Below are 57,542 nucleotides of genomic sequence, written 5' to 3' on the forward strand. Positions count from 1 at the left end.
CCAGAAAAACGGCGTCTTGGTTGTCGGTGGCAGTCATACAGAGGAGGAAGCGGCGTTATTTATTCAATTAGCCAAAGCTTTGCAATGGCCGTTACTAGCGGATCCTTTAGCAAACATTGTGACACATGGGCAAAATAGTGAAGTTGTTATTGCACATAGTGATCTGTTTCTAAATGTGGCGACCTTGCCACAAGAACCAGAAGTGGTAGTGCGCTTTGGTTCGCTGCCAATTTCTAAAAACATCATGTTATGGTTGAAACGCTTAGCAACGACAGAGACTGCTTTTTATTTTGTGGACGAAAATGGGCAATGGCAAGAGCAATTGAAAAAATCACAAACAGTTATTCAGGCAAAGGAAACCACGTTTGTAGAACAACTGCTAACGGTTGTCAAACCAACAGAAGCGACTTGGTTAGCACAATGGCTCCTGCTGGAAAAAACGGTCTCTGAAGTTCTTCTAGAAACGCTGAACGCGACAGAATTAAATGAAACAACAGCCAGCTTAGCTGTTCACCAAACAATGAAAGAGAACGGTCAGTTATTTGTATCTAATAGTATGGCTATCCGCTACTTAGATCGATTTATGGATAGTCGCCCTTATCGGATGTTTGGAAATCGCGGCATCAACGGGATTGATGGGATTGTTTCAACTGCTTTAGGAATGAGTGCCGTAGCACCGACACAGCAAAACGTTCTACTGATTGGTGATTTAGCGCTATATCATGATATGAATGGTTTATTTTTGGCTAAACGTTATCAGTTGCCGTTAACAATTGTTTTATTAAATAACAATGGTGGCGGGATTTTCTCTTTTCTATCTCAACGAACTTTACGTGAGGACGATTTCGAGCCTTTATTTGGAACACCGCTTGATTTAGATTTTTCGTTAGTTGCTGAACTTTACGGTGCTTCGTATCAAGAAGTCAAAACAATCGCGGAGCTCAAGCAAATTTTACAAACAGCGGCTGAAGAACCACAATTTCAAGTGATCGAAGTCAAAGGAAATCGCCAAGAGAATGTTCATTTGTACGAATCAATTTTAGCTGAAATTGGTAGACGAGTAGAAAGACAGGGGATTTCATGGAACGGTTAATTCGGGGGATGCAGTACCATTATCAATGGTTAACACCTTTTGATGCAAAGCGAACGACAGTAGTCTGTTTACACGGTTTCACAGGAACGTTAGCCACGTTTGCAGCCGTTTTTCCCAGTCAAACACCTTATAACGTTTTAGGCATTGATTTACCTGGGCATGGCGCGACTGCTAGTTTGATAGCACCAGAGCGTTATACCATGAAACAGGTTTGCCATGATCTTGCTGAACTAACCGAATCGCTAAATTTGCCTTGCTTTTGTTTATTAGGCTATTCAATGGGCGCTCGAACAGCTTTAGGTTTTGCATTACATTATCCACAAAAGGTACAGCATCTTTTATTGGAAAGTGGGTCACCAGGTTTGGCCACCGTCGCAGAACGTCAGACTCGTATCTGTCAAGATCATCGTTTGGCGGAACGTCTCTTAGAGGAACCGCTGGTGGATTTTATTGATTTTTGGCAAGAATTACCGTTATTTCAAACGCAAAAAGCCTTGTCTGTGGCACAGCAAATGGCCATTCGTCAGGAACGTTTGAGCCAATCGGCCTTTGGGTTGGCTAGTAGTTTGTGGTATATGGGTACAGGAGCGCAAGAGAGTTACTGGGAACGTCTAGCAGAATTGCAGCCGATTCCTACCGATTTATTGGTAGGCGGCGAAGATCAAAAATTTATTGGAATTGCGAAAAAAATGCAGGCACGTCAACCGTTGTTGAGGCTGACAATTTTTCCTGAAGCAGGACATTGTATCCATTTAGAACAACCAACGATTTTCTATGAAAAGGTGACAGCGTTATTGGAAGGAGCCGTCTGAATGAACATTCAATCAATTGAAACCTATCAGGTTCGTTTGCCTTTAAAAACGCCGTTTGTCACGAGCTATGGTCGCTTGGAAGAAAAAGCGTTTGATCTATTTGTAATAACGGATGAGCAAGGAAATCAAGGTTTTGGCGAATTAGTGGCTTTTGAGCAACCTGATTATGTGCAAGAAACGTTGGTAACCGAACGCTTCATCATCCAACAGCATTTAATTCCGTTACTTTTAACAGAAGCGATTGAACAGCCGCAAGAGGTTTCAACAATTTTTGAAGAAGTTAAAGGGCATTGGATGGGAAAAGCTGCGTTAGAAACTGCCATCTGGGATTTATATGCCAAACGGCAACAGAAGAGTTTAACTGAATTTTTTGGACCAACGCGGAGGAAAATTCCTGTAGGGATTAGTTTAGGGATTCAAAAAGACTTACCTCAATTGCTTAAACAAGTTCAGTTAGCTGTAGAAAAAGGGTATCAACGAGTGAAGCTGAAAATTCGTCCCGGTTATGATGTGGAACCTGTTGCTTTGATTCGTCAGCATTTTCCTAACTTGCCTTTAATGGTCGATGCAAATTCAGCGTATACATTGGCAGATTTGCCTCAATTGCAACGTTTAGATCACTATCAATTAGCGATGATTGAACAGCCTTTTGCTGCAGATGATTTTTTAGATCACGCACAATTACAAAGAGAACTGAAAACAAGAATTTGTTTGGATGAAAATATTCGTAGTCTCAAAGACTGCCAAGTGGCGTTAGCATTGGGCAGTTGCCGTAGTATCAATTTGAAGATTCCTCGTGTAGGTGGGATTCACGAGGCGTTGAAGATTGCCACATTTTGCCAAGAAAATAATTTATTGGTTTGGTTAGGTGGCATGTTTGAGTCTGGTGTTGGACGCGCATTGAATTTGCAATTTGCGTCACAGCCTACCTTTTCCTTTCCAGGTGATATTTCAGCCACGGAACGCTATTTTTATGAAGATATCATCACGGAACCTTTTATTTTAGAGCAAGGGACAATGACCGTGCCTCAGGGACTTGGTATTGGTGTTACACTTTCCCAGACGAATTTGCTAAAATACAGTCAGTATCAAAAAATCATGTAATGATAACAAAATTGCGCCTATGACTATGCAGAGAAGCATAATATAGGCGCAATTTTTTATTTTTCTAATTGACTCGCTGCGGCTTCATCCAAGAGAACCGTTAAATTTGGATGAAGTTGAAGAATAGAAGCAGGATACGTTTCTGTGACAGGTCCTTGGAGTACTTGTTTGACCATCTGAGCTTTTTGTTCACCATTTACAATTAGGACAAGATGCTTAACTTTCATGATGCTGGCTGGCCCCATCGTAACAAAGGTCATGCCTGGCTGCATCATTTCAGGAACAAACCAAGGCTCTGAACCAGTGACGGTCACTTGATAGGTTTCGTTTTTAAAATGAGTGGTAGTGGGCATGTTCCCACAAAAATGACCATCTGCTCCTAAGCCAATTAACATCAAATCTAAGCCGCCTGCGTCAGCAATCCGTTGTTCTTGTTGTTGAAAGTTTTCAACAGTTAATGGATGGATGTTTTGCTCGGATATTTCTGCAGGTGTCAAATACAGCGTCCGCAAATCTGTCAGAGTAATGCCTTCCTTTTGATGAGGAACGGGGATTTCATCAAAGTTATAATAATGAACATTATCAAAGTCAGATGAATTTTTCACAATCGAGGCTAATTTTTGGTAAACAAGTGTTGGCGTTTTGCCAGCGGTAATTGATAAATTCACTCGTTTATCTTGGCTCATCGTGCTTAGAAGTAACATTTTTGCCCATTCGCTCATCGCGTCGAAATCTTGTTTAATTAAAATTTTCATACTTGCTCACTCCATTCTTTGAATAAGCTAAGTATAATTTGTGGGAACCATCCCATGTCAAGCTCTTCACAAAAAGGATTTAATTAACGGTAGGCAAAAGAAAGAGGAGCAGCCGTCAAAACGACGACTGCCCCTCTTTTTAAAACTTAAGATAACCTGCAACGAGTTAACTTTTAGCTTTCTGTTCCACTTGCTCCAACGCTGGTCTAAACGTTCTTTTGACCAACACTGTTTAACAAAGAATTTTATTTTATTGTTCTTTTAACCATTTTTCTAGTTGTAAACGTTGCACTTTCATAGTAGCTGTGTGAGGGATTTCATCAAAAGCCATAATGATAGGTTCGTTTAAATGTGGTAAATCGGCTACTTGTGTCCACCAAGCGTCCCAATCCATTTCTTCCCCAGGGACAACCGCTAAAATTGGCTGAGGTTCATTTTCTTTGCCACGGACAATAATCACTTCTTCTAAGAAATCTAATGCATCCAATAAATGATCTTCAATAGCTAAATTACTGTCGATGTTTTCAATTAGATCTACTTGGCGATCTTTCAAGAATAAGTGGCCGCGTTCATCTAACATTCCGTAATCGCCGCTGTCCCACCATTCGCCGTAGACATTTTCTGTAAAGCGGGCATCTTCTTTGTAATATGTTAAGGCCCGTCCTTTTGATAAGAATTGGATATGGCCGTCCGTCATCGCAGGTAAAACTTGTCCTTTTTCATCGGTAATTCGAGCTTGTGTTAAATCCTCTAAACCAACGCCCATGTCACGAGCATCTGAATCTTTTAGGGATTCTAAAGTATGCGCTCGTAAGATCATTGGCCCGCATTCACTTTGTCCATAAACTTGTAGGAAAATTGGTTCATTGGCAGCAGATGCTTTTAAGAAAGCCACCATTGTAGCGTTGTTAATTGCATCAAAAGTAGAATGATAATAATGGACACTAGCGAAAGCTTCAGGTTTTTCTTTGGCCAAACGAACCCATTGAACGAAGTTATTGGGGTGTGTTTCTACAGCGATTGGTTGATAGGTGCTGAACATTTCAGCGACTTTTTCGCTCGAAGCATTTGCTAAAGGCATCATAGGGAAGCCCATGGCCATTAAAGAAGACACGCCAATGTTAAAACGAGAATGAACTGGCGAAATATGAAAGCCAACTAATTTCTTTTCAGCAATTTTTGTGAAAATGGTTTTTTGCCATTTTGTACGCCAACCCATAGAGTGATTGGAATGACAGATAAGTTTAGGAATACCTGTTGTTCCAGAGGTGTGGGTCATGTAGGCAATTTCGTCTTTAGTCAGTTCGTCTTGAGGAACTTCCGTGGCATCAGCTTCTAAAAGAGAAGCAACCGAAAGTTTTTTATTGGCAGAGCTATTACGAACAGCTTGAACTTTTTCAGCAGTCACATCATCAAATAAAATATAAGGATCTTCTAAACGATCAACGAATACTTCAATTGTTTCAAAAGGTAAATGGTATGAAACCATTACAGGAACGGCTGCTAGATATGAGGCTGCAACAGCTAGTAAATACGTGTCGAATTTAGGACTTTTATAAATAATAATTTTGTCGCCTTTTTTTACACCTAAAGCGGCTAATTGATATGCCCGTTTCAAAATTTCTTGATGGCTTTCACCATAAGTTGTTTCTAAGCCAAGTGCAGGAAAAGCAGGCAAAGATTCATCAAAAATAATTGGAACAGTTGGTGTTTTTTCTGCGGCTTCTTGATAGTTTGTGTAGAGGTTTAATGGTTGATAATCAAGTAAGTGTGTCAAGGGAAAGTCTCCTTTGTAAAATAGTTTGTGTACAAATGTACAAGTTCACTTTATCCTATCATAGAATGGGTTCTTTTTCTACGTCAAAAATACAACGTTAAATGTTATTTTTTATTATTCACAAGCACAACGTTTGCTGTATCTGACAAAGTTTCCTACAATAATTATGTAAGTAACAAGTTCTCAGAAGTGTAAAACTTTACAAAGGAGAGGAATTTACATGAAAAAAATCTATGAAACAACTATCATTAATACGGGTGGACGTGCAGGAGAAGTTCACTCACCGGATAAATCATTTTCTTATGCGGTTGCTTCGCCAGGTGTTAAGAAAGAAAATACAACAAATCCAGAACAATTATTCGCAGCGGCTTACAGTGCTTGCTTTAACGGTGCATTAGAATTAGTGATGGATCAAGAAAAAGTCGAAGGTAAAAGTACAGTAACTGCACGTGTATCCTTATTCCAAGGAGAAGATGGGTTTAGCGTTGGTGCTGAATTAGAAGTTCATATTGATGGGGTAGATCAAGCTAAAGCAGAAGAACTTGTTAAAAAAGCCCACGAAATTTGCCCATATTCTAAAGCAACAAGAAATAATATAGATGTTAAATTAACAGTGATTTAATTAAAAAAGAAGCGCTTTGTCTATACGACAAAGCGCTTCTTTTTTAGATAACAGTCCACAAATTATACATATTTAACAAAATAACTAAAAAAACAACTAAACTATAAATTTGGGCGACCCGTTGTTGGGATAATTTTTTACTGAAAAGACCGCCGACATAACCACCGAATAAAGCGGCAGGAATAATAGCCCAAAGCATTGTCAAATCAAAAACCGCAAACCCTGTGGTCAAGCCGATATTGCCAAGTTTGGCGAGTTGGGAGAAAAAAATAGTAATGATGGAATAAACAGTTGCTGATTTGATATCCATTCCAAAAAAGAGAATAAGGCAAGCTACATTAATGGGACCGCCACCGATGCCTAAAAAGGTTGATAGAATCCCTAAGCCTAATCCGACAATCAGAAAAATGCTCAATCCGTTGAGGTGTAAGTGCCAGTTGGAAAATTGATTGTAGAGAAGAACCAAAACCAAGGTCAGCAACATGATGATATATTGGATTAGTTGTACTTTTTCTTCATTTGGCGCTAGTGCAATCGCCTGATTAAGAAGTAAATCACCCAACATACCGCCGACTAAGGAACCAAACGAAATACTCGCGGCTTTTTTCCATTCAATTTGGACACCATTTTGATACTGTTTATAAGTCGAAGAAATGGACATGACAAAAACAGCGACACTTGAATAGAACGCAATACTATTTAACGAATGGAACCCAAGAAAATCCAAAACAGGCTTAATAATGACGCCTCCACCCATCCCAGAGAGCGCCCCAACTGTATTGGATAGAAAAATAGTTATGAAATAAATCAGCAAAACCCGCACATAATCACTCCTAAACCGTTTTCTTTTAGTATAGCACAAAAATTATATAAGAAATGCAATTTCATTTAAAAATATTTTTAAAAAGAACTTGAAATGATATTTCTTTAATGGTATTCTACAAATACAAAAAAGAAAACGCATTCAAGGAGGATGAGAAAGCATGACAGTATCGATTGGTATTATTTTGATTTTATGTCTTTACACAGTTGTTGGTGTACTTGACCAAATTTCTATTCAGATTGGTCCATATACACCATTGTTTGCTGCAACGTTTACTGGCCTAGTCTTAGGAGATGTTCAAACAGGTTTGATGATTGGGGCAACGCTTCAATTGATGACATTAGGCGTAGCGACTTATGGAGGAGCAACAGTCCCAGACTTTCTTTCAGGGGCCATTATGGGAACGGCTTATGCAATCATTTCAGGGAAAGGGGCAGAGTATGGTATCGGAGTTGCGGTTCCGATTGGGTTATTATTGACACAACTAGATATTTTAGGCAGAATGGCTAATACGTTTTTCCAACACAAAGCAGATCGCTATGCGGAAGAAGGCAATTATAAAGGGGTCGAGCGTTGCAATGTTTTAGGAATTTTTCCTTGGACGATTTCTCGTGTCATCCCAGTTTTTATTGGCCTAGCTTTTGGTGAACAAGTTGTAAACGCTATCAATAATTGGATTCCTATTTGGGTGATGAATGGGCTAAAAGCAGCAGGCGCTATTTTACCAGCGATGGGGATTGCTATTTTAATGCGTTACTTACCAATTAAAACATACTGGCCCTATTTTATTATTGGGTTCGTGTTACTTGCTTATGGGGCCCAATTCTTCTCAGTTTTAGGTGTCGCACTGGTTGGCTTGGCTTTAGCAGCGATTTATGTGATGAATCATAACAAAGGCGGCGCAGCTACAACAAGTGGCACGGTTATTTACGAAGATGATGAGGAGGTTGAGATTGATGACTAACAAATTAACAAAAAAGGATATTAATAAAGTTTACGTCCGTAATCTTTTTGGCTATCAGTGGGGCTGGAACTATGAAAAAATGCAAGGACTTGGTTACGCTTGGGTGATGATGCCTGCATTAAAGCGACTATACAGTGAAGATCCAGTAGCTATGAAGAAAGCCTTGAAGACACATCTTGGCTTTATGAATACAACGCCAGCCATGTCGCATTTAATTGTCGGAGCTGATATGGCTTTGGAAGAAGAAGTTGGCATTGAAGATGAAACGGCCATTACTGGTTTGAAAACAGGTCTAATGGGTCCGTTTGCTGGTGTTGGTGATACCATTTTTATCGCGATTTATCGTGCGATTGTTTTTTCGATTGCAGCTTACATGGCGCAAGGGGGCCAGGTTGTTGGGTTAATGATCCCGTTAATTGCCGGAGCAGTGGTCCTATGGGTTCGCTATAAATTCACTTGGATTGGTTACCATCAAGGGAAAAAAATTGCGACAGAATTTGCGGATAAAATGAAATTGTTTACGCAAGGTGCAGCTATTTTAGGGTTAACGGTGGTCGGCGGTTTGATTCCTTCGGTAATTACTTACAAATTAGATTTAACTTATAAAATGGGAGATGTAACATTATCTGTTCAAGAAATGTTGGATAAAATTTTACCCGCATTAATTCCTTTAGGGATTGTTCTTTTATCCTATTGGTTACTAGGGAAAAAGAAAATGAATTCAACACGGCTAATCTTTGTTTTAATTTTAATTGGCATGGTTTTAGGCAATTTACAACCAATGTTGGCTTGGGTTGGCGGTTTATTTTAAAAAAATAGTATATAATAGGAGAGATTTATTATGACAATTGTACATGCAAGAGTAGATGAGCGTTTAATTCACGGACAAGTTGCAACCGTTTGGACGGAGCACAAAGAATCATGGTAGTAAATGATGCCGCTGTCAAAGATCAATTACAAATTGGTGCCTTAAAAATGGCTAAGCCTGCAGGAGTTAAATTATCCATTTTATCAAAACGTAAAGCGATTGAAAAAATTTTAGCAGGCAATTATGATGAAGAAAAAGTCTTTTTAATTACGAAAGACATTGCAGACATGGCGGCTTTAATTGATGGCGGTGTCCCATTACAGAGCTTCAATGTCGGCAATATTTCTCAAAAAGAAGGCAGTCGTGCAATTAAAAAATCTGTTGCATTAACCGATGAAGATATTCAAACCGTTCGTCGTTTAACAGATAATGGGGTGACTATTACCGCACAGATGATCCCTTCTGAACCAAACGAAGCAATTTTAACTTTCATAAAATAGAAATGGAGATGAGAAGATGGAGCCAATCCGTTCAATCAGACAAAAATATAAGGACTTTTCCAAAGTAAATAAGAGAATCGCAGACTATATACTGAAGGATCCGACCCGTCTTCTCTCATTAACAGCAAACGAAATTGCTAGCAATAGCGAAACTTCTCCAGCATCAGTTACCCGTTTTTCTAAACAATTAGGGTTTGACAGCTGGGAAGAGTTAAAACTATCCATTGCAGCGGTACAAGCTGCCAGTAACGGTAAAAAAGATATTGATCCAATTGTAGCGGCGGATGATTCGGTGGATACTATTTGTATGAAAGTAGAATCTTTATTAAATGCTACGATTGAGGATTTATTTTATACAGTGGATAAACAAGCCTTGGAACGAGCAATCGCGCATGTTAAAAAAGCGGAAAAAATTCATTTGGTTGGAATTGGTGCCTCTTCTTTAACGACTTATAATCTTTATCACAAGTTTAACCGCGCTGGTCGCCAAGCAATTTTTAATTATGATAGTCACATGATGTTGGAGTTTTTAAATTATGCAACGGCACAAGACATTTTGATCACGGTCTCCTATAGTGGTTTGACAAAAGAAGCCTTAATTGCCTGTGAAATTGCCAAAAATAGAGGCGCAACGGTTATTTTTATTACCAGTAACGATGGAGAAAACGTGCGATCATTGAGCGATGAAGTTCTTTTAGTACCAAATAATGAGCACCTTATTCGAGTTGGGGCCATTTCATCGATTGCTTCGTCAATGGCAATTGGCGATGTTCTGTATTTAGGTTCAATTCAAGATGATTTAGACACAGAAATTGAACGCAATATGATTGAAACGAGTCAACTTGTCAGCCGTCTAAAAGAGAAGTAGGGGTGTGCAAGAAAATGAACTTAGAAGGATTAACGACAGAAGCCAGAAATGAAGCGACTAAAAAGATTGACCAAGTGTCAACATTAGAGATGGTGACTTTAATAAATCAAGAAGACCAAAAGGTAGCACAAGCAATTGAAAAGGTGCTTCCGCAGATTGCTGCAGCAATTGATGCAGCGGCAGAACGATTTAAAAAAGGGGGCCGTTTAATCTATTGTGGTGCAGGAACGTCTGGACGTTTAGGTGCTTTGGATGCGATTGAATTAACGCCCACATATAGTGTGTCGCCAGAACGCGCATTTGGTATTTTAGCTGGTGGTGAAAAAGCAATGTATCAAGCAATTGAAGGCGCTGAAGACTCGAAAGAATTAGCTATCGAAGATTTAACGCAACATCAATTGACCGCCCGAGATGTCGTAATTGCGATTGCTGCTAGTGGTCGGACACCATATGCTGTTTCCGCAATTGAATACGGAAAAAAAGTGGGCGCTCTAACCATTTCAGTTACCTGTAATAATCAAAGTCCGATGAATCAATTGGCGGAAATTGGGATTGCGCCAATTGTAGGACCGGAAGTCATTACAGGGTCAACTAGAATGAAAGCGGGTTCAGCACAGAAAATGGTGTTAAATATGTTTTCAACAGGGATTATGGTTAAAGTAGGGAATATCTATCAAAATTTGATGGTCAACGTACAACCAACGAACGAAAAATTAATGCAACGTGCCACGAATATCATTAAAGAAGCAGCAGAAATCAAGGAATCGCAAGCCAAAGAATACTTGGAGGCAGCGCAGCTAGAAGTGGCACCAGCCATTGTAATGGCGAAAGCTCACGTTGATTTTCAAAAAGCCAAACAACTATTAGCAGAACATGACGGACGGATTTCAGAAGTTTTAGCATAGAAGTGGTGAACAATGAATCAAATCGCAATTCAAGAAACAATTCAGAGACTGATTAATCAGCAAGTCGTTCCGGGTGTCGCTTGGGGGACAATCACAGAAGATAGCTTATCAGAACAGTATACGGGCTTTTTAGGTAATACTGGTCCATTTGCAAGACAAAAGATTTCATCAGCTAGCCTGTATGATTTAGCGTCCTTAACGAAAGTTATTGGGACAACAAATCGAATGTTACAATTAATCGATACAAATCAGCTTGCTTTTTCAACCACTGTGGGGGAAATCCTGCCTGATTATCAAGGACTATCTTGTTCGATTGGGGAGCTTCTACTGCATCAGAGCGGACTGCCAGCTGATGTTGTCGATAAGAAAAATGTCACAAAAAAAAGCTTGCAAGAAATCATTTTAACGCATTCGTTATCTGAACGAGGGAAAACCACTTATTCTGATTTAGGGTATTACTTATTGGGAGAAATTATTCAAGTATTGGATCGCTGCTCATTAGAAGAGAGCTTTCAAACATACGTATTTCAACCAATGAACCTACAGCATACAAGTTTTACGGTCAGCGATTTTGCCCAGGCAGTGCCCACAGAAATTACAAAACAACGCGGCGTTATTCAGGGGGTAGTCCACGATTCGAAAGCCTATCAACTGAAAGCGCCAATTGGCAGTGCAGGTTTATTTGCAACTTTACCAGATTTACTCACTTTTGTTCAGTGTTTTATGAACAATCGCTACCCGTCTGGCAAACCATTATTTTCTGAAAAAATGTTCACTGCTCTCTGGTCTATGAATCAAGGGGGACGTACATTTGGTTGGGAAGTGAAAAAGACGCAAGTCGGGGCAGACTATTTGTATCATACTGGCTTTACTGGAACGGCGATTGGTATGAAAAAAGAGACCAAAGAAGCCCTAATTTTGTTGACGAATCGGATTCATCCCACTCGTGAAGAACGTGGTTTTCTGAAAGCACGAACAAAAATTTATCAGCAGTATTTTTAGGAGGATATGATGAAACCAAAATTAATTTTAATGAGCCATGGACGGATGGCAGAAGAAACCTTAGCTTCTACTCAAATGATTGTCGGGGAATTAGCAGATGCTGCGATTGTGTCAATGACCGCAGAAGATGGCTTGAGCGGCACGCAAGCAAAACTGGCAGCAATCTTAAAAGAAGCTGGCAATGTCCCGACGCTTGTATTAGCTGATTTAAAAGGAGGAACACCTTGTAATGTGGCTATGATGGCCATGGGCACTTATCCGCAATTGCGAGTAGTCGCCGGACTTAATTTAGCAATGGCAATTGAAGCAGCCGTGTCACCTGTGGAAAATGTGGATGAATTAGCTGCATATTTAACGCAAATTGGCCAATCTGCGGTGACCACGATTGACTTACCTGAATTAACAGATGAAGAAGAATTTGAAGAATAGAAAGAGGTCGGGACGGAACCGTTTAGCTCCGAGAAATAAGAAGGAATTTCCGAAAATTGCTTTTTAATTTTTGGAGAATTTCGGCTTATTTCCGAAGGAGTTGGTTCTGTTCCCGCCGTTTATCAGGTTTTGAGCCTGGAACAAAAATCCAAAGTGATTTTTGTCCCAGGCTCTTTTTTTAAGAACCAGGGATATTCCGTGGTTCGTTTTTGGTTGTGACAAAGAAAAAGAACAGACTTAGTAAAATAACTAGGATGCCATCGTTAAACATCGGATTTACGAAGTTTAAAATAGCACTTAAGATAACTGGCACGGTAGCACAATACGTAATAATTTTTAAACAATCAATCAAACGTAAAGAATAAAAACGTAATTTTGAATAGAGAGATGCACCGATAGCGGCAATCAGTAAGTCTAAAACTAAACCGATTAGAACAGGGTAAATAGCCACTAAAAAGACAATGAGTTTTGTCCACCAGGGGATCGCTGCCTCACTTAGCGCAGTCTTGATACTCTGAGCGTTAACGCCATCTAAGGTTCCTTTACTATAGGGGAAGATAAATTGGTCAGTGCCTAGAATTGATTCAGTTGCGCCTGAATTTGGTAAGGCGACTACAAATTCATCTTGTAAAAAAGCCAAACCAAACGCATTACCAATTAAATCCTTTTGGACATCAGCGGCTGTACGCTTTCCATCTGGATCAAACGTAAAAATAATCGAGTCGGTTTGATAAATAAAGCCAGATTCTTTGGCCTTTGTTTGCAACGTGCCATTTTCAATAGAAAAGTCAGGCAACTTTTCTGCAATTTTTTGGCCATCTTGTTGCACCTCTTGTAGCACAGAAAAGACTTGTTTGGTAATAGGTAGTGCTAAAATAGCACTTAAAAAAACAGCATAGAGAATTACTTTCCAAAACGCCATTTTTTTCGCATGCCGTAATTCTGAAACTGAAAAAAAGGCCTGCTTAAATAATTGCAATGTATTCATTTATTTACTCCTCACATCATTCTTCTACAGGTCATTCTAGCGAATTTATGAGGGAAACACAAGGTAATCTCCCTCTTTTGTAAAACTTTTCTTTTGGCAAGCAAACTATTTTGTAGAAAGCGGTTCACTCTGTTATCATAATAGTTGTATGAAAGACGTATGTTACATACTAAAAAATAGGGGGATTTAAAAAATGACTTACACATTACCAGAATTACCATATGCTTATGATGCATTAGAACCTTACATTGACGTGGAAACAATGCACTTACACCATGATAAACACCACAACACTTATGTGACTAACTTAAACGCAGCGATTGAAAAACATCCAGAATTAGGCGAAAAATCTGTAGAAGACCTAATTTCAGATATGAATGCTATTCCTGAAGATATCCGTACTGCCGTTCGTAACAATGGTGGCGGTCACGCAAACCATACATTCTTCTGGGAAATTATGGCACCAAATGCTGGTGGACAACCAACTGGCGCTATTAAAGAAGCAATCGATGAAACATTTGGTAGCTTTGATGAAATGAAAGCTGCTTTCAAAACAGCTGCAACTGGCCGCTTTGGTTCAGGTTGGGCTTGGTTAGTTGTGAATAACGGTAAATTAGAAATCACTTCAACACCAAACCAAGATTCACCATTAATGGATGGCCAAACACCTGTTTTAGGTCTTGACGTTTGGGAACATGCGTACTACTTAAAATATAAAAACGTTCGTCCAGATTACATTGAAGCATTCTGGAACGTTGTTAACTGGGATAAAGTAAACGAACTTTTTGCAGCAGCAAAATAAGTTTGCCAATTGTGAAGGAAAGAGTCAAATGACGGCTGTCATTTGACTCTTTCCTTTTACAAATCCAGGGTCGAAATAGTTGTTCGTTTATGGCATACTAAAGTAAGTAGGGAAAGATAACGGATACATAAAGAAGGAGCTAAAAAAATGAATGTTATGATGCAAAAAGTACACGGGTCAGAAAATGATTTCTTTTTATTGGATGAAACACAGTTTGAGCGTTCTTTAACCGCTGAGGAAATTGAGCAATTGCGCATCCAGTTATGTTCGCGGGAAACAGGATTATTGGCGGGAGCAGATGGGTTACTTTTGGTAGGAGAAGGGACTCACGGCACGTCCAATGCTAGAATGCGAGTGATTAACAGCGATGGTAGTGAAGCAAGCATGTGCGGGAACGGCTTGCGTACGGTTGCCCGTTATTTATCTGAAAAAAACCAAGAAAAATCATTTACAGTTGAAACAATGTTTGCAGATTTGAAAGTACGTCAAGCCCCCAATTTAGCTGAAGAAGTAGCGACTTACCAAGTGGAAATTTCACCAGTAAGTTTTGAAGCAGTCACTATCCCAATGCATTTAGGGGTCCAAACATTAATTGATGAAATCGTACCAGCCTTATCTAAAACCATTCGCTTTACAGCGGTAGCAGTGCCTAATCCGCACCTTGTAGCATTTGTGGATCACGAAACCTTAAATGGTCCAGAATTTGAACGAATCGCTACCTATGTAAATAATGAAAATCCATATTTTCCAGAAGGGATAAATGTGAGTTTTGTTGAAATTCTTGGCAAAAATCAACTATTTGTTCGAACGTATGAACGTGGTGTAGGTTTTACAAGTGCTTGTGGAACAGCCATGTGTGCAAGCAGTTTACTTTATACGTTATTGAAAGATGGTGTTTTTTATGAAGAAATAACCGTCAAAAATGCTGGAGGTATGGTGAAAACAGTCGTCCACGAAACGTCAGATGGCAGTTATTGGATGGAATTAATTGGGAATGCCACGATTACGCATTTGATTGAAGGATCACTGACTGATTTACTAAATGGTGCATTTGAGAAAATAACTATTACTGAAACGAATGAACAGAAACATTATCAAGAATTTCTGCAAACACTTTCTCAAAAATAACAATTGTTCCTTGATAAAGCGCTCTTTTATTTTACAATTGTGTTAAGTTCTTGTTCCAAAAAATAAAAAATATTGCTTGAATAAGCAAACTATGAGAAAATAAAGGGCATGAATTAAGAATTATTCTTAGATAAACGAGGAAGTGTCTTATGAAACTATGGAAAAAAGTAGTACTGGGCTTCTTGAGCGTCTTGCTAGTGGTAGTAGCTGGGGTATGTGCTTACGGGATTAAGATGTATTCAGATGCCAATTCAACAATTAATGGGATCTATCAATCAGTTAACCGTAAGTCCAATAAAGGAGCCACGGCTAATATTGATGCGCAAGAACCATTCTCTGTTCTTTTAATGGGGATTGACACAGGCGATTTAGGCCGAACAGAGCAAGGTCGTTCAGATACTACAATGGTTGTAACCATCAACCCGAAAGAAAACAAGTCCACAATGATCAGTTTGGATAGAGATATTCTAACAGATATTGTTGGAAATGACACACAAGACAAATTGAACCATGCCTATGCATTTGGTGGCGCCGAAATGGCGATTAATACAGTCCAAGAATTACTGGATATTCCCATCCATCACTATGTATCCATCAATATGAAAGGGTTAAAAGACCTGATTGATGCGGTAGGCGGTATTGAAGTAGATAATACGATTGGTGAATTTACGTTGGACGGTATTACTGTTCCAGCAGGTAAAATCAAGTTAGATGGCACGACAGGTTTGGCTTATGCGCGGATGCGTCACGAAGATCCTGAAGGAGATGTGGGTCGTCAACGCCGCCAACGAGAAGTTGTTGAGAAAATTGTGCGCAAAGTCATGAGTTTTGATGGTGTTTCAAAATATCGAAAAATTCTTGATGCTGTTGAAGCCAACGTAAAAACAGACTTAACTTGGGATGACATGATGGACATCCAATCAAAATATTTATCTGCCTTTAAAACAATTGACTCAGAACAATTACAAGGATACAGTGCAACCATTGATGATATTTATTATCAAGTCCTAGATCCAAATAGCTTATACAAAACACAAACAACGCTTAGAAAACAACTTGGTTTAAAAGAACATGCTTCTGAACGTGAAAAAGATTTAGCCTTTTATAATCAGTTTAGCTATGCTGTTACAGATACTGCACTGATTGGTGAATCTGGTGATTCAAGTGCTAATAGCTCTACTAGTTCGAGTAGCACAGCGGACACCACAGCCGGACAAACAGAATACAACGGCAATACGCAACAAGCAGCAGAAGGAGCCTACGATCCGAATACGTACGTTGACCCAAATGCGTACACAGATCCAAACGCTTATGCTGATCCAAATACGTATGTGGATCCCAACGCACCGCAATATTAATCTGTTAAACAAGCTCGAAAACTTCTATTTCTGATGGGAAATAGAAGTTTTTTTCTTTTATTCTAGAAATTTTTTTCAGAAGGTGTTATAATTGGACTATACCAAAATAAACCGTAAGGAGCGTGTCAAAATGCAAATTATCCGTGTAGCAAATGCAGAAGAAGGCGGCAAAAAAGCGTTTGAATTAATTAAAGAAGGTATGAACAATGGTGCGAAAGTTTTAGGCTTAGCAACAGGTAGTACACCAGAAACATTATATAAAGAAATGACAGCAAGTGATGTCGACTTTACAGAAATGACTTCTGTAAACTTAGATGAATATGTTGGTTTAGGTGGCGAAGATGAGCAAAGTTACCGTTATTTCATGAACAAACACTTATTCGACAAAAAACCATTTAAAGAAACATTTGTACCAAATGGTAAAGCAGAAGATTTAGATGCTGCTTCCGCAGAATATGAAAAAATTATCGATGCACATCCAGTAGATATCCAAATCTTAGGTATTGGTCAAAATGGACACATTGGTTTCAACGAACCAGGCACACCTCTAGATAGCTTAACACATGTCGTTGAGTTGACTGAATCAACAATCAACGCAAACAAACGTTATTTTGACAAAGTAGAAGATGTCCCAACACGTGCTGTTTCTATGGGGATTGGCTCAATCATGAAAGGTAAAAAAATGATTTTAATGGCTTATGGCGAAGCAAAAGCAGAGGCCATTAAAGGAATGATTGACGGACCAGTAACAACAGACATGCCAGCAAGTGCATTACAAAACCATCAAGATGTTGTTGTAATCATTGATGATGCAGCTGCAAGTAAATTATAATCGTTGATGAAAAAGAACTTGAAACATAAGGATTTCCTTATGTTTCAAGTTCTTTTTTTGTTATACTGGAAGTAATAGAAGAAGAGGTGAAAAGGATGTTACAGCTAACAATTCCAGAAATTATTTTACGGTTAGTCCTAGCGATGGTGATGGGTGGTGCAATTGGTTTTGAAAGACAATATAAGAATCGCCCAGCAGGGATGCGCACTCACATTTTAGTTTGTATGGGCGCGGCTATTATTGCGTTAATTCAGTCGCAAATTGCAATCAATGCATTGAAAGATGCGTTAGCTAATCCGGCTTTGACGGGGGTCATTCGTTCAGATCAAGCAAGGTTGATTGCACAAGTTGTAAGTGGAATCGGCTTTTTAGGTGCTGGAACCATCATTGTAACGAAACAAAGTGTCACCGGATTGACGACAGCAGCGTCACTATGGACCGTTGCTGGTTTAGGGATCGCGGTGGGCATGGGCTACTATACGATTGCCTTAACAAGTTTTATCGGTGTATTATTTGCCTTAACCATTGTCAAACGAATTATTCACGTACCAACAATCAAAAAATTAGAAATTCGCTATCAACATAAACAAGAAACCAAAGAATTTATTAATCAGTATTTTGAAGAAAAACATATTGAAATTTATGATGTGAATTTCAATGTTTCTTGGGTGGATGATACAAAAATCTATACGAATATCTATACTATTGATTTGCCTAAAGGCCTAACGTATGCCGATGTTATCGAAGATCTATCTGTTTCAAATAATGTAACAAAATTACGATTGATTAATGTGTAGAAACATCTATTTATAATTAATGACAACCGCTATAAGTTAAAATGCTTATGGCGGTTTTCTTCTAGGGCCTAGGACTGATTTTTTAAGTTTAATATTTCAAAAAGATTACAAAAGAGTTATGATTGTATTACGAGTTAGAAAGAAAGGTGATAAGTAAGATGAATAAAAAAAATAAATTTCTTAGTATTATTGTTGTTGTCGTTGTGATTATTGGTGCATTTGTGATGAAAGCTTATAATCAATTGATTACTTTAGATAATAAAGTCGAAGCAGAATGGTCACAAGTAGAGAATGTAATGCAAAGACGGGCTGATTTAATTCCGAATCTTGTCAGTAGTGTTCAAGGCAGTATGACTCAAGAAAAAGAAGTTTTAAAAGAAATAACGGAAGCACGTAAAGCATACGCAGGAGCAAAATCTTCTTCTGAAAAAGGGCAAGCAAATGAGCAAATTGAAAAAGGATTAGGTAATTTTGTTACAGTATTGAATGAAGATTACCCAAAGTTAGCTTCTTCTGAAAATGTCAAAACCTTAATGACTCAATTAGAAGGATCTGAAAATCGAATTTCTGTTGAACGCCGTAACTATATACAAGCTGTTGAAACATATAACCAACAGATTTCAAAATTCCCTGATAAAATAATTGCAAAATTTTTAGGATTTGAGAAGAAAACTAACTATGTTGCGACAGAGCAGGGAAAAGAAGTGCCACAAGTGGAATTTAAATAAAAAATTTGTAGAAAATTTGGGTTAAAAAGAAAGAAGTGAGGAAGGTTGGATAAAAAAGTCGAAAAAATTCAAGAAAAAGTTCGTTTGTTTTATAAAAAGCATCAGCGGAATACAGCGATTGTTGTGGTAATTAGTTTAAGTATGATTTTAATATTAGGAATGGCTGCTTGGTATGAAGGAAAGGGAATCTCCTATGAAGCAAAACAAACTGCACTGAGAGAGAAGCAACATGCCTTACAAAAAAAGAGAGACGATATTTTAGCAGGGAAAATGACTGAAGCGTCAACCCAGACAACAATAAATAACTTTTCTAAACAAGAAATAACTGGTGAAAATGAATTAGTGACAATTACTGGAACGAATGGGCAGTTGAACATTAATGATGCTAATATCTATGTTTCAGATAATGCAGGTATTGTCTCAAATCAACTTAAACAGAAAATGTTTCAATTGAATCAACAATTGTTGGAAAATGCGAATGGCGCACAATTTATGCTTATTACCGTTCCTGCGTTACCTAGTGGGGAATCTGTTGAATCTTACAGCAATAAGATTGCTAATCAATTAGGTGTAGGGGATCGTGAAAAAAATAATGGTGTGGTTTTTCTAATGGCAATTGAGGATCGCGAGTCTCGCTTGGAAGTTGGATATGGCTTAGAGAGTATTTTAACGGATAGCTATGCGGATGATATTATTAATAATGAAGAAGTAAAAGAGGCTTTTAGAGACGAGGATTATAATACAGGTCTCAATAAAATTATTGATCAAGTATCGGCTGCAATCAATTCAAAAACCGCACAAGTGGATAATGAATTAACAAATATACAAACAGAGTTAAACACTAACACAACGAAAAGAAATGTTCTTTTAATGGCAAGTATTGCTGGGATGCTCATTTGTGCTATTTATATTTTACAAATTTTAAGAACAAGAAAACTTGTTAAAAAAATGTATCAAGATTATTTGAATTGTTTACCAACAAAGGCTGTCCTAAATAACTCAGAACAGACAAAGAAAGTATTAAATAAGATGAAAAAGACTTCTTTTTATTGTTTATATCTTAATGGAGCAACGTTATTTGCCACAAAAGGGAAAATAAGACGTGCCACTAAGCGTGGTTCTTTACTAAGTATATATCCAAATGCAAAAAAACAATCTTTTGGGCGTTTATTAGTAGGAGATACTTTATATAGTTATGATGGTAGTGTTTTGACGTATGCTTATTTAAACTCACAATACAATCCGTCTAATCATAGTAGTTCTGGTAGCGGCAGTGGTGGTTCATTCGGTGGCGGCTCATTCGGCGGTGGCGGCGCCTCAGGAAGTTGGTAAAATAAAAAGCTAGAAACGTTAATCGTTTCTAGCTTTTTGCTATTTATCTAAACCGTAAAGATAGTCATCATCTTTCATGGCTTCAACTGTTCCTAGTAAATAGCCATTTCCTACTTGGGAGAAGAAGTCATGGTTGCTAGTTCCTGTCGAAATACCATTCATTACAATCGGGTTCACATCATTGGCTGTATCCGCAAATAAGGGATCCATACCTAAGTTCATTAAAGCTTTGTTGGCGTTGTAACGTAAAAAGGTTTTTACTTCTTCGGTCCAACCTAAGTCATCATATAATTCTTCTGTATAACGTTCTTCGTTTTCGTACAATTCGTAAAGTAAATTATACATCCAGTCTTTTAGTTTATCTTGCTCATCTTCTGGTAATTCATTAAATCCTAATTGGAATTTATAGCCAATATACGTGCCGTGCACTGATTCATCACGGATAATCAATTTAATAATTTCAGCGACGTTCGCTAGTTTATTGTTTCCTAAATAGTAAAGAGGAGTGTAAAACCCAGAATAGAATAAAAACGTTTCTAAAAATACACTAGCAATTTTTTTCTCTAACGGAGTACCGTTTTTATAAATTTCGTTAATCCGTTCTGCTTTATATTGCAGATGTTTGTTGGTATTTGTCCACTCAAAAATATCATCAATCTCTTTTTTTGTATTTAATGTACTGAAGATAGAAGAATAACTTTTGGCATGGACAGATTCCATGAATTGGATGTTATTTAAGACGGCTTCTTCATGGGGCGTCCGCACATCATTTCTCAGTTGATCCATGCCGCTTTCTGATTGAACAGTATCTAATAAAGTTAAACCGCCGAAAACGTAGCCGACAGTAGTTTTTTCTAAATCGGAAAGAGTCCGCCAATCATCTAAGTCATTGGATAACGGAATCCGTGTATCTAACCAAAATTGTTCGGTTAATTTTTCCCAAGTGGATTTATCAATGACGTCTTCAATGGCGTTCCAGTTAATTGCTTCATAATACGTTGCCATGGTTATTCCTCCTGTATGCTGGGACAGCAGTCTGTTTGACTAGTTGTCTCGTTTCTTCGCTTAAAACGTTCTACAGAGTCCAAATAGGAGCGTGCAGCCGTTCTTCTTTGTCCAGTATATCTGAAAATGTCCTGTTTAAAAAGAGAACATTCCTAAAAAATAAGACGCTCAAGCAGAACGCCTTATTTAAGTGCTTTTCATTAAATCACGCAAGACTCACATTGATTGCTGCCAATTTCTTCAGCATCATCTGTAAATGTACGAATATAGTAAATTGATTTAATCCCTTTGTTAAACGCATAATGACGTAAAATGTTCAAGTCACGGGTTGTTTGTTTTGGTGTTTCTTTCCATTCATACAAGCCTTCAGGGATTTCTGAACGCATAAACAAGGTTAAACTCATTCCTTGATCAACGTGTTGTTGCGCTGTTGCGTAGACATCAATCACTTTGCGCATATCCATGTCGTAAGCAGAAGTATAGTAAGGGATTGTATCATTAGCTAAATAAGGCGCTGGATAGTAAATCTTACCAATTTTCTTCTCTTGACGTTCTTCAATCATGCGAGTAATTGGATGAATGCTGGCACTAGTATCATTAATATATGAAATTGAACCATTTGGCGCTACGGCTAAACGATTTTGATGATAAAGACCATCTTTTTTCACAGCATCGCGTAACGCAGCCCAATCTTCAGCCGTTGGAATCTGAATGTCTTTGAAGATTTCTTTCACTTTATCAAATTTTGGTGTAAAGTTGCCTTCAATATATTTATCGAAGTAAGCACCAGAAGCATAATCTGATTTTTCAAAATTATGGAAGACTTGGTTACGTTCTTTCGCAATTTGGTTACTTTCCATTAAAGTCCAGTAATTTAATAACATGAAATAAATGTCTGTAAAGTCTAATGATTCTTCAGAGCCGTATTCCATATGATTTTTAGCGAAGAAGGTGTGTAAGCCCATTGCGCCTAGTCCGATTGTATGGCTTAAATGATTTCCATTTTGGATAGTTGGCACGACATCAATTTCAGAAGCATCTGTTACAAAAGTTAACGCACGCGTCATAGCGCGGACAGATTTTCCAAAGTCAGGACTTTCCATTAAATTAACAATGTTAGTTGAACCTAAGTTACAACTAATATCTGTTCCTAAAACTTCATATTCTTGTTTCCCATTAATAACAGAAGGCGTTTGAACTTGAAGAATTTCAGAACATAAGTTACTCATGATAATCTTGCCATCAATCGGATTGTTTTTGTTAGCAGTATCAATATTGATGATATAAGGATAGCCAGATTCTTGTTGTAATTTAGAAATTTCATTTTCTAAGTCACGGGCTTTAATTTTACGTTTACGTATGTTTGGATTGGCCACTAGGTTATCATATTCTTTGGTAATATCTACATAGGAATAAGGCACACCATATTCACGTTCCACACTATAAGGACTAAATAAATACATATCTTCGTTGTTACGTGTTAATTCGTAAAATTTATCTGGAACAATAACACCAAGAGACAACGTTTTTACACGGATTTTTTCATCAGCGTTTTCTTTTTTAGCAGATAAGAACATTTCAATATCTGGATGGAAGACGTTTAGATAAACCACACCAGCACCTTGACGTTGACCTAATTGGTTAGAGTAGCTAAAGCTATCTTCAAATAATTTCATAACAGGTACAACACCACTTGCTGCGCCATCATAACCTTTGATTGGTGCGCCCGCTTCACGTAAGTTTGAAAGAGTAATTCCTACGCCGCCGCCGATTCGTGATAATTGAAGGGCAGAATTAATTGAACGCCCAATGCTGTTCATATCATCTGTTACTTGAACTAAGAAACAAGAAACCAATTCACCTCGACGTTTACGCCCAGCGTTTAAGAAAGAAGGTGTGGCTGGTTGATACCGTTGATGGATCATTTCATCCGCCAATGTTAAAGCCAACTCTTCATCGCCATCCGCAAAATACAAGGCATTAAAGGCAACCCGATCTTCATATGTTTCTAAATACTCTGTTCCGGCGTTGTTCTTTAAAGCGTATTGAGAATAAAATTTATAAGCCGCCATGAAAGACTTGAATTGGAAATGTTGTTCATCTAAGAAAGCATATAATTTTTCAATAAAGTCCATTGAATATTTTTCGATGAATTCAGTTTCAATAAAATCTTCTTTCATTAAAAAGTTGATTTTTTCTTCAGCAGAGCTGAATTTACGTGTATTCGGTTCTACATTTTCTTTAAAGAAGGCTGCGAGTGCTTCTTTATCTTTATTTAAAGGGATTTGACCATCAACAGGACGGTTAATCTCGTTATTCAGTTTGAAATAGCTGACATCTTTAATTTCTTTTAGACTCAATTTCTTCCACTACTTTCTTAAAGGTCTCCACGTCTTCGTCTGTTCCGCTAAACTCAAAGGAGTATAGAAGCGGAACGTGGTAATCGCGGGCAATATCTTTGGCGGTATAGACAAATAATTCAGCAAAATTACGGTTGCCCCCACCAGCTACACCAACTAACAGTTCTTGATTACTTTTATAATCAAGAAAGTCATTCACTACCTCTGTAATTTCTGCATCATAGGTAGGAATGACAAGAATAAAAGGCTCATTTATTTCAAAAAAAGGATTCGCTGGCTCAAGTTCATAAGCAGGCAAATCCAATTTTTTAATAAAGCGCCTTGTTTGACCGGTGACTGAAAAATAAACAAGTTTCATCTTAGCTAGCCAATTGTTTTAATTGGTCTGGACGGAAGCCAACAACGGTTGTTGCTTCAGATGTGATTACCGGTACGCTTTGGAACCCTTGTTCTTTTAACCAGTCGATAGCATCTGGTTGTGCGTCGATATTGATTTCTTCAAAAGCGATGTTATTTTCACTTAGGAAACGTTTCGCCATTTTACATTGGATACAGTTATTTTTTGAAAAGATTTTTACGTTCATTGAAAGTTCCTCCTCTTTTTTTCTACATAGACTAGTATAAATCTATGTAGAAAAAAGTCAACACTTTAACACTATATATTGTGGTGCGTTTTTCTCATAATACTAGTTTTTGTGTTTTTGAAAGAAAAATGAAAACACGTGAATCCTCGTTTTTGGGAGAAAAAACACATTGGTCAGTGTTTGACAAACAAAAAAATTAAAATTTTGAAAGAGAACATTTAGTGAAAAAACACTAAATATTGTGTTGACATTTGAGTTAGGCACAAGAAGAAAAAATAAGCGGATTTGTTATTGAATGAGTGGAATTTTATAGTAGCTAGTAACATAAAAAACAAGAGCTGACTTTTTTTTTCAAAAATGGTAACCTGAAAAAAGTGTCTCTATATAGAAGGAAAATAGAAGAAAACAGGAGATACATCCAGAAATTCATTGACTTTCCGTGTAAGCAAGCGTATTCTTTTAATTGAGAACGATTCTCATTTTCGTTTGAAACTTTTTCACATGGAGGAAAGTAAATGATTACGTTAGCGCAGGCAGAAGTTGGGAAAGTCTATACAGTCGAAAGCGTCCAAGCAGATGTTCAGACAAAGAAACATCTGAACAATTTAGGTGTCGTTGCAGGCCAAGCAGTTGTCCTTGTCAATTATCAGAATCAAAATGGTATTGTTTTATTACATAATAGTCGAATTGCGCTGACAGATACGATTTTACAAGCGATTCATGTGGAGGAGCGCTCGGCGAATGAGAAAGTTTGGGTCTCCTTAGATACCTTGAAAGTTGGAGAACGCGCTACAATAGTAGGGATCCACGGACAAGGAGCGGTGAAACGTCGGTTGATGGACATGGGCTTAACAAAAGGAACAGTAATTTTTATTCGCAAAGTAGCTCCTTTAGCTGATCCAATTGAAATCAATGTACGTGGCTACGAACTAACGTTACGAAAAAGTGAAGCGGAACTAATCTTGGTTGAAAAGGAGGAAAGCGAATGACTCAGCAAATTGCACTAGCCGGCAACCCTAATAGCGGTAAAACGACAACGTTCAATATGTTAACAGGAGCCAACCAATATGTTGGAAACTGGCCAGGGGTGACTGTGGAACGCAAAGAGGGGGTGGCAAAGAAAGATAAGACACTCATTATTCAAGATTTGCCAGGGATTTACTCTCTTTCTCCTTATACGCCTGAAGAAATTGTGGCACGAGATTATCTTTTGGAGGACCAACCTTCAGTGATTTTGAATATTCTCGATGTGACCAATTTGGAACGGAATCTTTATTTAACAACACAATTAATTGAAACTGGATTACCGGTTGTTTGTGCGTTAAATATGATGGATTTGTTGGAAAAAAACGGCCAAACATTGAATAGTGAAAAGTTAAGTTATGGCTTAGGCGTGCCTGTCGTTGAGATTAGTGCTTTGAAGAATCGTGGGTTGGATCATGCTTTAAAACAAAGTAAGCAGCGAGCGAATGCCATAGAGACAGAGGTTATTTATCCTTCTTATGATAATCGCTTAGAAGCAGCACTTGCTGAAATTGTTGATATTTTAGGGAATACTGTTCCTGAAACGCAACAGCGTTGGTATAGTTTAAAACTTTTTGAACGAGATGTTCGAACCAAAGAGCAATTATTATTGAGTTCTTTTCAAGAAAAAGAAATTGAAGAAGTCATTCAAATTACTGAAAAAATCTTTCAAGATGAAAGTGAAGCGATTATCATCAATGAACGCTATGCCTTTATTGCTCGATTAATTGCTTTGTGTGCGACGAAAAAAACAGAAATGACATTTACTCACAGTGATAAGATTGACCGAGTGGTAACCAATCGGTGGTTGGCGTTGCCAATCTTTGCGTTTGTGATGTGGTTGGTCTATTACTTGTCTATTCAAACGGTTGGTACAATGGGGACAGACTGGTTAAATGATGTCTTTTTTGGGGAATGGGTTCCTCAATTTATGGGAAATTGGTTGGCGCAATGGCAAGTAGCGCCATGGATGCAAAGTTTAATTTTAGATGGGATTATTGCAGGTGTTGGGGCGGTGTTAGGCTTTTTACCACAACTGGCCGTCCTGTTTTTATGTTTAGGTTTTTTAGAAGATTGTGGCTATATGGCACGGATTGCCTTTGTCATGGATCGTTTGTTTCGGAAATTTGGCCTATCTGGTAAGTCGTTTATTCCGATGTTAATTGCGACAGGTTGTGGGGTCCCAGGCGTGATGGCTAGTCGAACGATTGAAAACGAACGCGATCGGCGAATGACTATTATGGTCACGACTTTTATGCCGTGTTCAGCGAAGTTGCCAATTATCGCTCTGATTGCAGGTGCATTTTTTCCTAACCAAAGTTGGGTCTCGCCCTCTGCTTATTTCTTAGGGGTTGCTTCCATTGTGTTATCAGGAATTGCTTTAAAAAAGACCAAGCATTTTTTGGGAGATCCAGCACCATTCATTATGGAACTTCCCGCCTATCATTTGCCACAGCTTAGAAGTGTGGTTCGGCATGCCTATGAACGATGTCGCTCATTTGTAAAAAAAGCAGGCACGATTATTTTTGTTTCCAGTATTCTCATTTGGTTCATGTCCCATTATTCTGTGACGTTTCAACCCGTTCCAGAAAGTCAAAGTATTCTAGCATTTCTAGGTAAAGGGTTGGCGGTGCTATTTATCCCATTAGGCTGGGGTAATTGGCAAGGGGCAGTTGCCACAATTACAGGATTGATAGCGAAAGAAAATATTATTGGTACCTTAGGCATTTTATTTGGCAATGTGAAAGATGTTTCTGAAAACGGGGTAGAAGTCTGGGGCGCACTGCAACACACCTTTACGCCAGTCGCGGCCTATTCGTTCTTAACTTTTAACTTATTATGTGCACCTTGTTTTGCTGCAATTGGCGCAATTCGTCGTGAAATGGGAGACCTCAAATGGACATTAGGAGCCATTGGTTATCAATGCGGTTTGGCTTATATGGTTAGTTTTGTGATTTATCAATTGGGCCATGTATTAGTCGAAAAAGGCACACTAACTCTGGGGACTTTTTTAGCGATGGGTGTTGTTTTAGCTGGATTTTATTTCCTTATAAGAAAACCAAAGCCAGGCAAAGAAAGTGTCCAAGCAATCACTTCTTTAGAAAGAGGGTAATAACGGATGGCAACAATTATTTTATCCATTTTAATTTTTGGAACAGCAGGAATCATCACCTATCGACGAATCAAAAAAGGGGAAAGTTGTGAAGATTGTCAAACAGCTTGTCCTGTAAAAAAAGAACAATCTTCACAAGAATAACAACTGAAAAAAATTCCCTCTTGTATAAATAATAGCGGAGTGCTACAATATTGAGGTAGCTGAAAAGCCATTTTATACAACGGGGGCATAGCTCAGTTGGTTAGAGCATCTGACTCTTAATCAGAGGGTCTAGGGTTCGAATCCCTATGCCCCCATTGGGTGCCAAACCCACGAGAACGGTATTCTGTCGGCGTCTTAGGACGTTTCGAAGACGGAGTACGCGTTCTCTTTTTTTTACATAAAATGTCGTGTGTCGTGAGAGATACACTAGTTAAATCGCTTAAAGAATGCTACGCTTAGAAGAGCGAGAAAGTACGTTATATAAAAAAAGTTGAAAAATTTTTCAGGCTAAAAAAGCGAATTTAACAAAAAGCGCACTTTTTGGTTCCTATGAAACGAAAAAGTACGTACTATACAGCATGTACGGCACGGTATATGATGATATCAGAAAACGTTAAAGGAGCGAATCAAATGATTACATCACTAGCAGATACAGTAACATTAAACAACGGCACTAAAATTCCAGGAATGGGTCTCGGGGTATTCCAAATACCAGATGAAGAGACAGCAAAAGTGGTCGAAGAAGGGATTATCAATGGTTATCGTTTAATCGATACAGCGCAAATCTATGGCAATGAATCTGGCACAGGAGCGGGAATTAAAGCAGGCTTAGCGGCAACTGGTTTGAACCGTGAGGACTTATTTGTTACCTCGAAAGTTTGGAACGCGCATATTTCCTATGATGAAACAATTCAAGCTTTCAATGATAGTTTGGAACGTTTAGGTTTAGATTATTTAGATTTGTATTTAATTCATTGGCCAGGAAATAATTCTTACAAAGAATCATGGCAAGCTTTAGAAACTTTATATGCTGAAGGAAAAGTGAAAGCAATTGGTGTCAGCAACTTCCAAGTTCATCATTTAGAAGATTTACTTTCTTATGCAAAAGTTGTTCCGGTAATTAACCAAGTGGAACTACATCCAAAATTGGATCAAAAAGAAGTGCGTGATTTCTGTGAAAAACATGATATCAAAGTCCAAGCTTGGTCACCATTGATGCAAGGTCAATTATTGTCTAATGAAACCATTTTGGCGATTGCTGAGAACCATAATAAATCAGCAGCGCAAGTGATTTTACGTTGGGATATTCAACAAGATATCTTATTAGCCGTGAAATCTGTCCACAAAGAACGGATGATTAGCAATGCAGCGGTCTTTGATTTTGAACTAAGTGCAGATGAAATGGCACAAATTAACCAATTGAATGAATCGTTACGTGTGGGACCAGATCCAGACACGTTTGATTTCTAAAAATTAACTAGGAGGAGATACAATGAGTGAAGCAGTTAAAGGTTTTTCAGTAGTCAACCACGTGGGGATTACAGTCAGTAATTTGGATGAATCAGTAAAGTTTTATGAAGCATTAACAGGAACAAAAATCGCAAATCGTGATGAAATTGGTGGAAAACGGATGGCCCAAACACAAGGGTTAGATGATACATTAATCAAGTATGCCAATGTGCATCTAGAAAACATCAATATTGATTTATTAGAATATGTTAAACCAAAATCAGAAAAAGCTTCTTATTCCAACGAACAAATTAGTGCAATGCATATGTGTTTCGAAGTGGAAGATATTGATGCAGCTGTTGCACGTTTAAGAGCGATTGGCGTAGAACCTGATGGAGAGCCGATTACATTCCAAGAAGAAGATGGCTTGAAGAGCGGTTTTGGTACAGGGGTTGCTTACTTTACCGATCCAGATGGTACAAATTTAGAATTGATTGCTCCTAAAGGTCCATTTACACGAAATTAAGTTAAAAGACTTTCAAACAAACATCAAAAAGACCCCCTCATTCTAGTATCACTAACTAGAATGGGGGCTCTTTTTATTTTTTGAGACAGAAGTCGCTAAAGAAAAGATATTCCAAATCCGTAATTGATGGTATACTAAAACGTAACAAATAAAGGAGGAAGACAATTGATTCTTAGCGTCTTAACAGTTATTTATTTTATTAATGCAATTATTGCGGGAATTACCATTTTGTTAAAACCTCGAGATGTAGCAGCAATTTGGGCATGGCTACTCGTACTGATTGCTCTACCCGTTTTTGGTTTTTTCTTATATTTATTCTTTGGGCGCGGTTTAACCGACAAAAAGAAATTTTATTTGCAACAAAGTGATTTACGGGAATTAGAGAATTTCCAGAATTTCCAAGAAGAAAGTTTTGAACTTTATAGTCAAAAGATGCCGACGGAGGAGCAACAACAGTTTACAGACTTTTTTTCCTCGTTAAATAGGATGCCTCTGACTAAGAAAAATGATGTTGAAATTTTTACGGATGGTACGGAAAAATTCAATGCGTTGATGGCGGATATAAAAAAAGCTCAGCACTCCATTCATATTGAATATTATGCCTTTGTAACGGATCATATCGGCACCAAAATTTTGAACTTATTAGAAGAAAAGGCGGCTGAAGGGGTTGAAGTGCGGTTGCTTTACGATGCCTTTGGCTCAAAGGGCACCAAGGTTCATCATTTGAATGAATTGAAAAAAAACGGCGGTTTTGTCCAAACATTTATTACTTCTCAAAAAGCACTTCTGAAGTTTCGTTTGAATTATCATGATCACCGGAAAATTGTTGTTATTGACGGAAAAGTAGGCTACATTGGCGGCTTTAATGTTGCCGATCAATATGCTGGAACGACTAAAAAGTTTGGCTATTGGCGGGATACGCATTTACGGATTCAAGGGCCAGCAGCCTCATTACTGCAAATGCGTTTTTTAATGGATTGGAACGTCTCTTCCCCTGAGAAAAATCGTGTGGCGTATCAATTGGATTATTTCTTTAAACTTGAAGCATTGGTGCCAGAGGCAAATACATCCATTCAGATGATTGCCAGTGGTCCTAACAGTGACCGTGAACAAATTAAATTGGCCTTTATTAAATTGATTACTTCTGCCAAGAAAAGAGTCTGGATTCAAACGCCGTATTTAGTTCCTGATGACAGTGTCTTGGCTGCTTTAAAGGTTGCTGCGGCTTCAGGAGTAGATGTTAAAATTATGATTCCAGATAAGCCCGACCATCCGTTTATTTATCGAGCAACACAGTATTACGGCCGCTTATTGATGAAAGAAAATATTGAAATTTTAATTTATAACGGTGGTTTCTTACATGCGAAAACAATGATTATGGATGATGAAGTCTGCACAGTTGGTTCAGCCAATCAAGATATCCGAAGTTACAAATTAAACTTTGAAGCAAATGCTGTGTTATATGATAAAAAAATCATTGATCAATTAGAAGCAATTTTCTTAGAAGATCGAAAAAAATGTACAACAATGACTCCAGAAGTTGTTCGCGACATGTCAAAATGGTTGATTTTTAAACAACAAATTTCACGATTATTTTCACCAATTCTTTAAAACTGTTTTTCACAAAATGACGAACTTCTGATCAGAAGTTCGTCATTTTTCTTCGGGAATTCTATAAAAGTATAGAAAATCACAAAAAAAGTCAAAAAAATTTTAAAGAATATTTTTTAAATTTTTTCGTTATTTTTTTATCTTTAGTTGCTTTTAAAACAAATAAATCTTATTGTGAATTTGTTATTTTATTTTTGTGAAAAAGGGACATCTTTTATAAAAGTAAAAAAAATTAAGCAAAGAGTGTTGACAAAAAAAACGAAAAGGAATATGCTACATGTACAAGTTAAATACAAAGCAATGACAGAAAAGCAGTAGAGAAATAACCACTGTTACAGAAAGCTAGTGGCGCTGGAAACTAGTACACGTTATTTATCGAATTACATTCTTGAGCTTCTGCCTACAGGGCACGGGTAACAGCGTTATTTGTTAAGAGGTATATAGTATTTTAAATAAACTAAACTATGTATAAATTTGGGTGGTACCACGAGAAATTCGTCCCTAAGTCGTTTCGACGGCTTAGGGATTTTTTGTATTCTTTTTTTGAATACGTGGCAGACCAAAGAAAATTTCGTGAACCCGTGTATACATAGAAATAAACACGGAATATCGTGTAAAAACAAGTGTGTTAATCGTTTGTTTCGTTAAATGAACGATTTCCTATAAAGAGATAATTATAAATATGGAGGGTGATAACATGAATATCATTGACGAGCTAGCATGGCGTGATGCAATCAATCAACAAACAAACGAAGAAGGACTAAGAGAACTTACAGAAAATACGAGCATTTCGCTATATTGCGGTGTCGATCCAACTGGAGATAGCATGCATATTGGACATTTAATTCCTTTTATGATGATGAAACGATTCCAATTAGCAGGTCATCACCCATACATTTTAATTGGTGGCGGAACTGGAACAATTGGTGATCCGAGTGGACGAACAACTGAACGTGTCTTACAAACGATGGAAGCTGTGCAACATAATGTGGACAGTCTTTCAAACCAAATGAAAAAATTATTTGGTAAAGATGCTGAGGTAACAATGGTGAACAACTACGATTGGTTATCAGAACTATCTTTATTAGATTTTTTAAGAGATTACGGGAAAAACTTTAATGTCAACACGATGTTGGCAAAAGACATTGTCGCTAGTCGTTTAGAAAGTGGCATTTCCTTTACAGAATTCACATACCAAATTCTTCAATCAATTGACTTTTACACATTGCATAAAAAACATAATATTCAATTGCAAATTGGTGGCGCTGATCAATGGGGCAATATCACTGCAGGATTAGATTTGATTCGTAAAAAAGAAGGACCAGAAGCCAAAGTATTCGGGTTAACCATTCCTTTAATGCTAAAAGCAGATGGTACAAAATTTGGGAAAACAGCGGGTGGCGCTATCTGGTTAGATCCTAAGAAAACCTCACCATTTGAATTCTACCAATTCTGGTTAAACCAAGATGATCGTGATGTCATCAAATACTTGAAATTCTTTACTTTCTTAGATAAAGAAGAAATCGATGCGTTAGCTGAAAAAGTTGAAAAAGAACCAGGTAAACGTGAAGCACAAAGACGCTTAGCTGAAGAAGTGACACGATTTGTTCACGATGATGCAGCATTAGAAGAAGCGCAAAAAATTTCAGAAGCTCTTTTCTCAGGCAATATTAAAGACTTAACGATTGAGGAAATCGAGCAAGGGTTAGAACATGTGCCAACTGTTGAAATTACCAAAGATGCTAAAAACATCGTAGATTGGTTAGTTGACACAGAAATCGAACCATCAAAACGTCAAGCTCGCGAAGATGTGAGCGGAGGAGCTATAAGTATTAACGGTGACCGAGTTACCGATTTAGATTTTGCAGTCGATCCAACACAACATTTCGATGGAAAATTCGTTGTTGTACGGAAAGGGAAGAAAAATTACTTTTTAGCAAAAGTAATGGATTAGAAATTGATAATAATTTCACGAAGAGAAGACGTGTGATTATTTGATCAAAGTTAAAATTCTATTTCTCCTTACAGGTAGTGGTGAAACCGTTAATACACCTAATAAGAGTGGGATTGTACACACAATCCCACTCTTATTTTTTTATATAATGGTTCTGACAAGACACCTTGTGAAAAAATTATAAAATTAAAGAGCTATGATAACCATTGTTATTTTTCTTCTTTACACTTTAGCCGTTTGGGTGTAAGTTGTGAATGCAAAATCTAATTCATTAAAATTTGTAAGGAGGAATTTTCGTATGAAAAACGAAAAATTAGCAAAAGGCGAAATGAACCTTAATGCACTATTCATTGGGGACAAAGCCGAAAACGGACAATTATATAAAGACTTGTTGATCGACTTAGTAGATGAACATTTAGGATGGCGTCAAAACTACATGCCACAAGACATGCCAGTTATCTCTTCTCAAGAACGCACATCTGAAAGCTACGAAAAAACTGTCAACCATATGAAAGATGTATTGAATGAAATCTCTTCTCGCATGCGTACACATTCAGTTCCATGGCATACAGCAGGTAGATATTGGGGACATATGAACTCAGAAACATTAATGCCTTCTCTATTAGCTTACAACTTTGCAATGCTATGGAACGGGAACAACGTTGCCTATGAATCTTCTCCAGCAACTTCTCAAATGGAAGAAGAAGTAGGACATGAATTTGCTCACTTAATGAGCTACAAAAATGGTTGGGGACACATCGTTGCTGATGGTTCTTTAGCTAACTTAGAAGGCTTATGGTATGCCCGTAACATTAAATCATTACCATTTGCTATGAAAGAAGTAAAACCAGAATTAGTTGCTGGCAAATCAGATTGGGAACTATTGAACATGCCAACAAAAGAAATTATGGACTTATTAGAATCAGCTGAAGATGAAATTGATGAAATCAAAGCTCATTCAGCTCGTTCAGGTAAACATTTACAAGCAATCGGTAAATGGTTAGTCCCACAAACTAAACACTATTCTTGGTTAAAAGCTGCTGATATTATCGGTATCGGTTTAGATCAAGTTATCCCAGTACCAGTTGACCATAACTACCGTATGGATATCAACGAATTAGAAAAAATCGTTCGTGGCTTAGCAGAAGAACAAATTCCAGTGCTAGGTGTTGTCGGTGTAGTTGGTTCTACTGAAGAAGGTGCCGTTGACTCAATCGATAAAATTATTGCTTTACGCGATGAATTAATGAAAGACGGTATTTACTATTATGTACACGTTGATGCTGCTTATGGTGGTTATGGACGTGCCATCTTCTTAGACGAAGACAACAACTTCATCCCTTACGAAGATTTACAAGATGTTCACGAAGAATACGGTGTCTTCAAAGAGAAAAAAGAACACATTTCAAGAGAAGTGTACGATGCATATAAAGCAATCGAATTAGCAGAATCAGTAACAATTGACCCTCATAAAATGGGTTATATCCCTTATTCAGCTGGTGGTATCGTTATCCAAGATATCCGTATGCGCGACGTTATTTCTTACTTCGCAACTTACGTATTTGAAAAAGGTGCCGATATTCCTGCGTTACTAGGTGCTTATATCCTTGAAGGTTCAAAAGCTGGTGCAACAGCTGCTTCTGTATGGGCTGCACATCACGTTTTACCTTTAAACGTTGCAGGTTATGGTAAATTAATTGGTGCTTCAATTGAAGGATCACATCACTTCTATAACTTCTTGAATGATTTAACATTCAAAGTTGGCGACAAAGAAATCGAAGTCCACACATTGACTCATCCAGACTTCAACATGGTTGACTATGTGTTTAAAGAAAAAGGCAACGATGATTTAGTAGCAATGAACAAATTAAACCATGATGTATATGACTATGCATCATACGTTAAAGGAAATATTTACAACAACGAATTCATTACTTCACATACTGACTTTGCTATTCCAGATTATGGCAACAGCCCATTAAAATTTGTAAACAGCTTAGGATTTAGTGACGAAGAATGGAACCGTGCAGGTAAAGTAACTGTGTTACGTGCTGCTGTAATGACTCCATACATGAACGATAAAGAAGAATTTGATGTTTACGCTCCTAAGATTCAAGCTGCTTTACAAGAAAAATTAGAACAAATTTACGACGTAAAATAATTGAATCTTAAACGGAAAAAAGAAATGGTAACCGAACGAGGGAACGTTGGTCTGGTTGATTTATTCAATAGATAAATCAACCAGACGGCTAACCTCTTAACCAATTCTTTGTCTGGGTAAGAGGCAGTCGAATGACTATTTTACTCAGCGTATAACAGTCATTCATGCTCCTTATCCAAAATCTTATAAGGAGTGTACAAAATTGGATAAACAACAAGTTAAAAAAATTGAATTAGGTACTTTTATCGGTTTAACAATGGCATTGTGTGCAACTGTACGTAGTATCCCAACACTTGCTGCTGTTGGTTGGACATTAATTTCTTACACAATTTTCGCGGTCTTATTCTTTGCTGGTCCAATCGCATTGATATCTGGTGAATTATCTACGATGCTTCCTCAAGAAGGTGGCCCTCAACTTTGGGTTAAAACTGCCTTAGGTAGCAAATGGGGTTTTGTTGTCGCTTGGTTACTATGGGTGCAAATGTTCCCAGGAATGGTAATGGTTGCTTCTACATTAGGCCCTTTGCTAGGTAATACATTTGGTAATGTTCACTTAGGTGAAAATCATTGGTTCGTATTAGGTTGTATCTTAGTGATTTACTGGATTATTACAATCTTGAACTTGAAATTTGACATGGCGAAAGTTGGCGGAAATATTGGTGTTTGGCTAGGTGTTTACATCCCAGTATTAGTTATGTTTGTTTTAGGTCTTCTTTCAATGATTAAAGTAGGCTTAACACCTGGCGGCTATTTAGGTGCCTTCTCTTGGTCAAAAGTTTTACCAAACTTAGAAAATATGGACACATTTAAATATCTAGCAGGGATTGCGTTTATCTTTGTTGGGATTGAAATGTCTTCTGTTTATATTCCTCGTTTGAAAGATGCAACAAAAAATTATACAAAAGGCGTTTTCATTTCATTAATTGGTTTAGTTTTATTAAACGTTATTAATGCAATGTTTGTTGCTAATATTGTTCCAAATGGCAAAATGGAATTGTCTAACATTACACAACCAATTTTGCTTTATTGTGACGTTTTAGGTTTACCAACAATTATTGGTAATATCTTTAGTTTCATGGTCTTCTTAGGCGTGTTATTACAATTATCTGCTTGGGTTACTGGACCATCAAAAACAATTATTCAAGTTGCTCGTGATGGCTTATTGCCACCAAAATTTGGTTTCCATCGCGAAAATAAATATGGCGTTTCTCGTAACGTTGTGTTAACACAATCTGTGGTTATCTCATTATTCGCTTTACTTTATGGGGTAATGGATGATGTCAACGCTGTATTCTTAACTTTAACAAATGCAACAACAATTATTTATAGTATTGTGTATGTATTGATTGCGATTTCCCTAATTAAATTACGTAAATCTCAACCAGATACACTACGTCCTTACCGAATTGGTAAAAAAGGTAATGGCTTAGCTTATTTAGTGGCAGCAATGTTAATTTTTAGTGTTATCATTGTTATTTTCGCCACATTAGGTACAACAACCGTGACTGATGCAGTCTTAGTTGCATTAATCACTATTGTCATGTTTGTGATTCCGTTAATCATTAATCGCTTTAAAAAAGCAAGTTGGGCAACGGAAGTAAAAGAAGATTTAGGTGAATAAAAAGGCTAGCAATTATTTTGCTGAGTGCCTCTTCACCTGATGACTATAGTAAATTGTCGTTTGGAAACTGAAGCAAGTTCGATTATTGCTTCAGTTTTCGCTTTCCATAAAAGGAGGTTTTCATATGAAATCAACGAAACCCACTGTTTCGTTCGCTGAAAGTTTAGGCATTTTGATTGCCTTGTTAGCGATTCTCGGGTACTTAATTATTGGTCAAAAATTAACCCCTCACATACCGATTCTTTTTGTATTCATGTTGTTGTTGCTTTATGGCAAATGGAAAGGATTTTCTTGGGATGAGATCCACGAAGGCATTGTGGAAGGGATTAAACCAGGGATCATTCCGATTATTATTTTCTTGTTGATAGGTGTCTTAGTTGCTACTTGGATCTTGTCTGGGACGATTCCAACAATTATGGTCTATGGTTTTAAAATTATCTCAGTGAAGTTCTTCTTACCAACCGTTTTTGTGGTCTGTGCACTAGTTGGTGTGACGGTAGGGAGCTCCTTTACGACTGTTTCAACTATGGGGATTGCCTTTCTAGGTATTGGACATATTCTTGGATTCGACAATGCGATGACAGCTGGCGCAGTTGTTTCAGGTGCCTTTTTAGGGAACAACATTTCACCGTTATCTGATACAACAAACTTAGCTGCTGGAATTGGTGGCGTGAATCTTTTTGAACATATACTAAACATGATGTACACTGTTATTCCGGCGTTTATTATTTCGATTGTCGGCTATATCTTCTTGGGGCATCAATCTGGTTCGGCGGATTTACAATCGGTTGATGCAATGGTCCAAACGTTACATCAAGGATTCTGGATTTCACCGATAACATTGTTGCCAGTAGCGGTTTTATTCTTATTCGCTTGGAAAAAGGTACCGGCTATTCCAACGTTACTAGTCGGCTCTACAGTGGCGGTCATCTTAGCTTTTATAAATGATCATCACCTAAGTTTAGCGAAAGTTTCTACCATCTTAATGAGTGGTTATGTGGCAGATACAGGGGATCAAAGTATTGATACACTTTTATCTCGTGGTGGGATTGAAAGCATGTTAGGTTCTGCTGCGTTGATTATTTTGGCATTAGGTTTGGGCGGTTTGTTGATTAAGTTTAACATCGTGGCTACTTTAATTGATAAAATTAAAGGCTATGTGAATAATCCAGCCAAATTAATCGCTTTAACTGCCTTAAGTTCTGTGGGAATTAACTTACTAGTTGGCGAACAATATTTGTCAATTATTTTACCAGGGGAAACATTTAAATCCTCATTTACTCGTTTAGGTATTGATAAAAAATATTTAACTCGTACTTTGGCAGATGCTGGGGCGGCAGTCAACTCGTTAATTCCTTGGGGAGTTAGTGGTACCTTCATTATGGGAACGTTAAAAGTTGGTGCACTAGAATACTTACCGTATGCCTTTTTCCCATTGCTTTGCCCTATTATCACTGTCATTTTGGGGATATTCTTAAAAAAACAACAAGGGGAAAACAAAAAAGCACCAGGGACTAACGTTGAATTGTGAGTTTTTTCAGATAATTAAACAATTGGTTACGATTGAACCTCAGTGTATCTACTGATTGGTTCAATCGTTTTTTCGTCACAGATTTTTTACAATTCTTCATATAATCTTTGAAGCTCCTTAAAGGCAATTTAATTATTCTAAGTTATGATACAAAGGATCAATCAAATAGGTGGATGAACGTGGTGTTAAACTCATAGAGACTAACAGTAGTTTATTCTTGCTCAATGTTGAGGTGTAGGTTCGAATCCTACCGTCCACTTTCTGTTATTTAAACCAACTAGAACGAAACACAAACAAGTGACGGATACACATGATTAAGGTACAATAAGGGTAGGGAAAACAAGGAGGAATTCTTATGAAAAAGATAGGGCTTATTTCTAGTGCTTTTCTTTTAACCCTTGCTTTAGCAGCATGCGGCGGCGGAAAAAGTACAGAAAATACGGATAGTCGTTCCAGTGCTGCGGAAAGTACCACAGTCGAGAGTACAAAAACATCTGCTACAAAAGAATCAAGTAGCAAAGCAGCAACGAAATCTAGTGATGCGAAACCGTCAGGAACAACAACAGCTGATTCGAAAGCAACAGCTTCTTCTACGAAGGAAGCGGCAAATAATGGCTCAGCAGAAAAACAATCACCAGCGAAAAATGCGAATCCAGATGACCAAGCCAAGCAAGTGCTTAACCAGCTAGCAAACATGTTTCCTGGTCAAGGCTTACCGCAGGCAATTTTAACGAGTCAAACGAATAACTTTTTAACTGCAGCGACAACATCACAAGCGGATCAAAACAATTTCCGTGTTTTATATTATGCAGAAAAAGAAGCGATTCCAGTGAATGATGCACGTGTTAATCAGTTAACGCCAATTAGTTCTTTTGAGAAAAAAACATATGGCTCTGATGCCGAAGCAAAAAATGCAGTGAACCAAATCATTGACAATGGCGGTCAACCAGTAGATTTAGGTTACAATATTACTGGGTATAAACAAGGGGCGGCAGGTTCTAGTTACTTATCTTGGCAAGAAGGCAATTGGAGTTTAGTCGTACGGGCCTCAAATATCAATGGGGAATCGCCTGATGATTTAGCGAAAAATGTTGTCAATATTTTGGAACAAGAAACGTTGCCAGCACCGAATACCGTTGGTCAAATCACACTGAACGTGGCAGGAACCACTGACTATAATCGCAACTCAGTAGTTTGGCAAGCCGGTACAGTCGTTTACTCTGTCCATCATTTTGACCCAATTCAAGCAGTGAAGATGGCAACATCAATGTAATTAATAAAAAGAAAGCATGTGACAATGGGCATTGTCGCACGCTTTCTTTTTATTATTTTTGTTCTGTATAACCTTGTGACTCCACCAATTCTTGGCTTTTCTTCATGCTGATTCCCTTAGAAGAATCTCCATCAATCTGGAGACCATCCACTTTTTTGGCTTTATCATAATCAAGTTTTTCATAATTAATCGTCAATTTTTCGATGGCTTGTTTGTCCTCATAGGTCAGTTTGTAATCAAGCCCTTTGATGTCCTCATATTGTTTAGAAACGGGTTCCAACGCTGTTTTTGCCTCTTCTTTTGTAATCCCCAATTTGTCATAAGAAACAATGTTTTTAGCCGTTTGCGTTAAGACTTTATCTCCTTGGTACGTATAGGTTAAGGTGGAATCAATCCCATCTTGTGGCGAACCTACAAAGGTTTTTGTCTCTATTTTTGAACCGCAACTTGCAAGAAAGAATACCCCAATAAAAATTAAAAATACGCGTAAAAACTTTTTCATTTCTAGATAACCTCCTTTAGCTGTTTATTCTTGACTGTAACATAACACGGCAAATAATTACTGTTAAGTAGAAAGCTTGTGAGAAGTCCAGCAAATAAAACTAAATAAAAAAACTTGCCTCTTCTCATAAAAATGAAGAGGCAAGTTTTTTATTTAGTAATATCACTTAAATCTGGTTGTGAGTGAGCCAACCGACTGGCAGCCGCAGCCGCAATTGCGCCCACGATATCATCCAAGAATGTGTGGACATGTTCGCCATCATGCGCATTTAACTCTTTTAAAATGCCTGGTTTTACCTTGTCGATATACCCATAGTTCGTAAAACCGATAGATCCATAAACATTTACAATGGAGAGCGCCATAATTTCATCAATGCCATAAAGCCCTTCATCTTCCGTTAAAATTTCTTGTAACGGTGAGAGTAGCTTGTTTTCTTCCGCCAGAATATCCAGTTGAACACCTGTAATAATCGCGTTGTGTACTTCACGCTTTGTTAACACGGCATCAACACTTTCTAAACAAGTATCTAATGTTAAATTGTCAATATAATCTTTTTGTAAAAATAACACAAGTTCAGCTAAATCATTCATTGTTACGCCACGTTCTTGCAATAAACGACGTGCGCTATTTTCTAACGTATCTCCTTGGATTACCATTTTTTGTCCTCCTAATTTCTGCTTTAGTTGAAGTTCTTCTTTCATGGTACCAAAAAGAACGATAAAGGGGAATTAGAATCTATTTTGGTAGAGAATAATTTAGTTGAAGTGTTATTTTTAGTTAAAAATTACTAAGCGTTCGGTTGTAACGATGCCATCACTTGTTTTAATTGTGTCACTGATTTTTGGAAGAGTTCTTTTTCAGCGGCATTCAGATTCAATTCAATAATGTCAGTCACACCTTGATTGCCAACGACTGCAGGAATCCCTGTAAATACATCTTGTTGCCCATATTGCCCATCTAAGTAAGCTGAGACAGGTAAAATAGCTTGTTCATTATTTAAAATGGCTTTAACAATGCGTGCAGTACTCATACCAATCCCATAATAGGTCGCTTGTTTGCGATCGATAATTTCATAAGCTGTATTTTTCACTTTATCAGAAATGATTGGTAAATCGTCACTAGTTAAGCGTTCTGTCGTATCCACAATTTCTAAAATAGGTTTGGTACCAATCATGGTATGAGACCAGACAGCCACTTCAGAATCCCCGTGTTCGCCAATAATATAGCCGTGAACATTGCGTGGATCAATCGCTAAACGTTGAGACAGTTCTTTGCGGAAACGAGTTGTGTCCAAAGTTGTACCAGTTCCAATTACTCTTGAAACAGGTAAACCAGAAGCTTGCCAAGCCACATAAGTCAGTACATCGACAGGATTTGAGGCAATCACTAAAATTCCATCAAAACCAGATTTCATGATATTGTTAACAATTGTTTTCATAATTTCTGCATTGATTGAAACCAAATCTAGACGACTTTGCCCAGGTTTTTGATTAGCACCAGCTGTAATCACGACGATATCGGCATCTTGGCAGTCTTGATAGTCGCCAGCCCAGACGTTTACATTTTCTTGACCCCAAGACACACCATCTAATAAGTCAATTGCTTCGCCTTCAGATTTGGCTTTGTCAATATCAACTAAGATTAATTCATTCGCAATCCCTTGGTTGATCATGGAATAGGCAATACTTGTGCCAACAAAACCAGTACCAATAATTGCGACTTTTTTGTTAAATACTTTCATCGTTCATCTCTTCTTTCTGTAATATTTCTTTCTTAGTGAATTATATCACGAACTTTTTAGGTGTGGTTATACCAATCTGTAATAGTCTTTATTAACAATTTAAATAAGGGAAGCGTGCTTTTTTTGTTATGATAAGAGTAGGAAAATAGAGGAGATAAGGAGGCAAAATGACAACGACAACAGTGTATTATGCAAGCAATAATGAAAAACAGCCGAACCGTTTTCAACTAGTTATCGGTAGCTGTAGCTATGAACTTCCAAAAATAGAAATCTACGAAATCCTGGAATGTGTCGCTTCAGCATATGGCTATCAAAAAGAACCATTCATTGAAGAACAAACAGAATGTTTTGTTAAAGGCAACCGTTGTATACATGTTTCCCAACAAGCGACGACGTTGACTTTTGTTGTGAATGATCTGCGTTTAGTAATGGAAAAACAATGCCGGAATCACGAAGAAGTCTTTCAAGAAGTCAATCATATTTTATTGAATATTTTTGAGGAGACCCCTTGTGTTTTTCTCGAAAAGTAGGAAAGAAGGATTAAGATGAAACAGGTGAAAATAACAACTACCTCAGACTTGATTAATGGCGGCTGCAATGCCTGTCCGAATGTGAAGTGTACGAATTATCTTGTTCATGTAGAAGATGAAACAATTGCGTTAGAAACGCTAACCGTTGCAGATTTAGTAACTTTATTAGCACTCAAAGAAGGGTTTCGTCAAAAATTAGTTATGGAAATGTTCGAAGAATATACGATGTTTGAAAGGGAAACTCATCAAGTGGTATTTAAGGAAGAGGAAACGAGAATTCTTTTTCAATCAAAAAAACAGACCATTCGAAGCACTCTTTTGTCTAAAGAGCCACAACAAGTGTTCCAAGAAACCCAGCAAATTTTACACCAACTATTTGAGTTAGAACCTTTTGAATTTGAATTGGTAGAGGAAACTGATAAATAAAAAACAGGAAAACGATTTAGCGAAAGCTAAGTCGTTCTCCTGTTTTTTAGGTTTGTCGTTCACGAATTTTTTCAACGATTCGGTTATAAACTTCAGAGAAGGAAGTATTGGCATGGTGATCGGTCTGGACAATGAAAATTTTTCGAGAAGCAAAGGACTGATCAATTGGTTGCCAAGGGATCTCATCGGAAATAGATAATCGAGAAACAATTGATTGCCCAATGTTATTTTTTAGCAATTGTAATAGGACTTCGTTGTTGTTTAATTCGATAATTGGTAAGTTGATGCTGTGTTCGTTGAGATAAAGCTCATTGAAAAAACGTAAGCCAGAGTTCTTTTCTCTTAAGAGCCAAAATTTTGAAGCGGCATCTCCTGCTAGAACTAGTTGGTCTTCATAAACAATTTCTTTGTGTAGATTTTTGGTTTCAATGGGTTTTTCAATTAGTCCAATGTGGGCATGATTATTTTGAACCATATCCACGACTTCGTTTGAATTCATCAGTTGAATCGAAAAGTTGATGAGTGGAAAAGCGGTAACCAAACTCTCCATAATATCTGGCAGTAAATAAATAGCAACTGTATTTGAAGAGGCTATAATGCAGTCTTCTTTAAAATTCTCTTTTTCTGCAGCTTGCGCAAAAGAAGTAGTTAAGCTTTCAATAATCGAGAGCATTTTTGGATATAGAAAATCAGCTTCTTTGGTAGGAATAACCGATTGTTTTCCATTACGATAGAACAGCTTGATCGAAAAGTGTTGCTCTAATTTCTTGATTTGCAAAGAAACAGTTGGCTGAGAAATATACAATTGTTTGGCCGCCGCACTAAAATTTTTGGTTTCATACACAGCAATAAATGTTTTGATCCATTCGAACATAAAATCGCCTCTTTCTATTTACTATCTTAATAGTTGGTATTGCAAATATTTATTTTACAAATATAAATATTTCATTTAGTATAATAACATACTTTTGATTAATATCAATAATAATAAATAAAGACGGAGTGTGACTACATAATGGTAGAAAGTGCGAAAAAATTCTTGCGGAAAGTCCCGATTCCCATTTGCGGACTAATTTTAGGGATGGTTTCTTTGGGGAATTTACTTTATTCCTTGGGATATGCAACAATTGGGACCATTTATTGTGTACTTGGCAGTCTCTTAATGATTTTAGTTATTTTAAAAATTATTTTTACAATGAAACATGCATTAAGCACCTTAGATGATCCAATTATTGCTTCGGTATCACCAACATTTACAATGGCTTTAATGGTTATTTGTGTTTTCTTAGATCGGATATTTACCAATGCTGCTTGGATTAATGTGTTGTGGATTGGCGCAGTGATTTTACATTTTATTTTAATGATTTATTTTGTAGCGGTGCATATTTTTCCAACAAAAATCGAACTGGAACATATTTATCCAAGCTGGTTTATTACGTTTGTCGGCATTGGCGTTATTCCTAATACTTCTCAATTGTTTATCAATGAGTTGGGAAAAATTGTTTTTTGGGTAGCGTTGTTCTTTTATTTACTCTTGTTACCAATTTTAATCAAGAGAATTACGAAGTCGAAAGAAATGCCTGAATCGACCATTCCTTTATTGACGATTATGACAGCGCCAGGTTCGTTATGTTTAGCTGGCTATATTTCAATGGGTGGTCATTTGTATATGCCATTAGTTGTTTTCTTGCTAATTTTATCTCAATGTATTTATGGGATTGTAGTAGTGAATCTATATAAAATTATGCAAGTGACATTCTATCCAAGTTATGCTGCCTTTACATTCCCATTAGTGATTTCTGCGACAGCATTAGTCAAAGTTAAACCTTTATTTGCAGAAAAGGTAGGCCTAACGAGTCTGTTAAATATTTTGTCTACTTTTGAACTCTTATTAGCTGTGGCTATTGTAAGTTATGTGTTCATTCGATATTGCATTTTTTTATTCCAAAGAGAAAATAACACGAAAAAAGTGGAATTAAATTAAAAAAAAGAGAGGAAGCAAAGAGGTGAAGAAACTATTAATTACTGGAGGAGCTGGCTTTATTGGTTCTAATTTGGCTAATTTTTATAGTCAACAGTATCAAGTTTTTGTGATTGATGATTTGTCCATGGGGCGAGTGTCAAATTTGCAACAAACTGAGCAGTTGGTTTTTATTAAAGGAAGTGTGACGGATCAGCAATTATTGGACGAAGTACTTTCAAAGCATTCGTTTGAGTATATCTTTCATCTTGCGGCCGTGGCAAGCGTGGCAAGTTCTGTGGCACAGCCTCTAGAGACCCACGAGGTCAATTTTTTAAGTGTATTGAAAATATTGGAATCAATAAAAAAATATCAAAAAGAGCTCAAACGTTTTGTTTTTGCTTCGTCGGCAGCCGTTTACGGTGCAGAGCCAACGTTGCCTAAAAGAGAAACTTCGGTGATTTGCCCTTTGAGTCCCTATGCTATTGATAAGTTTGCTGCTGAACGTTATGTTCTCAATGAATACCATTTACATGGGGTACCTACAAGCGCAGTTCGCTTCTTTAACGTCTATGGTCCCAATCAAAATCCTGCTTCCCCCTATTCTGGTGTCCTGTCCATTTTGATGGATCGTTATATCCAATTAGAGCAAGGGCAAGCGAGCCAATTTCAAATATTTGGAGATGGTCAGCAAACACGTGACTTTATCTACATTGAGGATGTCCTAACTGCATTAGATTTAGTAGCAACCAAAAGTGAAGCGTTGGGACATGTTTATAATGTGGGTACCGAAGTTGCCATTTCCCTTAATCAATTAATTGAAGAAATGAACCAATTAGTGGGACTTTCTTTGCCAGTTTCTTATCAAAAGGAACGAGATGGCGATATAAAATATTCTCTTTCAGATAGTTCTGCTTTGAAAGGCTTAGGTTTTTCACCCGTTTATTCAATTCAAGAAGGACTTCAAAAATATCTTAAGTTTACCCATAATACCCAAAATAGATAAAAAAAGACGAGACTTATTTGTTAAGTCTCGCCTTTTTTTGTGCAAATGTTTCGCCCCAATGGCAAAGTGAAGAGAGGGCATCATAAAGAGCATATCCTTCCGGAGTGAGCGTATATTCCACACGCGGGGGTAGTTCGTTAAAGGATTCTCGATGGACTAGGCCATCTTTTTCCATTTCTCTCAAGCGATCTGTCAGGACGCGCTGAGTGATTCCGTCGAGCGCACGCATCAATTCACCGTTGCGCTTGGTTCCTTGGAATAATTCATCCATTAATGATAATTTCCATTTGCCGTTAATGGTGGAAAGGGCTAAGTTGATACTGGTTTGTTTATCAGTTGTCATAGTTTCTCCTTGTGACACGTAATGGTTACTTTTTTCTTCCTAGGTGAATAAAAAGTGCGTACTTTTTTTCTCCATCATAGTGAGTAATAATAACTATGTCAAGTAAGGTAAGAGGAAGGAAGAAGAAATATGATGTATCAAGATGTTGTTCGCAGCCGCCGCTCAGTTCGGGATTTTATGCCAGATGTTGAGATTCCTAAAGAGGAATTAATGGCCATAATTGAGGAAGCGATGTTCGCGCCAAATAGTACCAATTTAAATTCATGGCGTTTTTTAATTGTCACAGAAAAAGAACAAAAAGAAGCCCTTTACGAAGTTTCGATGCAACAACCAGCAGTTAAAGGGGCAGCGGCGGTGATTATTTTATTAGGTGATTTGACTGCTTATACAGTGGCCAATGCAGATGAAATCAGTGCTAAAGCTGTCGCACAAGGAACGATGACGGAAGAAATTCGTCAAGGAATTAATGAAAATGTTTCTTGGTACTATGATGTTAGCGAAGAACAAAAAAGAGAGTGGCTAATGTTAGACCAAGGCTTAGTTGCGATGCAGCTGATGCTTTCTGCAAAAGATCGAGGCTATGATACTGTGGCGATGTCTGGTTTTGAAACAGAAGCTGTTCGCAAGTTATTTAATATTGAGGATCATTTAGTGAACGGACTGATTATTCCGATTGGCAAAGCTCAAACACCCGGCTTTGAAACAGTCCGACGAGATGTTTCAGAAGTAGTAACTTGGTTAGATTAAAAAGCTAAACAGTTCTGCAATTGCTGTTTATTAGATTTTGAGCGTGGAACAAACATCCAAAGTGATTGTTGTCCCACGTTCGTTTTTTTGTTGATCATCCGCTTTTGAGAATGGCCAGAGAAGACGTTTAGTGAACCAATTTTGAAAGAAAGTGATACACTAGAAGAAAAAGAAGTGGGGCGACCTTATGCGTTATGTCATAATGCAGTCACGAGATATTCGTGAAAATTTAGCAACGGAAGATTATCTATTAAACACTCTCTCTTTTGAAGAGCCCTTAGTGTTGTTTTATATTCAGGAACCCTGTGTTATTTTAGGCCGAAATCAAAATGCTTATGAAGAAATTGACTTAGCTTATGCTAGAGAGAAGGGAATCGTTATTACTCGCCGTTTATCGGGCGGTGGTGCTGTTTATGATGATCTCGGGAATGTCAGCTTTAGTTTTGTTGTTCAGGAAGGACATCAAGCTTTTGGGGATTTTAAAGCGTTCACTAAACCAATTATTGAAGCATTACATAAAATGGGCGCAACGGGGGCCGAGATTAGCGGTCGCAATGATTTATTAATTGATGGGAAAAAATTTTCTGGCAATGCCATGTATACAAAAAAGGGGAAGATGTATACTCATGGTACCTTGATGTATGATGTTGATTTGGCAGAAGTTCAACGTGTTTTAACTGTTTCTAAGAAAAAAATTGAATCAAAAGGGACAAAATCTGTTCGGGGACGCGTAACCAATTTACGGCCGTACTTAGACGAAAAATATCAACAATTAACCATCGAGGAATTTCGCAATCGTTTACTGATGGAGCTCTTTGATGTCGAATCTCTAACTGAAATTGCGGAGAAAGAATATGTCCTAACCAAAGCAGATCAACAGGAAATTAGGAAATTGGTCGCTGAAGTGTATGGCAATGAAGCTTGGATTTTTGGTGAAGCGCCTAAATTTACGATCAAAAAAGAAGAAAAGTTTAAAGGCGGCATTGTGGATGCACGTTTGACTGTTGAAAAAGGTAAAATAATTGAGTTAACGATTTATGGTGATTACTTTGCCAAAAAAGAAACAGCGGAAATCGTTGCGGCTTTATTAGGTGTGGACTATCAGTATTCATCAATTTGGCAAGCATTAGCAGCGTTTAACTTTGAAGACTACTTTGTAAATATCACCAAAGAAGAATTTGTTCATTTATTGGTGGATTAATAAACGTGCTGGGACAAAAGTTAAAGAATCTTTTGTCCCAGCACGTTTATTTAATGATGGTTGGCTCTTGCTAGAAAAATTTCCCATGAACGTCCCAATTGCCAGTATCTTTGGCTTTTTTCAATGTTTGCATTCGACGGAAGCCAACAGGATGATCGGATAAGAAGTTACTCAATTTAAGCCAGATGGTATCATCATGTAAATCAATACTGTGAAAGTATTCTTCTAAATCCACACGACTGCCCATGTATTTTCCTGAAAATAAATAAATCATGCTTAAAGCACCTTCTTCTGCGTAGTATAAACCTGCGCGATCAGCGGTATATTCTTGCGTTCTTGTAAAACTTTTATCTAACGCAACTGGTTTCAAAATAATGGATAACATTAGCCGCCATAAATTAGTGTGTCCACATTTATGGTGTCCTAGCTCGTGTGCCAAAATAAAGCGAATCAGCGAAAAATCGCCTGTATTGTACGCGATGTCCAACAAATCACTGTGAATGACAACATAGCGTCTGTGTAAAGAGCATTTTGCCGCAAAAGCGTTTAAGACACCATTCCCGTTGATTAAATAAAGACGTGGCATCCTTAATTTTTTAGTGCCAAAGCCCATTTCTTTTGCCAAATCAATATACAAGGAATAAATTTCTGGTAACTGATTTTCTGTAATTTCCACTCCGTTAGAAGCAGTGTCCATGTACATATAACGAATGGTAAAAAAAGCAATGACTGGCGCAATTGGTGCAATTAAGACAATTAATAACCAGTCAGGAATCGGCAAATCACTCAATATCAATAAGGCAACTAACCCCAATGCGAAAAACAATAAAACAAAACCAATGATAATCATTGGTACTTCAAAACGATAACGTAACTTAGCAACAGAAATTTCTTTCTTTTTTTCCTGCGGTTGACAAATAAACATTCCTCCCCAAACATTTCCCAAACACTTTTTCAAATAAAATGACTTATCTGTTACTTCTAATATACCATTGGTTAATCGATAATGACAATGGTGGGAACTTGAATAAAGGTAATTATATCAAGTGATTAATGAAAGGGACTCGTTGTACGCGGGGAATTGGTCTATCTTGATTAAATAAAATTTTAATAATCTAACTGTTTTAGACGTAATAAAGTAGTTTCTGGAGTTAATTTTTTAATAACATACAAACGCAAAATCGCATGTTCAATTTTTTGTTCTTCTGGCGATAGCGCCGAATTTATATAGGATAACTTCTCAATTAAATAGGTTAAAAATGAGCCAGCACCTTGGCTGCCCACTAAAAAGCCCATTTCTTCCGTTTCGGTTAATTGTTGTTTTTTTAAGTGGTAAATTTCTTGTGCAAGTGCCCTCGAGGCTGAGACAAAAGTGTTTAGCTCCAAGAAATAAGAAGAAATTTTTGAAAGTTGCTTTTTGACTTTCGAGGAATTTCAGCTTATTTCCGAAGGAGCTACTTTTGTTCAGCTGATTATCTTAAAAGTTATAAAAGAGTTTGCTTGTTCAAATTTGTTAGTAAGTCGCTTTTTGTTGCTACTGTAACAGTTTCCATTGCACTCATCCTTTGCTTTTATATGATACATCTAGTATAACATGGTCTCACTTTTTTTATTTTTCCTCTTGCTCTGGTACGCGTTTCATAAGGTAAGCTAGGTGTATCAAAATATTGGAGGGCATGAAAATGAATGTTATAGTGGAGATAAGCGATAGACTTGGTATGGATTACTATTTTGTCTCGGTGACTACGACGGCCAAAAGTCTGCAGTTAAATAGTCCCAAAAAATACTATAAGATTTGGCATCAAGAAATTCCGTACCATCAGATAACGGAGTGGCACTTGACACAGCAGGAGGATATTCAGGAAATTTCTTTTGCTTGGCAGGAGACCTTTTATCGTTTTGTTGATTACGGGACAGGGATTGTGCCTTATTTAACTCAATTTTGTAAAGTAATGAGGTGAAAGTATGACAACAATTCGAGAAATTGCGCGCCTTTCAGGATCTTCAGTTACGACTGTTTCGCGTGTGATTAATCATCATCCTTATGTTTCTGAAGAAAAACGACTGAAAATCCAAGCAATTATCGATGAGTTGGGCTATAAGCCCAATATATTAGCGAGAAATCTTAGCTTTGGGAAAAGTAATACATTAGGTGTCATGGTTCCTTATACGAATCAACCTTATTTTGATGCTATTTTAAGTGGGATTATCCACCAAGCATTTCAACAAGGGATGATGGTCAGTTTATTACCAACGGATTATGATAAAGAAGTTGAAAAAAGTTACTTGGAAAAAATGGCCACGGGTGCGTTTGATGGCATGATTGTTTTGTCAAAGGCAAATCCTTTAAGTGTGTTTGCTCCATATAAAGAGCAAGTTGTTTTTTGTGAAAAAATAGAAGACCCTAGTTATGCTAGTATCTATATCGATCGTTTAACCGTTTATCGGCGGGTCTTCCAAGCATTGAAACAACAAGGATGTAGTGAAGTGGCAATTACGATTAACCGTGCACCAGAAAAAAGTACAAGCGCACGCTATTTAGTTGACGCATATCAGGAAATTTATGGAGCGATTCCTGAAAATCGGTTATTTAAGGACTGTTTAACCTATGAAGATGGGTGTGAAGTAGGACGTCACTGTGGGCAAGATCCAACGCTCCAAGCGGTTGTGACCAACGGTGATGAAATTGCCGCAGGGATTCAAGCCGTTATTGAAAGACCACTCTTTTTAGTGGGACAGGAACAAACTTTATTAAGTGAAATTTTAAATTTTTCAACAATCTGTCATCCATTAATGGAATTAGGGGAAAAAGCCACACATTTATTTCAAGAAAAACGGCCGAAAACGATTCAATTGACTTCTACATTTATTAATCGACAACCAGATTTTTCTTTTTCTTAGAAAAAAGCTGGTTGTTTTTTCTTTGGTAGAATAAGGTTTTTCACTAAAAAATAAAAAAAACTTACAAAAAGTAAGACAAAAAGCTTTACTTACTTTTAGTAAGGTAGTATAGTAAGCATGTAAACAAAATTAAATGAATTTACTGAGGAAATTCGAAAGGATGAACATATTATGTCAAAATTTACTGAAATGATGAAAAACCGTCGTTCAATCTATGCTTTAGGAGAAAACTTACCAATTTCAAAAGAAGAAGTAACTGCTTTAGTAAAAGAAGTTGTTAGAGAAAGTCCAACAGCTTTTAACTCTCAAACACAACGTGTTGTGTTCTTATTCGGCGATGCTCACAAAAAATTATGGGCAATGACTGAAGACGCCTTAAAACCATTAACTCCAGCAGAAGCATTTCCAAACACACAAGCTAAATTACAAGGTTTTGCAGCTGGTGCGGGCACAATTTTATTCTTTGAAGATACAGATATCGTGAAAAACTTACAAGATAGCTTCCCATTATATGCGGATAACTTCCCTGTTTGGTCTGAACAAGCAACTGGTTTAACACAAGCGAACGTTTGGACTGCCTTAGCGCAAGAAAATATCGGCGCAAACCTACAACACTACAATCCAGTTATTGACGAAGCGGTTGCTGCAGAATGGTCAATTCCTGCAAACTGGAATTTACGTGCACAAATGGTCATTGGTTCCATTGAAGCGCCAGCTGGCGAAAAAGAATACATGGAAGATAGTGCTCGTTTTAAAGAATTCAACTAAATCATTGCTTTAGTAAAACGAAGAGGAAAGGAGTGAAAGCAAATGGTTCAAGCATTACCAAGTAATATTGGGATTCAACAAGTCACTTTGAAAGTGGCTGATTTAGATAAAATGGTAAACTTTTATACGAAAACAATTGGCTTAAAACTTTTAAAACAAGGAGAGGGACGTGCTTGGCTAGCGCCACAAGGCACCAACGATGCAATTCTTGTCTTAAAAGAACTAACAGCTGGGGAAGAAAATCAGGGTACCACTGGCTTGTACCATATTGCTTTCCTGCTACCAACCCGCAAAGATTTAGGCAATATGTTGCTGTGGCTTTTGCAGGAAAATGTGCAAATTGGCGCAGCAGATCATGGCTATAGTGAAGCCCTTTACTTAAGTGATCCAGAAAATAATGGCATCGAAATTTATTGGGATAAACCAGAAGAAGTCTGGGATATTCGTCCAAATGGTGAAATTATCGGTGTGACAGAAGAATTAGACGGTGATAGTTTAGCTGCAGAAGCTGACGGTCACTGGCTAGGAATTTCCGAAGGTTCTAAAATTGGGCACATTCATTTGAAAGTGGCCGATTTAGATGCCACTGAAACGTTCTATAAAAACTTAGGGTTTGGCTTAAAGTCTAACTTTGGTCAACAAGCGAAGTTTTTTGCAGCGGGTCAGTACCATCATCATATTGGGACAAATACATGGAGCGGCAAACAGCTGCCAACGATTCAAGAAAATCAATTTGGCTTAGAAAATTACACCTTCCGTTTACCAACTGCGGCAGATTTAGAGATCGTCCAAGCCAATGCGGAAGAAGCAAAGTTACATTTTATTGCCAAAGATCATTTACTTGCGTTAGAAGATCCTAGCGGCATGATTATTCAATTTACCTATTAAAACCACTCTCAAACTAGCCCTTCGTTAGAAAATGAAGGACTAGTTTTTTTGTCTTGTTTGCATTATTTTGCATTTGTTTGCAAAATAATGCAAAAGGTGCTATCTTTACTTAGAAGAGGTGAGGAAGCATGTTGATTGAAGAACGTTTAGCCAAGATTCAAAAAATAGTGAATGAACAAAAAAGTATTTCCATGGAAGCGTTAGCGGAGCAAGTCTCCGTTTCAAAAGATACTATTCGACGAGATTTAATTCGTTTAGAAAAGGAAGGACATTTAAAGAGAACGCATGGTGGCGCTATCTCAGTGCAGTCTGAAGCAACTATTTACGATTATGCTCAACGAATAATGAAGCATTCAGAGAAAAAACAAGCGATTGCCCAAAAAGTTTGGGCAAATATTCCCAAACAAGCGTCCATTTTTTTTGATTCATCAACCACGGTGGAAGCAGCTATTCGAGCGATGGAAAATAGTCCGATTCACGCGATAACGAACTCTCTCAGTCATGCGCTACTTCTAGCGCAAATGGATCAGACAAAAATTACAGTATTACCTGGGCAACTGCATAAACAACAACTCTTTTTGTTTGGGGCAGAAACAGTCGCTAAGGTTGGGGAATTTGCCCCCGACTATACATTATTAGGTGTGTTTGCGTTATCTGAACAAGGATTATTTATTCACACAGAAGAAGAAGGTCAAGTCAAACGGCGAATGATTCAACAAGGCAAACAAGTCATTGCCTTAGCAGACCAAACGAAATTAAACAAAACGGGTTTATTTAAAATTTGCGAATTAACAGAAATTGATTGTTTAGTGACAGATACACGACCTGATGAAAAATTCTGTGAGCAGTTAGCGCAAGCAGGCGTAACGTTGATTGTCGCAGATGAATAATGGAGGATAATAATGAAGCGAAAAATTAATTATACACATATTGCTGAACCTACTGTTTTTGAGAATGTTTTTCCAACGTATTTGACGAATGAAACGATGATGGCGCGTAAGCAGAAAGTATTACAACGAATGGAAACAGAAAAATTCGATCAATTGGTCTTCTATGCAGACAAAGAGCATGGCAGTAATTTTGAATACTTAACTGGCTTTATTCCGAGGTTTGAAGAAGGACTCCTTGTGTTAAATAAGGATGGTGCGGCGACACTTATTTTAGGCAATGAAAATTTAAAACTGTGCCAACATGCCCGCATCTCAGCCGATTTAATTCATTATCCAGCTTTTTCGCTACCTAATCAACCAATGGCTGGAGAACAAAAGTTGTCGCAGATTTTTGAAACGCTTCTCGATGAAACTGCTCAAAAAATAGGTATCGTTGGGTGGAAAATGTTTACGACACAACAGCAAGAACCTGCTACTATGTTTGATGTGCCATATTTTATTGTCGAAGCACTGAAAAAAGCGCTGCCGAAAGAAGCTCGTTTACTAAATGGGACCCACTTATTGATTGGAGCAAAGGGGGCCCGCACAACAAATAATGCCAACGAATTGGCGCACTATGAATATGGGGCGAATTTGGCTTCTCGCAGTATGTTAAAGGCCTTAAATGCAATTGAAATAGGACAGCGTGAAACGGACATTGGGGCTTTGTTAAATGATGAAGGTCAAACGCCGACGGTAGTAACCATTGCGGCAACTGGTCAACGTTTTGAATATGCAAACATGTATCCGACTGCCAAAGAAATTCAGTTAGGTGATGCCTTATCATTAACTACAGGCTACAAAGGCGGCTTGTCTAGCCGAACAGGTTTTGTTATTGAAAACGAGCAGCAATTGCCAGAAGCGCAACGTGATTATTTAGAGCGCGTAGCAAAACCCTATTTTCAAGCTGTCGTTCACTGGCTTGAAACCATTCGAATCGGACTGTTAGGGCGAGAAATGTACCAAGCGATTGAAGAACAGTTACCAAAAGAAATCTATCACTGGCATTTGAATCCTGGGCATTTAGTTTCGGATGATGAATGGATGTCGTCGCCTATTTATCCAGATTCAGCCATTCGTTTGGAAAGTGGCATGCTCTTTCAAGTGGATATTATTCCTTCTGTACCTGGTTATACAGGGGTGAGTGCAGAAGAATGTGTGGCTTTGGCTGATGAAACACTGCAAAAAGAGATTCAGCAAACTTATCCAGACATGTGGCAACGGATTGCGACACGCAAAGCCTATTTAAAGGAGACATTAAAGATCGATTTACCATCGGAGGTTTTACCAATGTCTAATTTAGTTGGTTACTTACGGCCTTTTTATCTAGCTAAAGACAAAGCTTTGTGTGTAGAAAAACCAGCTCCTAAATGAGTAGGTCCCTTTTTTTGAGTTTCTTTTGGGTCCTATTTATAATCAATATAGCGAAGGAAGAACACCAGAAGAGAGGCGTGATGGCAAATGCACTATCCTGAACATCTGAAAAAAGCAGTTTTAGCTAAAGCGAAAGATTTACCATTAGAAGGTTTTGTGGAAGGGCAAGGCCCGCAACAGCCAAAAGTGATGCTGATTGGGGAAGCACCTGGAAAAGAAGAAATTAAAGAAAACGTACCATTTATAGGGCGTTCAGGTCAATTGTTGATGGAACAATTACAACAAGTTGGCTTAAGTCGTGAAACGGTGTATATCACCAGTGCGGTTAGGAGTCGGCCTTTTTCTGTAAAAACGAAGCAGATTGCAAAAACGGGAGAAAGAGTAACCAAGTTTCCTAATCGAACGCCAACCAAAGAAGAAATCAAAATTTTTGCGCCTTTGCTTGATTGGGAAATCGCTGTTTGCCAACCTGAACTAATTTTGACACTGGGGAATATTGGGTTGCAACGACTTTTAGGACCAAAACCAACAATCACTGCAGTGCACGGAACGGTCATTCAGTCGCCCATTCAAACATTTGATGAGCAATCCCAAAACTATCATTGGACGCAGAAAACCTATCAAATCATTCCACTCTTCCATCCAGCAGCTGTCTTTTATAATTATCGTTTAAAAGAAGTCGTGAAAGAAGATTGGCAAGTGGTTCAAAAACAACTGCAACTGCTTAAGAAAGTTTAAAATGAGAAAAATAGAAGGATGGTTGTTTTTTCGAAGAGAGAATGCTACCCTAGAAGTATCAATAAATAGACAGATTATTTAATCGCTGGGTTGAATAATTGAAGGATTCTGATTTTTGCGTAAGCCTTGAAGCAAAAAGAATGAGTCCTTTTTTTGTTAGAAGGAGATTTGGGTATGGAGCAAACACAGCAAAACCATTTTACTGCGTTGTTTTATAAAAATGTTCTGTTAGGAATTTTAAGTATGGCGGCGCAATCAATTTTTATTTTGGCGGACACATTTTTCATTGCAAATGGGATCGGCACCGAGGCGTTGGCGGGGCTTAACATTGTCTTACCACTCGTTAATATTATTAATGGATTAGGTTGGATGTTTGGCGTTGGCGGCGCTACGTTGTTTTCGACCACGGTTGCGCAAAAAGAAATCAAAAAAGCTAATCAGTATTTTAGTTTAACGATTGGGTTAGTTTTCGTTATAGGGAGTCTCTTTACTTTAGCGAGCTTGATTTTTTCCGATCAAATTATTCGGGGACTTCAGGGGACCGGTGTCTTGTTTGGTTTGGCAAAGGAATATTATATGATTTACCTTAGCTGTTCATTATTATTTATTTTAAACAATTGCCTGATTACTTTTTTAAGAAATGACCATAATCCTCGTTTGGCAACGATTGCTTTTGTCAGTGGGGGAATTGTCAATATTATTTTGGATTATGTCTTTATTTATCAATTTGGGTGGGGCATGGCAGGCGCGGCCATTGCAACGGTGATGTCACCGTTAACAAGCTTAATCCTGATTACGTTGCATAAGTGGTCGCCGCAACGAGTTTTACGTTTTGAAAAGTTTAAAGTGAAATTTCAGGATGTTCGAGAAATTATGTCGATTGGTTTTTCTTCCTTTTTAAATGAATTTTCTTCGGCCTTTGTCATGTTTTTATTTAATATTGTTTTGTTAAACTTAGTTGGTCATGTGGCGATTTCAGCTTATGCGATTGTTGCCAACCTCAATATTATTGTGATTGCCATTTTTACAGGGATTGGGCAAGGGGCGCAACCATTACTCAGCAGATATTATGGTTTAGGGGAAACGAAGGTGTTGCGTAAATTTGTTAAACTTAGCTTTATTACGTACTTGGTCGCCGGCTTCCTGTTCTTTTTAATCAGTCAAGTGTTTACGGGACAAATTATTGAGGTCTTTAATAGCGAAGGGAACGACCAGTTGGCGCAAATTGCTAGGACAGCCATCCGCTTATATGCGATTTCCTTCTTGTTTACAGGATTGAATTTTATGGGGATTTATTACTTTTCGGCAGTTCGTAAACCGAAAATGGCGCTAATGATTTCCTCTTTGCGTGGGTTCTTTTTAATTGTGCCAGTTTTATTTATTTTGGTGAAATTACTAGGATTAACCGGTGTTTGGCTAGCCATGCCCGTAGTTGAATTTGTTACGTTTGGACTAATGCTTGTGGGCTACTTTGCGTATCGAAACTATTTGAAAAAAAGAGAAGCAGTAACCTGATGTTGGTTACTGCTTCTTTTTTGCTTAGTTTACATAGCTTTCAGTTAAAGTCATGAATTGTTCCACATCTTTTAGGACTTGATCAATGCCGGCTTGCCAGAAATCAGGTTTTGTTAAGTCAACATTTAAATGTTTTTTCGCTAATTCTTCGCTTGTCATCGAAGCAGTGTCTCTTAATAACGCAATGTATTGGTCTTCAAAAGAGCTGCCTTGTTGATTGGCATACGCATAGATACCCATGCTGAATAGATAGCCAAAAGTATATGGGAAATTATAGAAAGGCACATCATCAATAAAGAAGTGCAATTTGCTCGCCCAGAAATGAGGATGATAACTGCCAAGACTATCTT

Annotated in this window: 58 protein-coding genes, 1 tRNA gene, 1 pseudogene and 1 other annotated feature (2 of these 61 running past the window's edge); of the genes and pseudogenes, 44 read left to right on the top strand and 16 right to left on the bottom strand. The window is 37.7% G+C overall.

The window, feature by feature from the left end; all coding sequences use genetic code 11:
* The 3 genes in view from menD to menC are tightly spaced (each overlapping or abutting the next) and all read left to right on the top strand, a layout consistent with a single transcriptional unit that may run on beyond the window.
* A protein-coding gene (menD, locus tag IGL48_RS01675; RefSeq protein WP_010824380.1) for a 2-succinyl-5-enolpyruvyl-6-hydroxy-3-cyclohexene-1-carboxylic-acid synthase crosses the window boundary here: on the top strand, positions 1-1,093 show its 3' portion. It extends 641 nt beyond the left edge of the window; only the last 1,093 of its 1,734 coding nucleotides appear in the window; the start codon falls outside the window, past its left edge; the stop codon is at positions 1,091-1,093.
* The gene (gene menH, locus IGL48_RS01680) at positions 1,081-1,905 is read left to right on the top strand and encodes a 2-succinyl-6-hydroxy-2,4-cyclohexadiene-1-carboxylate synthase (RefSeq protein WP_010824381.1); all 825 of its coding nucleotides are present in this window, start codon (positions 1,081-1,083) and stop codon (positions 1,903-1,905) included. The genes menD and menH overlap by 13 nt, the downstream gene beginning before the upstream one ends.
* Entirely contained in the window at positions 1,906-3,009 is a 1,104-nt protein-coding gene (menC, locus tag IGL48_RS01685; protein WP_010824382.1) for an o-succinylbenzoate synthase, read from the top strand.
* A 56-nt stretch (positions 3,010-3,065) separates the two neighbouring features.
* On the opposite strand, the gene IGL48_RS01690 is transcribed toward menC, so the two are convergent.
* Positions 3,066-3,764: a glucosamine-6-phosphate deaminase gene (locus IGL48_RS01690; protein ID WP_002379076.1), complete on the bottom strand. Its 699-nt coding sequence runs from the start codon at positions 3,762-3,764 to the stop codon at positions 3,066-3,068.
* Positions 3,765-4,014: 250 nt separating this feature from the next.
* Entirely contained in the window at positions 4,015-5,541 is a 1,527-nt protein-coding gene (locus tag IGL48_RS01695; protein WP_010777380.1) for an AMP-binding protein, read from the bottom strand.
* Positions 5,542-5,761: 220 nt separating this feature from the next.
* Here IGL48_RS01695 and IGL48_RS01700 point away from each other — a divergent pair, with 220 nt between their 5' ends.
* Positions 5,762-6,163: an organic hydroperoxide resistance protein gene (locus tag IGL48_RS01700; protein ID WP_002355332.1), complete on the top strand. Its 402-nt coding sequence runs from the start codon at positions 5,762-5,764 to the stop codon at positions 6,161-6,163.
* A gap of 43 nt (positions 6,164-6,206) precedes the next feature.
* Here IGL48_RS01700 and IGL48_RS01705 read toward each other — a convergent pair whose 3' ends face one another.
* A complete protein-coding gene (locus IGL48_RS01705; protein WP_225581367.1) occupies positions 6,207-6,977 on the bottom strand; it encodes a sulfite exporter TauE/SafE family protein in 771 nt (256 codons plus the stop codon).
* Positions 6,978-7,146: 169 nt separating this feature from the next.
* Between IGL48_RS01705 and IGL48_RS01710 the strand changes: the two genes are divergently transcribed.
* The 7 genes and pseudogenes from IGL48_RS01710 to IGL48_RS01740 all read left to right on the top strand — a co-directional run bounded on the left by IGL48_RS01710 (position 7,147) and on the right by IGL48_RS01740 (position 12,462).
* Positions 7,147-7,950, top strand: a complete 804-nt coding sequence (locus IGL48_RS01710; RefSeq protein ID WP_002358431.1) for a PTS mannose/fructose/sorbose/N-acetylgalactosamine transporter subunit IIC — start codon at positions 7,147-7,149, stop codon at positions 7,948-7,950.
* Positions 7,943-8,761 (top strand): PTS system mannose/fructose/sorbose family transporter subunit IID, encoded by an 819-nt coding sequence (locus tag IGL48_RS01715; RefSeq protein ID WP_010777381.1) that lies wholly within the window; start codon positions 7,943-7,945, stop codon positions 8,759-8,761. Before IGL48_RS01710 ends, IGL48_RS01715 begins: the two co-directional genes overlap by 8 nt.
* Before the next feature lie 30 nt (positions 8,762-8,791).
* Positions 8,792-9,258, top strand: a pseudogene (locus IGL48_RS01720) (PTS system mannose/fructose/N-acetylgalactosamine-transporter subunit IIB).
* Positions 9,259-9,274: 16 nt separating this feature from the next.
* Complete coding sequence (locus IGL48_RS01725) at positions 9,275-10,126, top strand: MurR/RpiR family transcriptional regulator (RefSeq protein ID WP_002355339.1); 852 nt, start codon at positions 9,275-9,277, stop codon at positions 10,124-10,126.
* Positions 10,127-10,140: 14 nt separating this feature from the next.
* Positions 10,141-11,031, top strand: coding sequence for an N-acetylmuramic acid 6-phosphate etherase (gene murQ, locus IGL48_RS01730; RefSeq protein WP_010824384.1), 891 nt, complete (start codon positions 10,141-10,143; stop codon positions 11,029-11,031).
* Positions 11,032-11,043: 12 nt separating this feature from the next.
* The gene (locus tag IGL48_RS01735; protein WP_010777382.1) at positions 11,044-12,033 is read left to right on the top strand and encodes a serine hydrolase domain-containing protein; all 990 of its coding nucleotides are present in this window, start codon (positions 11,044-11,046) and stop codon (positions 12,031-12,033) included.
* Positions 12,034-12,042: 9 nt separating this feature from the next.
* Positions 12,043-12,462, top strand: a complete 420-nt coding sequence (locus tag IGL48_RS01740) for a PTS sugar transporter subunit IIA (protein WP_002363016.1) — start codon at positions 12,043-12,045, stop codon at positions 12,460-12,462.
* Between the two features lie 178 nt (positions 12,463-12,640).
* Here IGL48_RS01740 and IGL48_RS01745 read toward each other — a convergent pair whose 3' ends face one another.
* Positions 12,641-13,450 (bottom strand): DUF1189 domain-containing protein, encoded by an 810-nt coding sequence (locus IGL48_RS01745; RefSeq protein WP_002355344.1) that lies wholly within the window; start codon positions 13,448-13,450, stop codon positions 12,641-12,643.
* A 193-nt stretch (positions 13,451-13,643) separates the two neighbouring features.
* Here IGL48_RS01745 and IGL48_RS01750 point away from each other — a divergent pair, with 193 nt between their 5' ends.
* The 7 genes from IGL48_RS01750 to IGL48_RS01780 all read left to right on the top strand — a co-directional run bounded on the left by IGL48_RS01750 (position 13,644) and on the right by IGL48_RS01780 (position 20,427).
* Entirely contained in the window at positions 13,644-14,252 is a 609-nt protein-coding gene (locus tag IGL48_RS01750) for a superoxide dismutase (protein WP_002361201.1), read from the top strand.
* A 147-nt stretch (positions 14,253-14,399) separates the two neighbouring features.
* Positions 14,400-15,380, top strand: coding sequence for a diaminopimelate epimerase (gene dapF / locus IGL48_RS01755; RefSeq protein ID WP_010777383.1), 981 nt, complete (start codon positions 14,400-14,402; stop codon positions 15,378-15,380).
* Positions 15,381-15,529: 149 nt separating this feature from the next.
* On the top strand, positions 15,530-16,738 hold the full coding sequence (locus IGL48_RS01760; RefSeq protein WP_002390468.1) for an LCP family protein: 1,209 nt from the start codon (positions 15,530-15,532) through the stop codon (positions 16,736-16,738).
* 130 nt (positions 16,739-16,868) lie between these two features.
* On the top strand, positions 16,869-17,570 hold the full coding sequence (nagB, locus tag IGL48_RS01765; protein WP_002355352.1) for a glucosamine-6-phosphate deaminase: 702 nt from the start codon (positions 16,869-16,871) through the stop codon (positions 17,568-17,570).
* A gap of 95 nt (positions 17,571-17,665) precedes the next feature.
* Positions 17,666-18,367, top strand: coding sequence for an MgtC/SapB family protein (locus tag IGL48_RS01770; RefSeq protein WP_002355354.1), 702 nt, complete (start codon positions 17,666-17,668; stop codon positions 18,365-18,367).
* 158 nt (positions 18,368-18,525) lie between these two features.
* A complete protein-coding gene (locus IGL48_RS01775; protein WP_048949371.1) occupies positions 18,526-19,095 on the top strand; it encodes a LemA family protein in 570 nt (189 codons plus the stop codon).
* 45 nt (positions 19,096-19,140) lie between these two features.
* Positions 19,141-20,427 (top strand): TPM domain-containing protein, encoded by a 1,287-nt coding sequence (locus IGL48_RS01780; RefSeq protein ID WP_010824387.1) that lies wholly within the window; start codon positions 19,141-19,143, stop codon positions 20,425-20,427.
* Between the two features lie 39 nt (positions 20,428-20,466).
* On the opposite strand, the gene nrdF is transcribed toward IGL48_RS01780, so the two are convergent.
* From nrdF to IGL48_RS01800, 4 genes are all read right to left on the bottom strand, one after another.
* Positions 20,467-21,432 carry a class 1b ribonucleoside-diphosphate reductase subunit beta gene (gene nrdF / locus IGL48_RS01785; protein ID WP_002355357.1) on the bottom strand — a complete coding sequence of 322 codons (966 nt, stop codon included), beginning with the start codon at positions 21,430-21,432 and terminating at the stop codon, positions 20,467-20,469.
* Between the two features lie 200 nt (positions 21,433-21,632).
* Positions 21,633-23,792, bottom strand: coding sequence for a class 1b ribonucleoside-diphosphate reductase subunit alpha (nrdE, locus tag IGL48_RS01790; RefSeq protein WP_010777384.1), 2,160 nt, complete (start codon positions 23,790-23,792; stop codon positions 21,633-21,635).
* Positions 23,773-24,150, bottom strand: coding sequence for a class Ib ribonucleoside-diphosphate reductase assembly flavoprotein NrdI (nrdI, locus tag IGL48_RS01795; protein ID WP_002355359.1), 378 nt, complete (start codon positions 24,148-24,150; stop codon positions 23,773-23,775). The genes nrdE and nrdI overlap by 20 nt, the downstream gene beginning before the upstream one ends.
* Position 24,151: 1 nt before the next feature.
* Complete coding sequence (locus tag IGL48_RS01800) at positions 24,152-24,376, bottom strand: redoxin NrdH (RefSeq protein ID WP_002355360.1); 225 nt, start codon at positions 24,374-24,376, stop codon at positions 24,152-24,154.
* A gap of 515 nt (positions 24,377-24,891) precedes the next feature.
* Here IGL48_RS01800 and IGL48_RS01805 point away from each other — a divergent pair.
* From IGL48_RS01805 to IGL48_RS01860, 12 genes are all read left to right on the top strand, one after another.
* Positions 24,892-25,365 carry a ferrous iron transport protein A gene (locus IGL48_RS01805; protein WP_002355361.1) on the top strand — a complete coding sequence of 158 codons (474 nt, stop codon included), beginning with the start codon at positions 24,892-24,894 and terminating at the stop codon, positions 25,363-25,365.
* Positions 25,362-27,512 carry a ferrous iron transport protein B gene (feoB, locus tag IGL48_RS01810; protein ID WP_010824388.1) on the top strand — a complete coding sequence of 717 codons (2,151 nt, stop codon included), beginning with the start codon at positions 25,362-25,364 and terminating at the stop codon, positions 27,510-27,512. The genes IGL48_RS01805 and feoB overlap by 4 nt, the downstream gene beginning before the upstream one ends.
* A gap of 6 nt (positions 27,513-27,518) precedes the next feature.
* Positions 27,519-27,656, top strand: coding sequence for a hypothetical protein (locus tag IGL48_RS01815; protein ID WP_002355364.1), 138 nt, complete (start codon positions 27,519-27,521; stop codon positions 27,654-27,656).
* Between the two features lie 81 nt (positions 27,657-27,737).
* Positions 27,738-27,811, top strand: a tRNA-Lys gene (locus IGL48_RS01820).
* Between the two features lie 280 nt (positions 27,812-28,091).
* Complete coding sequence (locus IGL48_RS01825) at positions 28,092-28,967, top strand: aldo/keto reductase (protein ID WP_002390484.1); 876 nt, start codon at positions 28,092-28,094, stop codon at positions 28,965-28,967.
* Between the two features lie 22 nt (positions 28,968-28,989).
* A complete protein-coding gene (locus IGL48_RS01830) occupies positions 28,990-29,472 on the top strand; it encodes a VOC family protein (protein WP_002355441.1) in 483 nt (160 codons plus the stop codon).
* 165 nt (positions 29,473-29,637) lie between these two features.
* A complete protein-coding gene (gene cls / locus IGL48_RS01835) occupies positions 29,638-31,083 on the top strand; it encodes a cardiolipin synthase (protein ID WP_002361214.1) in 1,446 nt (481 codons plus the stop codon).
* A gap of 291 nt (positions 31,084-31,374) precedes the next feature.
* Positions 31,375-31,589: a binding site (T-box leader), on the top strand.
* A 191-nt stretch (positions 31,590-31,780) separates the two neighbouring features.
* Positions 31,781-33,037, top strand: a complete 1,257-nt coding sequence (tyrS, locus tag IGL48_RS01840; protein ID WP_002355444.1) for a tyrosine--tRNA ligase — start codon at positions 31,781-31,783, stop codon at positions 33,035-33,037.
* Positions 33,038-33,335: 298 nt separating this feature from the next.
* Complete coding sequence (gene tdc / locus IGL48_RS01845; protein WP_002355450.1) at positions 33,336-35,198, top strand: tyrosine decarboxylase; 1,863 nt, start codon at positions 33,336-33,338, stop codon at positions 35,196-35,198.
* Positions 35,199-35,400: 202 nt separating this feature from the next.
* A complete protein-coding gene (gene tyrP / locus IGL48_RS01850) occupies positions 35,401-36,819 on the top strand; it encodes a tyrosine-tyramine antiporter (protein ID WP_002355453.1) in 1,419 nt (472 codons plus the stop codon).
* Between the two features lie 124 nt (positions 36,820-36,943).
* Positions 36,944-38,350: a Na+/H+ antiporter NhaC gene (gene nhaC, locus IGL48_RS01855; RefSeq protein ID WP_002363118.1), complete on the top strand. Its 1,407-nt coding sequence runs from the start codon at positions 36,944-36,946 to the stop codon at positions 38,348-38,350.
* Between the two features lie 355 nt (positions 38,351-38,705).
* Positions 38,706-39,623: a hypothetical protein gene (locus tag IGL48_RS01860; protein ID WP_002375884.1), complete on the top strand. Its 918-nt coding sequence runs from the start codon at positions 38,706-38,708 to the stop codon at positions 39,621-39,623.
* Positions 39,624-39,675: 52 nt separating this feature from the next.
* Here the strand turns inward: IGL48_RS01860 and IGL48_RS01865 are convergent, their stop codons facing one another.
* The 3 genes from IGL48_RS01865 to IGL48_RS01875 all read right to left on the bottom strand — a co-directional run bounded on the left by IGL48_RS01865 (position 39,676) and on the right by IGL48_RS01875 (position 41,866).
* Positions 39,676-40,125, bottom strand: coding sequence for a YehR family lipoprotein (locus IGL48_RS01865; RefSeq protein WP_010824390.1), 450 nt, complete (start codon positions 40,123-40,125; stop codon positions 39,676-39,678).
* Positions 40,126-40,274: 149 nt separating this feature from the next.
* Positions 40,275-40,781, bottom strand: a complete 507-nt coding sequence (locus IGL48_RS01870) for a phosphatidylglycerophosphatase A family protein (protein ID WP_002355457.1) — start codon at positions 40,779-40,781, stop codon at positions 40,275-40,277.
* A gap of 131 nt (positions 40,782-40,912) precedes the next feature.
* Complete coding sequence (locus tag IGL48_RS01875) at positions 40,913-41,866, bottom strand: L-lactate dehydrogenase (protein WP_002358635.1); 954 nt, start codon at positions 41,864-41,866, stop codon at positions 40,913-40,915.
* A gap of 167 nt (positions 41,867-42,033) precedes the next feature.
* Here IGL48_RS01875 and IGL48_RS01880 point away from each other — a divergent pair, with 167 nt between their 5' ends.
* Complete coding sequence (locus IGL48_RS01880; RefSeq protein WP_002363122.1) at positions 42,034-42,396, top strand: DUF4809 family protein; 363 nt, start codon at positions 42,034-42,036, stop codon at positions 42,394-42,396.
* A gap of 15 nt (positions 42,397-42,411) precedes the next feature.
* A complete protein-coding gene (locus IGL48_RS01885) occupies positions 42,412-42,822 on the top strand; it encodes a DUF4809 family protein (RefSeq protein ID WP_010777399.1) in 411 nt (136 codons plus the stop codon).
* 46 nt (positions 42,823-42,868) lie between these two features.
* On the opposite strand, the gene IGL48_RS01890 is transcribed toward IGL48_RS01885, so the two are convergent.
* Positions 42,869-43,696, bottom strand: a complete 828-nt coding sequence (locus tag IGL48_RS01890; protein ID WP_002358639.1) for a LysR family transcriptional regulator — start codon at positions 43,694-43,696, stop codon at positions 42,869-42,871.
* Positions 43,697-43,837: 141 nt separating this feature from the next.
* Between IGL48_RS01890 and IGL48_RS01895 the strand changes: the two genes are divergently transcribed.
* Together IGL48_RS01895 and IGL48_RS01900 are read left to right on the top strand one after the other, a co-directional pair.
* Positions 43,838-44,806, top strand: a complete 969-nt coding sequence (locus IGL48_RS01895) for a TDT family transporter (RefSeq protein WP_002355462.1) — start codon at positions 43,838-43,840, stop codon at positions 44,804-44,806.
* 22 nt (positions 44,807-44,828) lie between these two features.
* Complete coding sequence (locus IGL48_RS01900; RefSeq protein WP_002380066.1) at positions 44,829-45,788, top strand: GDP-mannose 4,6-dehydratase; 960 nt, start codon at positions 44,829-44,831, stop codon at positions 45,786-45,788.
* A 13-nt stretch (positions 45,789-45,801) separates the two neighbouring features.
* Here the strand turns inward: IGL48_RS01900 and IGL48_RS01905 are convergent, their stop codons facing one another.
* On the bottom strand, positions 45,802-46,149 hold the full coding sequence (locus IGL48_RS01905) for a winged helix-turn-helix transcriptional regulator (protein ID WP_002355464.1): 348 nt from the start codon (positions 46,147-46,149) through the stop codon (positions 45,802-45,804).
* A 111-nt stretch (positions 46,150-46,260) separates the two neighbouring features.
* Here IGL48_RS01905 and IGL48_RS01910 point away from each other — a divergent pair, with 111 nt between their 5' ends.
* Together IGL48_RS01910 and IGL48_RS01915 are read left to right on the top strand one after the other, a co-directional pair.
* Positions 46,261-46,878: a nitroreductase family protein gene (locus tag IGL48_RS01910; protein ID WP_002355466.1), complete on the top strand. Its 618-nt coding sequence runs from the start codon at positions 46,261-46,263 to the stop codon at positions 46,876-46,878.
* A gap of 187 nt (positions 46,879-47,065) precedes the next feature.
* On the top strand, positions 47,066-48,079 hold the full coding sequence (locus IGL48_RS01915; protein WP_002389569.1) for a lipoate--protein ligase: 1,014 nt from the start codon (positions 47,066-47,068) through the stop codon (positions 48,077-48,079).
* 70 nt (positions 48,080-48,149) lie between these two features.
* Here the strand turns inward: IGL48_RS01915 and IGL48_RS01920 are convergent, their stop codons facing one another.
* Positions 48,150-49,004 (bottom strand): M48 family metallopeptidase, encoded by an 855-nt coding sequence (locus IGL48_RS01920; RefSeq protein ID WP_282853147.1) that lies wholly within the window; start codon positions 49,002-49,004, stop codon positions 48,150-48,152.
* A 182-nt stretch (positions 49,005-49,186) separates the two neighbouring features.
* Entirely contained in the window at positions 49,187-49,465 is a 279-nt protein-coding gene (locus tag IGL48_RS01925) for a hypothetical protein (protein WP_002413724.1), read from the bottom strand.
* A 290-nt stretch (positions 49,466-49,755) separates the two neighbouring features.
* Between IGL48_RS01925 and IGL48_RS01930 the strand changes: the two genes are divergently transcribed.
* From IGL48_RS01930 to IGL48_RS01965, 8 genes are all read left to right on the top strand, one after another.
* Complete coding sequence (locus IGL48_RS01930) at positions 49,756-50,040, top strand: hypothetical protein (protein WP_002366136.1); 285 nt, start codon at positions 49,756-49,758, stop codon at positions 50,038-50,040.
* 4 nt (positions 50,041-50,044) lie between these two features.
* The gene (locus IGL48_RS01935; RefSeq protein ID WP_002361227.1) at positions 50,045-50,980 is read left to right on the top strand and encodes a LacI family DNA-binding transcriptional regulator; all 936 of its coding nucleotides are present in this window, start codon (positions 50,045-50,047) and stop codon (positions 50,978-50,980) included.
* A 171-nt stretch (positions 50,981-51,151) separates the two neighbouring features.
* Entirely contained in the window at positions 51,152-51,748 is a 597-nt protein-coding gene (locus IGL48_RS01940; RefSeq protein WP_002355475.1) for a nitroreductase family protein, read from the top strand.
* Positions 51,749-51,790: 42 nt separating this feature from the next.
* A complete protein-coding gene (locus IGL48_RS01945) occupies positions 51,791-52,636 on the top strand; it encodes a VOC family protein (RefSeq protein ID WP_002358647.1) in 846 nt (281 codons plus the stop codon).
* 128 nt (positions 52,637-52,764) lie between these two features.
* Positions 52,765-53,526: a DeoR/GlpR family DNA-binding transcription regulator gene (locus IGL48_RS01950; RefSeq protein WP_010824391.1), complete on the top strand. Its 762-nt coding sequence runs from the start codon at positions 52,765-52,767 to the stop codon at positions 53,524-53,526.
* A gap of 12 nt (positions 53,527-53,538) precedes the next feature.
* The gene (locus IGL48_RS01955; RefSeq protein WP_010822529.1) at positions 53,539-54,939 is read left to right on the top strand and encodes an aminopeptidase P family protein; all 1,401 of its coding nucleotides are present in this window, start codon (positions 53,539-53,541) and stop codon (positions 54,937-54,939) included.
* An 87-nt stretch (positions 54,940-55,026) separates the two neighbouring features.
* The gene (locus IGL48_RS01960; protein ID WP_002355481.1) at positions 55,027-55,677 is read left to right on the top strand and encodes a uracil-DNA glycosylase; all 651 of its coding nucleotides are present in this window, start codon (positions 55,027-55,029) and stop codon (positions 55,675-55,677) included.
* Between the two features lie 174 nt (positions 55,678-55,851).
* The gene (locus IGL48_RS01965; RefSeq protein ID WP_010777402.1) at positions 55,852-57,192 is read left to right on the top strand and encodes an MATE family efflux transporter; all 1,341 of its coding nucleotides are present in this window, start codon (positions 55,852-55,854) and stop codon (positions 57,190-57,192) included.
* A gap of 24 nt (positions 57,193-57,216) precedes the next feature.
* Here the strand turns inward: IGL48_RS01965 and IGL48_RS01970 are convergent, their stop codons facing one another.
* Positions 57,217-57,542: the 3' portion of a M3 family oligoendopeptidase gene (locus tag IGL48_RS01970; RefSeq protein WP_025190670.1), read on the bottom strand. Its footprint extends 1,501 nt past the window's final position; the window shows 326 of its 1,827 coding nt (coding positions 1,502-1,827); the start codon falls outside the window, past its right edge; its stop codon occupies positions 57,217-57,219.

This window comes from Enterococcus sp. DIV1090 (assembly GCF_050537975.1).
Lineage (GTDB): Bacteria > Bacillota > Bacilli > Lactobacillales > Enterococcaceae > Enterococcus > Enterococcus faecalis.

What these genes read in the sequence shown, in the direction of transcription:
- IGL48_RS01805 (WP_002355361.1), top strand. Translation starts at nt 24,892, where the DNA reads ATGATTACGTTAGCGCAGGCAGAAGTTGGGAAAGTCTATACAGTCGAA.
- IGL48_RS01690 (WP_002379076.1), bottom strand. Translation starts at nt 3,764, where the DNA reads ATGAAAATTTTAATTAAACAAGATTTCGACGCGATGAGCGAATGGGCA.
- IGL48_RS01710 (WP_002358431.1), top strand. Translation starts at nt 7,147, where the DNA reads ATGACAGTATCGATTGGTATTATTTTGATTTTATGTCTTTACACAGTT.
- nagB (WP_002355352.1), top strand. Translation starts at nt 16,869, where the DNA reads ATGCAAATTATCCGTGTAGCAAATGCAGAAGAAGGCGGCAAAAAAGCG.
- IGL48_RS01800 (WP_002355360.1), bottom strand. Translation starts at nt 24,376, where the DNA reads ATGAACGTAAAAATCTTTTCAAAAAATAACTGTATCCAATGTAAAATG.
- nrdF (WP_002355357.1), bottom strand. Translation starts at nt 21,432, where the DNA reads ATGGCAACGTATTATGAAGCAATTAACTGGAACGCCATTGAAGACGTC.
- murQ (WP_010824384.1), top strand. Translation starts at nt 10,141, where the DNA reads ATGAACTTAGAAGGATTAACGACAGAAGCCAGAAATGAAGCGACTAAA.
- feoB (WP_010824388.1), top strand. Translation starts at nt 25,362, where the DNA reads ATGACTCAGCAAATTGCACTAGCCGGCAACCCTAATAGCGGTAAAACG.
- IGL48_RS01885 (WP_010777399.1), top strand. Translation starts at nt 42,412, where the DNA reads ATGAAACAGGTGAAAATAACAACTACCTCAGACTTGATTAATGGCGGC.
- IGL48_RS01760 (WP_002390468.1), top strand. Translation starts at nt 15,530, where the DNA reads ATGAAACTATGGAAAAAAGTAGTACTGGGCTTCTTGAGCGTCTTGCTA.
- IGL48_RS01940 (WP_002355475.1), top strand. Translation starts at nt 51,152, where the DNA reads ATGTCAAAATTTACTGAAATGATGAAAAACCGTCGTTCAATCTATGCT.
- IGL48_RS01890 (WP_002358639.1), bottom strand. Translation starts at nt 43,696, where the DNA reads ATGTTCGAATGGATCAAAACATTTATTGCTGTGTATGAAACCAAAAAT.
- IGL48_RS01875 (WP_002358635.1), bottom strand. Translation starts at nt 41,866, where the DNA reads ATGAAAGTATTTAACAAAAAAGTCGCAATTATTGGTACTGGTTTTGTT.
- menC (WP_010824382.1), top strand. Translation starts at nt 1,906, where the DNA reads ATGAACATTCAATCAATTGAAACCTATCAGGTTCGTTTGCCTTTAAAA.
- IGL48_RS01860 (WP_002375884.1), top strand. Translation starts at nt 38,706, where the DNA reads ATGAAAAAGATAGGGCTTATTTCTAGTGCTTTTCTTTTAACCCTTGCT.
- IGL48_RS01960 (WP_002355481.1), top strand. Translation starts at nt 55,027, where the DNA reads ATGCACTATCCTGAACATCTGAAAAAAGCAGTTTTAGCTAAAGCGAAA.
- IGL48_RS01815 (WP_002355364.1), top strand. Translation starts at nt 27,519, where the DNA reads ATGGCAACAATTATTTTATCCATTTTAATTTTTGGAACAGCAGGAATC.
- IGL48_RS01865 (WP_010824390.1), bottom strand. Translation starts at nt 40,125, where the DNA reads ATGAAAAAGTTTTTACGCGTATTTTTAATTTTTATTGGGGTATTCTTT.
- IGL48_RS01910 (WP_002355466.1), top strand. Translation starts at nt 46,261, where the DNA reads ATGATGTATCAAGATGTTGTTCGCAGCCGCCGCTCAGTTCGGGATTTT.
- IGL48_RS01915 (WP_002389569.1), top strand. Translation starts at nt 47,066, where the DNA reads ATGCGTTATGTCATAATGCAGTCACGAGATATTCGTGAAAATTTAGCA.
- IGL48_RS01930 (WP_002366136.1), top strand. Translation starts at nt 49,756, where the DNA reads ATGAAAATGAATGTTATAGTGGAGATAAGCGATAGACTTGGTATGGAT.
- IGL48_RS01725 (WP_002355339.1), top strand. Translation starts at nt 9,275, where the DNA reads ATGGAGCCAATCCGTTCAATCAGACAAAAATATAAGGACTTTTCCAAA.
- IGL48_RS01740 (WP_002363016.1), top strand. Translation starts at nt 12,043, where the DNA reads ATGAAACCAAAATTAATTTTAATGAGCCATGGACGGATGGCAGAAGAA.
- tdc (WP_002355450.1), top strand. Translation starts at nt 33,336, where the DNA reads ATGAAAAACGAAAAATTAGCAAAAGGCGAAATGAACCTTAATGCACTA.
- IGL48_RS01825 (WP_002390484.1), top strand. Translation starts at nt 28,092, where the DNA reads ATGATGATATCAGAAAACGTTAAAGGAGCGAATCAAATGATTACATCA.
- IGL48_RS01745 (WP_002355344.1), bottom strand. Translation starts at nt 13,450, where the DNA reads ATGAATACATTGCAATTATTTAAGCAGGCCTTTTTTTCAGTTTCAGAA.
- dapF (WP_010777383.1), top strand. Translation starts at nt 14,400, where the DNA reads ATGAATGTTATGATGCAAAAAGTACACGGGTCAGAAAATGATTTCTTT.
- IGL48_RS01965 (WP_010777402.1), top strand. Translation starts at nt 55,852, where the DNA reads ATGGAGCAAACACAGCAAAACCATTTTACTGCGTTGTTTTATAAAAAT.
- IGL48_RS01700 (WP_002355332.1), top strand. Translation starts at nt 5,762, where the DNA reads ATGAAAAAAATCTATGAAACAACTATCATTAATACGGGTGGACGTGCA.
- nhaC (WP_002363118.1), top strand. Translation starts at nt 36,944, where the DNA reads ATGAAATCAACGAAACCCACTGTTTCGTTCGCTGAAAGTTTAGGCATT.
- IGL48_RS01895 (WP_002355462.1), top strand. Translation starts at nt 43,838, where the DNA reads ATGGTAGAAAGTGCGAAAAAATTCTTGCGGAAAGTCCCGATTCCCATT.
- IGL48_RS01750 (WP_002361201.1), top strand. Translation starts at nt 13,644, where the DNA reads ATGACTTACACATTACCAGAATTACCATATGCTTATGATGCATTAGAA.
- IGL48_RS01870 (WP_002355457.1), bottom strand. Translation starts at nt 40,781, where the DNA reads ATGGTAATCCAAGGAGATACGTTAGAAAATAGCGCACGTCGTTTATTG.
- IGL48_RS01950 (WP_010824391.1), top strand. Translation starts at nt 52,765, where the DNA reads ATGTTGATTGAAGAACGTTTAGCCAAGATTCAAAAAATAGTGAATGAA.
- IGL48_RS01775 (WP_048949371.1), top strand. Translation starts at nt 18,526, where the DNA reads ATGAATAAAAAAAATAAATTTCTTAGTATTATTGTTGTTGTCGTTGTG.
- IGL48_RS01920 (WP_282853147.1), bottom strand. Translation starts at nt 49,004, where the DNA reads ATGTTTATTTGTCAACCGCAGGAAAAAAAGAAAGAAATTTCTGTTGCT.
- menH (WP_010824381.1), top strand. Translation starts at nt 1,081, where the DNA reads ATGGAACGGTTAATTCGGGGGATGCAGTACCATTATCAATGGTTAACA.
- IGL48_RS01955 (WP_010822529.1), top strand. Translation starts at nt 53,539, where the DNA reads ATGAAGCGAAAAATTAATTATACACATATTGCTGAACCTACTGTTTTT.
- tyrS (WP_002355444.1), top strand. Translation starts at nt 31,781, where the DNA reads ATGAATATCATTGACGAGCTAGCATGGCGTGATGCAATCAATCAACAA.
- IGL48_RS01770 (WP_002355354.1), top strand. Translation starts at nt 17,666, where the DNA reads ATGTTACAGCTAACAATTCCAGAAATTATTTTACGGTTAGTCCTAGCG.
- IGL48_RS01935 (WP_002361227.1), top strand. Translation starts at nt 50,045, where the DNA reads ATGACAACAATTCGAGAAATTGCGCGCCTTTCAGGATCTTCAGTTACG.
- IGL48_RS01735 (WP_010777382.1), top strand. Translation starts at nt 11,044, where the DNA reads ATGAATCAAATCGCAATTCAAGAAACAATTCAGAGACTGATTAATCAG.
- IGL48_RS01715 (WP_010777381.1), top strand. Translation starts at nt 7,943, where the DNA reads ATGACTAACAAATTAACAAAAAAGGATATTAATAAAGTTTACGTCCGT.
- IGL48_RS01830 (WP_002355441.1), top strand. Translation starts at nt 28,990, where the DNA reads ATGAGTGAAGCAGTTAAAGGTTTTTCAGTAGTCAACCACGTGGGGATT.
- nrdI (WP_002355359.1), bottom strand. Translation starts at nt 24,150, where the DNA reads ATGAAACTTGTTTATTTTTCAGTCACCGGTCAAACAAGGCGCTTTATT.
- IGL48_RS01880 (WP_002363122.1), top strand. Translation starts at nt 42,034, where the DNA reads ATGACAACGACAACAGTGTATTATGCAAGCAATAATGAAAAACAGCCG.
- IGL48_RS01945 (WP_002358647.1), top strand. Translation starts at nt 51,791, where the DNA reads ATGGTTCAAGCATTACCAAGTAATATTGGGATTCAACAAGTCACTTTG.